We start from the raw sequence: 57396 nt of genomic DNA on the forward strand, positions 1-57396 counted from the left end.
CGCGGTGGAGAAGCACATCAGCAACATCTTCCTGAAGCTGGGGCTCTCGCCGAGTGACGGGGATCACCGCCGGGTACTCGCCGTACTGACCTATCTGAACTCATGAACAGCTGACACCCTGTCAGGTGACCCGGGTCCACCCCTCGGACCAGGAAGGATCGGCCCGGCTTCAGCCCGGCTTCAGCGCGGCTCAGGGGCGGCCCGGTACGACGGGTCGTTACTGCTGGTGAGCACAACGTGACCTTCGGGTGGACCCGACGGTTCACGGAGAGCGACAATTGACCGTATAAGGGCGCTAATGGGCGTCTCGAAACGAGGTCCACGATGCGAGAAGTCCCGGGAAGGCCCACCCCTCGGACGTAGGGTGGGCCACGGGACGGCCGGGGTGCCGGCCGTCCCCCGAGCCTTCTCCGCGGGGACAGCCTCGACGGAGAGACCCTGCCGCGAGGGAGGTCCAGTTCAGTGACCAGCCAGGTCAGTAGCGAGGCCGGTGAGGCCCTGGTCGGGGAGCAGCGCAGCGCCCCGGCGACGGGCGACCACGGCTCAGCGAAGGAAGTCCGCCGGCTCGATCGGGTGATCATCCGCTTCGCGGGCGACTCCGGCGACGGCATGCAGCTCACCGGTGACCGGTTCACCTCGGAGACGGCGTCCTTCGGGAACGACCTCTCCACGCTGCCGAACTTCCCCGCCGAGATCCGGGCCCCCGCCGGCACGCTGCCGGGTGTGTCCTCGTTCCAGCTGCACTTCGCCGACCACGACATCCTGACTCCGGGCGACGCGCCGAACGTGCTGGTCGCGATGAACCCGGCCGCGCTCAAGGCCAACATCGGGGACGTGCCGCGCGGCGGCGAGATCATCGTCAACACGGACGAGTTCGCCAAGCGCGCCATGGCCAAGGTGGGCTACGAGACCTCTCCTCTGGAGGACGGCTCGCTCGCCGGCTACCAGGTCCACCCGGTGCCGCTGACCACGCTCACGGTCGAGGCCCTGAAGGACTTCGGCCTGTCCCGGAAGGAGGCCGAGCGGAGCAAGAACATGTTCGCGCTCGGACTGCTGTCCTGGATGTACCACCGGCCCACCGAGGGCACCGAGAACTTCCTGCGCCAGAAGTTCGCCAAGAAGCCCGAGATCGCCGAGGCGAACATCGTCGCCTTCCGGGCCGGCTGGAACTTCGGCGAGACCACCGAGGACTTCGCCGTCTCCTACGAGGTCGCCCCGGCGACCCGGGCCTTCCCGACCGGCACGTACCGCAACATCTCGGGGAACCTGGCCCTCTCGTACGGCCTGGTCGCCGCCTCCCGCCAGGCGGACCTGCCGCTCTACCTCGGCTCGTACCCGATCACGCCGGCCTCGGACATCCTGCACGAGCTGAGCAAGCACAAGAACTTCGGCGTGCGCACCTTCCAGGCCGAGGACGAGATCGCCGGCATCGGCGCCGCGCTCGGCGCGGCCTTCGGCGGCTCGCTCGCCGTGACCACCACCTCGGGCCCCGGCGTGGCGCTGAAGTCCGAGACGATCGGCCTGGCCGTCTCCCTCGAACTGCCGCTGATCGTCGTCGACATCCAGCGCGGTGGCCCGTCCACCGGTCTGCCGACCAAGACCGAGCAGGCCGACCTGCTCCAGGCCATGTACGGGCGCAACGGCGAGGCCCCGGTGCCGGTCGTGGCCCCGAAGACGCCCGCCGACTGCTTCGACGCGGCGCTGGACGCGGCCCGGATCGCGCTCACCTACCGCACGCCGGTCTTCCTGCTGTCCGACGGCTACCTCGCCAACGGCTCCGAACCCTGGCGCATCCCCGACGTCGACGAACTGCCCGACCTGACCACGACGTTCGCCACCGGCCCGAACCACACCCTGGCCGACGGCACCGAGGTCTTCTGGCCGTACAAGCGCGACCCGGAGACCCTCGCCCGCCCGTGGGCGCTGCCCGGCACGCCCGGCCTCGAGCACCGCATCGGCGGCATCGAGAAGCAGGACGGCACCGGCAACATCTCGTACGACCCGGCCAACCACGACTTCATGGTCCGCACCCGGCAGGCCAAGATCGACGGCATCGAGGTGCCCGACGTCGAGGTCGACGACCCGGACGGCGCGAAGACCCTGGTCCTCGGCTGGGGCTCCACGTACGGGCCGATCACCGCCGCCGTACGACGCATCCGCCGCGAGGGCGGCGCCATCGCCCAGGCACACCTGCGCCATCTCAACCCCTTCCCCAAGAACCTCGGGGAGGTCCTGAAGCGGTACGACAAGGTCGTGGTCCCCGAGATGAACCTGGGCCAGCTCGCCACCCTCGTCCGGGCGAAGTACCTCGTCGACGCCCGCAGCCACAACCAGGTCAACGGAATGCCGTTCAAGGCCGAGCAGCTCGCCGCGGCCCTCAAGGAGGTCATCGATGAGTGAGTCGCTGCTGCACCTGGTGCCCAAGGCCGAGGCCGCCCAGTCCATGAAGGACTTCAAGTCGGACCAGGAGGTCCGCTGGTGCCCCGGATGCGGCGACTACGCCGTGCTCGCCGCGGTGCAGGGGTTCATGCCCGAACTCGGCCTGGCGAAGGAGAACATCGTCTTCGTCTCCGGCATCGGCTGCTCCTCCCGCTTCCCGTACTACATGAACACCTACGGGATGCACTCCATCCACGGCCGCGCCCCGGCCATCGCCACCGGCCTGGCGACCTCGCGCCGCGACCTGTCGGTGTGGGTGGTCACCGGTGACGGCGACGCGCTGTCCATCGGCGGCAACCACCTCATCCACGCGCTGCGCCGCAACGTCAACCTGAAGATCCTGCTCTTCAACAACCGGATCTACGGTCTGACCAAGGGCCAGTACAGCCCCACCTCCGAGCTCGGCAAGATCACCAAGTCGACCCCGATGGGCTCCCTGGACGCGCCCTTCAACCCGGTGTCCCTGGCCCTCGGCGCCGAGGCCTCCTTCGTCGCCCGCACGGTCGACTCCGACCGCAAGCACCTCACCGAGGTGCTGCGCCAGGCCGCCGACCACAACGGCACGGCCCTGGTGGAGATCTACCAGAACTGCAACATCTTCAACGACGGCGCCTTCGAGGTCCTCAAGGACAAGGACCAGGCCAAGGAGGCGGTCATCCGCCTGGAGCACGGGCAGCCGATCCGCTTCGGCGCCGAGCTCGACAAGGGCGTCGTCCGCGACCCGGCCACCGGCGACCTCGAGGTCGTCACGGTGACGCCGGAGAACGAGTCGCGCGTCCTCGTCCACGACGCCCACGCGGCCTCGCCGACGACCGCCTTCGCCCTCTCCCGCCTCGCCGACCCGGACACGCTGCACCGGACGCCCATCGGCGTCTTCCGGTCGGTGGAGCGCCCGGTGTACGACACGCTGATGGCCGACCAGCTGGAGCAGGCGGTGGAGCAGCAGGGCAAGGGCGACCTGGCGCAGCTGCTCACGGGCAAGGACACCTGGACGGTGGTGGGCTGACCGAGGGCCCGCCCTCGCGATCAGTCGCGCTTCGCTGCCTCGGCGAACGGGCCGAGGCAGCGGGGCTTTCCGGAGCGGATCCGCCAGAGGCTCAGCCCGTCGAGGGAGGCCTCCGCGGCCTCGCCGGTCATGGACTCGTAGGACCTGGTCACGCCCCGGTACTGCCGGGCGTCCTTCATGAACACGGTCGACATCGCCGCGCCCGGGCGCTCCGGATTCCTCCCGACGGCGGTGCGAAGGGTCTGCCCCACCCAGGTCAGCACGTCGTACGACTCCGCCGCGAAGCGGTCGACGGGATCGGAGGCGGCGAGCCGCCAGCGCTTGCGATACGCGGCGGTGAACTCCTTCGCGGCCGGGACCGTGTCGGGGTCGGTGTAGCTCGTCCCGAAGTACCAGCCTTCGGCGGCCGGGCCCGCCAGGGCGAGGAACTCCGGCCCGAGCGCGGCCTCGACGCTTCCGCGCGGGCCCTGGTACCCCTGCTGCCGCAGGGCCCTGGCGCACAGCGCGGCCCGGCGCGGTGACGTCCCCACGTACATCACGCCCGTCGGGGACGTGGCGAGCGCCGAGCGGACCGCCGGGCCGAAGTCCTCGCTGCCGGCCGCGACCTGGTGCACGGTGACCGTGCCGCGGGCGGGCGGCGACTGCCGCAAGGACTGGGCGGAGAGCCAGGCGTAGGTGCCGGCGGCGCGGTCCTCGATGACGGCGGTGCGGCCCCGCTTGTGCTCGGTGAGGTAGCGGCCGAAGGGCACGATCATCGCCTGGCCGGGCGGCCGCGGTTCGAAGTACGTGCGCAGCTCCGGTGTCTGGCCCCGGATCGTGGTCCCGGCGGGGACCGACGCCACCACGCTCAGCACCGGCACCTTCGCGTCGACGAGCGCGTCCGCCGCAGCCACGGCCGTCTCGGCGGTCGTCGGGCCGAGCACGGCGACCAGGGCCGGGTCCTTCAGCAGTGCGCGGGCCCCGGCCGCGGCCCGCTTCGGGTCCCCGCCGTCGTCCGTCACCTTGAGCGCCAGGTCGAAGGGCCGGTCGGCGCGGGCGTTGAAGGTCTCCGTGGCGAGGCGCAGCCCGCGTTCCTGGGCGCGCCCGTCCGCCTTGCCCGGGCCGCTGAGGTCGGTGAGCACGCCGATCGTGTACGCCGTCCTCCGCCCGGACGTGCCTGCGCCCGCGCCGCCGCCGGTCCCGCCGGCCGGGTCGCGGCCGAGCAGCCAGGCGGTGAGACCGCCGGTGCCCGCGACGGCGCCGGCCGCGCCGAGGACCAGGAAGCGGCGCCGTGAAGTCCCCTGCGGTTCCTCGGGGTCGAGCATGGTCGGGTCGGCGACCGGCAGGTCGAGGACCCGCGAGGAGCGCTGGGCGATCAGCGCGGGCAGGCCGGCCGGCAGCCAGTCGCCCGCCGCCGGGCCCTCGTACGGGCCGAGGGCGTCCCGCACCTCGGCGGCGCCGGGCCGGTCGGCGGCGTCCTTGGCGAGGCAGGCCTCCACCAGCGGCAGCAGCGGCTCGGGCAGGCCGTCGAGGTCGGGCTCCTCGTGGACGGTGCGGTAGACGACGGCGGCCACCGCGCCCGTACCGTAGGGGCGGCGGCCGGTCAGCGCGTACGCGAGGACGCAGCCGAGCGAGAAGACGTCGGCGGCCGGGCCGGTCTCTCCGGCGCTCGCGACCCCGGCCTGTTCGGGGGCGAGGAAGCCCGGCGTGCCGATCATCGCGCCGGTGGCGGTGAGCGCGGTGGCGCCGCTGACCCGGGCGATGCCGAAGTCGATGAGCCGCGGCCCGTCGAGGGCGAGGAGGACGTTGCCGGGCTTGACGTCCCGGTGGACGAGCCCGGCCGCGTGCACGCCGTCGAGGGCGTCGGCGAGCCGGGCGCCCAGGGCCCGGACGGCGGTCTCGGGCAGCGGGCCGTGCAGGGCGACGGCCTCGGCGAGCGAGGGCCCGGGCACGTACTCGGTGGCCAGCCACGGTTCGCGGGCCTCCGGGTCGGCGCCCAGGACCCGGACCACCCAGCGGCCGGTGATGGTCGCGGCGGTGGCCGTCTCCCGGCGGAAGCGGGCCCGGAAGCCGGGGTCGGCGGCGTGCTCGGCGCGGATCAGCTTGAGCGCGGCGAGGGCGCCGCCGGCGGACCGGGCGAGGTAGACCACGCCCATGCCGCCGGCGCCGAGCCGCCCGAGCAGCCGGTAGCCGGCGATGGCGGAAGGGTCGGCCTTCTTGAGCGGCTGCACCGTCAGCTCTTCCTGGACTTGTTGGCGGGCCCGCCGGGCGCGGGGCCGAGGTACTTGTAGGCCCCCTTCTGCACGCCGTAGAGGAAGGTGCCCACGCCGGACAGGTCGCCGTCTTTGTCGAAGGAGTAACCGCCCATGGCTCCCGTGTACTTCTGCCCGTGCAGGGCCTGCCACAGCCCCTTGCGGGTGAGCGGGCCCCTGGCGGCGCTCGTGGTGAGCCAGGTCGTGACCAGGTTGACCACGTCGAAGGACTCGCCGGTGTAGAAGGCCGGAGTGGTGCCGTATCGCTTGCGGTAGGCGTCGAGGAAGTCCTGGGTGGGCTTGCGGTCGGCGGCCTTCTGCTTCGGGTCGGCGGCCCGCTGGACGGGGTCGATGACGGGCGCGCAGACGAACCAGCCCTCGGCGGCGCTCCCGGCCTCCTTCAGGAACTGCGGCCCGAAGACGTGCTGGCCGGTGAACCGGGGCCCGGTGAAGCCGAGTTCTTTCAGGGCGCGGGCGGCGAGCACGGCCGTGGAGCGGACGCCGCAGTGAACGTACGTGTCGATGCCGGCGTCGATCATCTCGCCGATGATCCGGCGGTAGTCGGTGGCCCGGCCGGGGATCACCCGGAAGTGCGGCTTGAGGCCGGCCTGCCGGAAGCCGAAGCGGGCGCCGCTGACGTACTGCCAGCTGTACTGGTCGTCGGTGCGTTCCTGGAGGACTCCCGGGCGGCGGACCTGCGGCAGCAGCGTGGTGGCCCAGGCGAGGAAGCTGCCCGCCATGAAGTGGCTCGGGATGGCGCGCAGCACGGTCGTGTTCTGCGGGCCGCTCTCGCCGCGCAGGGTGAGGAGGTGATAGCCCGCCGAGGTGGTGAGGAGCGGCACACCGGCCTCCTCGAAGGCGGGAAGCGCGGCGACGCCGGTGTCGTCGGAGGTGGGGCCGAGGACGGCGAGCACGGAGGGGTCGGAGGTGAGCCGGCGGGCGGCGGCGAAGGCGCCGGCGCGGTCGCCGCGGTCGTCGGACACCTTGAGTTCGAGGGTGAAGGGCTTGCCCTTGTGCACGGCGTTGAACCGCTCGACGGCGAGCCGGGCGCCGCGCTCCTGGGCCAGGCCGATCTCCCGGGCGGGCCCGGACAGGTCGGCGAGGACCCCGATGGCCCAGGTGTTCCGGCGCTTCGGCGCGGCGGGCTTGGCGTCGCTCCCGCTGTCGTTCCCGTCGTCGTCCCGGTGGAGCAGGGCGTACGCGCCGCCGCCCGCCGCGAGCACCGCGGCACCGGCGCCGAGCAGCAGGAAGCGCCGCCGCGACGGGGCGGGGGCAGCCGGGTCCGCCGGGCCCTCCGGGTCCGTGCCGGGCGCGGTCGGGTCGATGTCGGGGAGCGCGAGCATGGCCGCCGAGCGGGCGGCGATGGTGGCGACGACGGACGCGGGCAGCCAGTCGGCGGGGGCGCCGGGGGTGTCCTCGGTGAGCAGGTGGGCGACCTCGGCCGCGGTGGGGCGCGCTGCTGGTTCCTTGGCGAGGCACTGCCGTACGAGGCCGAGCAGCCCCTCCGGTACGCCGGTGAGGTCGGGCTCGTCGTGGACGGTCCGGTACAGCAGGGCGTCCAGGGCGCCGGTGCCGAACGGCGGGCGTCCGGTGGTCGCGTAGGCCAGCAGGCAGCCGAGGGCGAAGACGTCGGCTGCGGGGCCGATCTCGGCGGCGCGGGCCTCGGCCTGCTCGGGGGCGAGGAAGCCGGGGGTGCCGACGACCATGTCGGCCGAGGTCAGTCCGGTCTCCCCGGTCGCGCGGGCGATGCCGAAGTCGATGAGCCGGGGCCCGTCGACGGCCAGCAGGATGTTGCCGGGCTTCACGTCCCGGTGCACGAGCCCGGCCGCGTGCACGGCGGCGAGCGCGCGGGCGACGGCGCCGCCGAGGATCCGTACGCTCCGCTCGGGCAGCGGCCCGTGCGCCCGGACGGCCTCGCCGAGGGACGGTCCCGGCACGTAGGCGGTGGCCATCCACGGCTCGGGGGCGTCGGGGTCGGCGCCTGCCACGGGGACGGCCCAGGGGCTGACGACCCGGCGGGCGGCCTCGACCTCGCGGCGGAAGCGGGCCCGGAAGTCGGCCTGGTCGGCCTGGTCGGCGTGGGTGACCTTGACGGCGGCGAGCGCGCCCGTGTCGGTGCGGCCGAGGTAGACGACGCCCATGCCGCCGGCGCCGAGGCGCCCGAGGAGCCGGTAGCCGGCGAGGGCGGAGGGGTCGGAGGGGAGCAGCGGCTGGAGCGCGTCCGGTTCGGGGGTCGCGTCGGAGGCCTGCCCGGGGGTCGGGGTCACGACGTGGCTCCCATCTGCTTCTTGACGCGTTCCTCCATGGTGACCTGGGCCTGGGTCAGGACGGTGACGAGGTCCTCGGTGCGGCCGGGTGCGCCCTTGACGACGGTGGCCATGGTGACCTGGCCGATGCGGACCTGGTACCAGCTGTAGCCCTGCCGCCCCTTGAAGGCGTCGTTGACGTAGAAGCCGCTCTCGTTGAGGGAGTCGGTCGCGTGGGCGTTGCCGCCGATGCCGTAGGGCAGGCCGAGGGAGCCGAGGCCGGTGACGCGTTCGCCCTCGCGCAGCTGCTGGTCGGGGCAGCGCAGCGCCTCCTCCAGGGTCTCGGCCATCTCCCAGTCGGCGTCGGTCTCGGTGCGGTGCACGGTGACGGTGGCGGCGACCCGCAGGGGGCCCTTGCCCGGGGTGGCCGGGATCTCGCTGTTGGCGGTGACGCTGGCGAGGACGGAGCGGGGCAGGGAGCCCGTCTGCCACTGGCAGTTCGCGTCGAGGACCGGCCAGGAGCCGGGGTCGCTGAGGTACGGGGTGCGCTTGACGAAGTCGGGTCCCCAGGACTCGGGACCGGCCACGATCTCCAGGGCCAGCCGCCGGGCGTCGGCGGCGTTCTTCGGCACCCGCTTCGGGTCGGGCGTGAAGGGGAGGGCGGTGGGGCGGGGGCTCGCGGTCGGCGGCGCCGAAGCGCTCGCGCTCGTACCGCCCTTGCCGCCGCCCCTGCCGCCGCCCTTGCCCCCGCCGGTGCCGCCGGCTCCTCCGTCATCCGCCGAGCATCCGGCGAGCAGAAGCGCCCCGCCCGCCGTCACCACCCCGCAGGCGCGCAGCAGTCTTCGCCTCACGTGCGCCACGATTCCCCCCACACATGGTCACGGAATCCCCATAGGTGAGCGATCGTACGCCGGGCGGCCCCAACAGGCCCCGGCTACAACCTCATTGGGACGCTTCACGCACCGTGTCGTAACGCACACGCGCCTCCTCGACCGCGGGGAGCCGTCGCTCCGTCCAGCGGCCGAGCTCCGCGACGATGAGGGCGGCCTCGCGGCCGAGGGCGGTGAGGCTGTAGTCGACGCGGGGCGGGATGACGGGCTTGGCGTCGCGGTGGACGAAGCCGTCGCGCTCCAGGGTCTGGAGGGTCTGGGTGAGCATCTTCTCGCTGACCCCGCCGATCTTCCGGCGCAGCTCGCCGAAGCGGTACGAGCGGTCGAGCAGGGCGATGAGGACGAGGACGCCCCAGCGGCTGGTGACGTGCTCCAGGACGAGGCGCGAGGGGCACATCGCGTCGTTGACGTCGGGCTTCCTGGAACCTTGGGCACTTACCGGCATACCAGTACCTTACTTCAAAGTGGGTACTTTCGAAAGGTTAGCGCCAGTCGTACGGTGAGTGCGTTGCCCTTTCACCGCACCCCCGGGAGAACCCCATGAGCATCGTCGTCACCGGAGCCACCGGACAGCTCGGCCGTCTCGTCCTCGACGCACTCCTCGCCACCGAGCCCGCCGAGTCCCTCGTCGCCGTCGTCCGCGACAAGGCGAAGGCCGCCGACCTGGCCGAGCGCGGCGTGGAGCTCCGGGTCGCCGACTACTCCCGGCCCGAGACGCTGGCCGGCGCCTTCGAGGCCGGCGACCGGGTCCTGCTGATCTCCGGCAGCGAGGTCGGGCAGCGCGTGGCCCAGCACACCGCCGTGATCACCGCCGCCAAGGCCGCCGGGGTCGCCCAGCTCGCGTACACCGGCGTCCTCGGCGGCCCCGAGGCCGACTTCGTCCTGGCCGACGAGCACAAGGCGACCGAGCGGGCGATCCTCGACTCCGGGCTGCCGTACACCTTCCTCCGCAACGGCTGGTACACGGAGAACTACACCGCCAACCTCGCCCCCGTCCTCGCCCACGGCACCGTCGTCGCCAACGCCGGCGAGGGCCGCGTCGCCTCCGCCACCCGCGCCGACTACGCCGCCGCGGCCGCGGCCGTGCTGACCGGCCCGCTCGACGAGCACCTGGGCCGGGCGTACGAGCTGAGCGGCGACGTGTCCTGGTCGCTCGCCGAGTACGCGGCCGAGGTGGCCCGCCAGTCCGGCCAGGAGATCGGCTACACGAACGTGCCGGCCGCCGCCCACCTGGAGATCCTCGTCGGCGCCGGCGTGCCGCAGCCCTTCGCCGAGATCCTGGTCGACGTCGACGAGGCCGTGGCGCGCGGCGCGCTCGCCGCCCGCGGCGACGACCTGTCCCGCCTGATCGGCCGCCCGACCAGCCCGCTCGCCGAGACGATCCGCGAAGCGCTCGCCCAGGCGCCCGCCGCTTCTTGATCCGTCAGGACCGTATGGCGATACGGGCATGACAGCCGGCCCTTCGCGGCGCTACCTTCGTGAGGACGCGCGGCGCAGGGCCGGCAGGGGCAGGAGGTCCGGTGGACACGGAGCACGATCAGCGGGCGGAGCGCACAGGACTGATCTACGGCATAGCCGCGTACGGCATCTGGGGCCTGTTCCCCCTCTACTGGCCGCTCCTCGAACCCGCCGGAGCGGTCGAGATCCTCGCCCACCGCATGGTCTGGTCGTTCGTCGTCGTCGGCCTCGCCCTGCTCGCGCTGCGCCGCTGGAGCTGGGTCCGCGACCTGGTGCGCACCCCGCGCCGGCTCGGCCTGGTCGCCCTCGCCGCCGGTCTCATCACCGTCAACTGGGGCGTCTACATCTGGGCCGTGAACGCCGGCCACGTCGTGGAGTCCTCGCTCGGCTACTTCATCAACCCGCTGGTCAGCATCGCCCTCGGCGTACTCGTGCTCAAGGAGCGGCTCCGGCCCGCACAGTGGGCGGCCGTCGGCATCGCGGTCCTCGCGGTGGTCGTCCTCGCCATCGGCTACGGGCGGCTGCCGTGGATCTCACTGGTCCTGGCGTGCAGCTTCGGCACGTACGGCCTGGTGAAGAAGAAGGTCAACATCGGCGGCCTGGAGTCGCTGGCCGCCGAGACCGCCGTACAGTTCCTGCCCGCCCTCGGCTACCTGCTGTGGCTGGGCACCCAGGGCCGGTCGACCTTCACCTCCGACGGCGCCGGCCACGCCGCGCTGCTCGCGGCGACCGGCGTGATCACCGCGATCCCGCTCGTCTGCTTCGGGGCGGCGGCCATCCGCGTCCCGCTCTCGACCCTCGGTCTGCTCCAGTACCTGGCGCCGGTCTTCCAGTTCCTGCTCGGCGTCCTCTACTTCCACGAGGCGATGCCGCCGGAGCGCTGGGTGGGCTTCTCACTGGTGTGGCTGGCCCTGACGGTCCTCACCTGGGACGGCCTGCGCACGGCCCGGCGCAGCCGCGAGGCCTTGGCGGCGGCGAGCGCCGCGGCGGCGACCGAGCCGGAGGCGGCGGCTCTGGCCGAGCCGGCCGCCGCGCTGGCCGAGCCGGCTGCCGTCACCGTGGCGGAGCCGGCCCCGTCGGCACAGGCCGGGCGCTGAGGCGGAGGCTGGGCGCGCTGAGGCCGAGGCTGGGCGCTGAGGCCGAGGCTGGGCGCGGCCGGGCCCGTGTCGGCCGGCCGGGAGGGCGAGCGGTGGGTCAGGTCGCCAGCAGGTCGTGCTCGCGGATCAGCCAGCAGACGGCCGTCAGACGCAGGGTGGCGAAGTCGTGTCCTGCGGGTTCCGTCCAGGCGACCTCGGTGAGCCGGTCGGTGAAGCCGAGCACGTAGTCGGAGAGTTCCTCGCGGCGGACGGTCCGGGCCTGCGGGCCCCGCTGCGCGGGAATGGCGCCGCGCCCCCGGGAGGGCGGCGCGAGCGCGTCGCACACGGCCGCCGCGTGCTGGTCGACGGCGGCCACCAGGCCCGGCTCCAGGGAGAGTTCCGCGAGCCGGGTCATGTACGTGGCGGCGACACCGACCAGAGGGCAGCCGGGCGAATCGTTCATCCCCCCACATTAGGCGCGGAAACGGCCGCCGAGACCGTGACGTCGGTCGCAGATCGGCAGGCGCGGCAGGCGCGGTCCGGCCGCCGATGTCAGAGGCGGACCCTATAAAAGGTCACATGACCGCAATCCACTGGAAGCTCGTCATCGACTCGGCCGACCCGCACGCCCAGGCTGGGTTCTGGGCCGCCGCCCTCCACTACCGGGAGGAGGACCACAGCGCCCTGGTCTCCCGGCTGCTCGCCGCGGGAGTGGTCGAGCCCGACGTGACCGTCACCGTCCACGGCCGGCCGGCCTGGCGCGACCTCGCCGCCGTCCGCCACCCGGACGATCCCTTCGACCCGGACACCGACGCCGGGCTCGGGCACCGCATCCTCTTCCAGCGGGTGCCCGAGCCGAAGACCGGCAAGAACCGCCTCCACCTGGACCTCCACCCGGGACCGGAGAACCGCGAGGCCGAGGTGGCCCGCCTGGAGGGCCTGGGCGCGAAGGCCGTGCGCCATGTGGCGGAACAGGGCGGCTCCTGGACGGTCATGACGGACCCGGAGGGCAACGAGTTCTGCGTCCACTGACGTCCCGGTCCTCGTGAGGCTCCGTCCCGGTTGCCGGCGGCGTTCTCGGCGGCGTTCGCGTCGGCGTTCGCGTCGGCGTTCGCGTCGGCGCTTCAGGCCGCCGCCTCGGCCGGGACCGGGGGCTGGACCTGCTGCCGTACGACACGACGACGGCGGGTCGGCAGGCCGGCGGTCGGGTTGGCGACGCCCCAGGCCGCGCCCTTGCAGATCAGCTCCTTGTAGAGGACGGCCGCGCGGCCCGTCAGCGCCCTGGCGACCGACCGGTCGTCGGCGGTGACGAACTGGATCAGGGCCTCCTTGCGGCCGAGGGAGACGCACTGCTGGAAGTAGCGGATCGAGACGCCGGGAACCTTGGTGCCGGTGAGGCGGGCGGCGATGGCGTCGGCGGCCTGCCAGGCCATGGGCACGCCGGAGGCGCAGGACATGCGGAGCGGCTTGTCGCCGGGGCCCGTCGCGAGGGCCGCGTCGCCCACGGCGTACACGTCCGGGTGGGAGACCGAGCGCATCGTGCCGTCGACCACGATCCGGCCGCCCTCGCCCAGCTCCAGGCTGGTGGCCCGGGCGATCGGGTGGACGGCGAAGCCGGTGGTCCAGACGGTGACGTCGGCCGGGACGGTCGCGCCGTCGGCGGTCCGCACGGCGTCCGCCGTCACGGCGGTGACTGCGGCGTGCTCGTGGACGGTGATGCCGAGCCCGGCCGTCACCTTGCGCAGGTGGGTGCGGCCCTTCTCGGAGAGCCAGTCGCCGAGCTCGCCGCGTACGGCGAGGGCCACGTCGAGGTCCGGCCGGGCCTCGGCGATCTCGGTCGCGGCCTCCACTCCGGTCAGGCCGCCGCCGACCACGACCACCGGCCGGCCGGCGTCCAGGGCGGCGAGGCGGTCGCGGAGGCGGAGGGCGCCGGGACGGCTGGCGACCTCGTGGGCGTGGGCGGCGACGCCGGGGACGTCGCCGTCGTTCCAGCCGCTGCCGAGGGCGTAGACCAGGGTGTCGTACGCCAGCTTCTCCTGCCCGGAGCCGGCCGCGGCGGGCTCGACACCGGACCCGCCGGCCGCGGAGCCGGTCGCGGCGGTGACCGTCACGGTCTTGCGGTCCACGTCCACGGCGGTGACCTTGGCGAGCTTCAGCTCCACGCCCGTCCCCGCGAACATCTCGTCGAAGGGGCGGGGCCTGAGGTCCTGGCCGGCGGCGAGCTGGTGCAGCCGGACGCGCTCGACGAAGTCGGACTCGGGGTTCACGAGGGTGATGGTGACGTCCTCGCGGCGCAGCCGCCTGGCGAGGCGGCCGGCGGTGACGGCTCCGGTGTAGCCGGCTCCGAGGACGACGATGCGGTGCTGCATGGCCCTGCTCCTGTCTGTGCGGGTCGGGTGCGCCGTGGTCTTGCGCGGTGTCGACCCTTGAACCGGGCAGCCCGGCGTTTCCTGACAGGGTCGGTATGTGACCTGCGTCACACCCCGATCGGAGCCCGTAAAACCAAGGAGCCCGTAAGACCACAGTCAGAGGACGTGCGGAGGACGTGCAGAGCCCGTACACCCGAGGCCGGAGGACTCAGAGGACGTACAGGGGCTCCCCGTGCTCCGCGGCGGCCCACCGCTCGGTCGCGCGGACCAGCTTGTCGGGGTTGACCTGGCTGCGGACCGCGACGATGCCGTCCGCGGTGACCTCCAGGCAGGTGATGCCGACGACCCGGCCGTCCACCACGGCCACGACGGCGGGCCCGCCGTTCGCGGTCGTGGCGTAGATCTCGGGCACGCCGCCGACGAGGGCCCGCTTGGCCGGCGCGGGCTTGAACAGACCGCGCAGGAACGTGGCCACGGCGAGCGCGCCCTCGAACGCCTTCGCGCGGGCGGGGACCTTGCCGCCGCCGTCGCCGACCGAGACGGCGTCCTGGGTGAGCAGGGCGACGAGGGGTTCGGTACGGCCGCTGGTCGCCGCGGCCAGGAACTCCTCGACGATCCGCCGGGCGGCGGCCTCGTCGATCTCGGTGCGCGCCTTGCCGTCGGCGACGTGCTTCTTGGCCCGGTGGAGGATCTGCTGGCTGGCCGCCTCGGTGATGTCGAGGATCTCGGCGATCTCCCGGTGCGGGTAGTCGAAGGCCTCGCGCAGCACGTACACCGCCCGCTCGTTGGGCGACAGGCGTTCGAGCAGGACGAGGACGGCGTACGAGACCGACTCGCGCTGCTCGGCGGTGTCGGCGGGGCCGAGCATCGGGTCACCGGCGAGCAGCGGCTCGGGCAGCCACCTGCCCACGTACGTCTCGCGCCGGGCGCGGGCCGAAGCGAGCTGGTTGAGGCAGTAGTTGGTGAGGACCTTGGTCAGCCAGGCCTCGGGCACCTCGATCCGCTCGACGTCGGCCGCCTGCCAGCGCAGGAAGGTCTCCTGCACGGCGTCCTCGGCCTCGCTCGAAGAGCCGAGCAGCCGGTAGGCGATGGCCTGAAGCCGCGGCCGCGCGGCCTCGAACCGGTCCACGTCACTCATGATCAGGGCCATGCCCGCGATCCTAGGGGCCCGCCTCACCTCCCGTCGCCCCCCTCCGGCCGCCGCACCCGCGGGGCGGCCGCCAACAGTTCGGTGAGTGCCGAATCATGCCGCTTGTAGCGTGCGGAGTCCGCGCGGGAGAGGCCCGCGCGGATGACGCCGGAGGCCTCTTGTGACGGAGACGGACCTGAAGCAGCAGATCGTCGAGCGGTTCCGGGAGGTCAACGGCGACCATCCGATGACCGATGCCGATGACGCGTATGTCACCGCGCAGTTCGTCTCCCTGGAGGAACTGTGCGCGCTCCACGGCCGCGATGCCGATGCCGTCCGCCGGCTGATGCTGGGACGGCGGCTGCCGCTCCCGGGATATCTGCGCTCCGACGGCGCCGAGATGGTGCCGCGCGACCTGTTCGCTCTGGCCGAGGAGGCCGGCGGCGTAGACCTGCTCGAAGCGTGGTTCACCGCGCACTGGGCCGATCCGATGGCCGGGAAGGCGGAGTGGAATGCGTATCTCAGCGGACAGTACGTGTGTCTGCACTCGGTGACTCCGGCCACCATCCAGCGCAAGGATCACCTGACGACCGCGATCGGCGCCGCGGTGCACGAGCCGGATGCCGGTTCGGCGCAGTGGACTGCGCGACTGCATGCTCTGGTCGACGAACTCGACACGATGGAACCGGCGTTCACGGCCTACGATCGCCTCCGGTTCGGCGGGCCCACCTCCCGGGACACCTGCATCGACGGCGTGCGCGCCCGCTTCCCGCGCCCTTGATCCGCTCCTACGCCCAGGGACCCGGGACCAGGGACCAGGTACCAGGGACCCGGGACCAGGAACCCGGGACTGTGGTCGCTTCCGCCCTCGCCGTCCAGCCGCCCGTCGTCCAGCCGCCCTCGCCGTCCAGCCGCCCGTCGTCTAGCCGCCGACGCGTACGACGTCGAGTTCCACTCCCGCGATCCGGCCGAGGCCGTCGAAGGAGACCACGGCCGTGCCGCCGCCCGGGAGTTCGGCGGTGATCCGGTCCGGCTCCGCGCGGTACGGGGCGCCGTGGTGGTCGAAGTGGCCCTCGACGACGTGGCGGGGCGAGCGGCCGATCAGGCCGGCGCCGGTGAGCAGGGTGCGGGGCAGGGTGACCGGGTCCAGGCCGGGGCGCGGGACCTGCGGGTCGTCGGGCAGGAAGTAGACCTGGGTGGCCGGGCCGGCGGGCATGCCGATGTAACCGGCGGCCTCGGCGACGCCCATCCCGGTGAAGGCCAGCATCTCGGCCGCGCGCCGCGGGTCGGGGAAGCCGGACAGGTCCAGGACCTCCGCGGTGAGTTCGGCGATGCCATGCGCCCGCCCGTACCGCTCGACGGCTCCGGCCAGCGCGACCACCTCGCCACCGCGCAGCCCGGGGTTGGCCCAACCCCACATCCAGCTCTGCTCGTTCATGTCGTACGTGCCGAGGACACCGACCCTCAGCTCGAGCGGCCCCTGCCGGTAGCGGCAGGCCGCCAGGTCGGCCGTCCAGTCCCCCTCGGGAAGGAAGTCCGTCAGGGCTTCGAGCTGCGCCGCGCCCCACGCGGCGTGCCGCTCGGCCTCCAGCAGGAACGCGTCACTGAATTGGTCGCTGGTCATGGGACCGACCCTACGGGGTGTGCCCTACGGGGTGTGCCCTACGGGGCGCCCGCCCTACGGGGTGTGCCCTACGGCGCCCTACGGGTTCTCTCGCCGCACCTCGTAGTGGAAGCAGCCGTACTCCACGGCCCGTACGTGCACGAGCGCGACGGCCGGGTCGGCAAAGGCCTCCGCGAAGGCCCGGTCGAAGCCCTCGTTCGGCACCTCCGGGATCTCCAGGAGCCGCCCGCCGACGATCCGCCCGGCGGCGTCGTAACGGCGCAGGGTCCGCAGCGCGCCGGGCCGGTCGAAGGGGTACGTCTCGGGCGCGGCGGGCGGACCCGCGCATTCCTCGGCGTGGATGAAGACCGGCCCCTGCTCGTCGTACGCCCCGGGCTCCGCCCCCGTCTCGGCGGCCCACCGCCGCAGCGGGGCGTACGACACGAGCGCGATCCGCTCCCCCTCGCGCGAGGAGCGCAGACAGCAGCGCAGCGGGTTCCCCGCGGCCTCGGCGTCCGCCGTGAACGGCCGGCACGCGCGGCCCGCGTCGTCGCTACGGCGGAGCTCGGCCAGGGCGGCGGGCGGGATGGCGAGTGGGGTGTAGGTCGTCGTGGTCATACGCCCACCTTCACGCGGGCGCGGGACCGGTGCTGGCGCTATTCGGACGCGTAGTTCACGAACCCGGCCCAGGCGTCACGGGGCCGGCCTCACCTCTCCCGTACCGCCTGGACGAGGCCGGTGAGCAGCAGGGCGGCGCCGACGACGATCAGGACCACTCCCACCTTGGTGAGGGTGAAGACCGGGATCTCGATCCCGTCGGCGAAGAGCGCCAGCGCGAGGCCGACGAGCAAGGTCACGGATCCTTCGGTCAGGTTCTTCGCGGCGCGGCTCATGAGAGACCTCTACCTTTCTCGCGTCTCGCGTCTCGCGTCTTGCGGCTCGCGGCATTCGGCTGGGTGCCGTCGGTTCGAGGGGGACGGCTTCAGCGTAGGAGCGGGCCGGAGGGCGGTACCTCGGTCGACGGGACGATTTCGGGCTGCATCGTTCGATGGAGGCGGCGAGTTCAGGGCCAGTGCACGGGCTCGGGCTCGTCCGCCAGGAGCCGCCACGCCGTGAGCGCCAGCCGGGCCCGCGTGAGGCCCGTCGGGGTCGTGAGGTCGAGGCCGAGCGCCCTGCCGAGTTGGTCGAGGCGGCGGGAGACGCTGCTGTGGTGGAGGTGGAGGCGCTCGGCGGCGCGTCGGAGCGAGGCGGTGGCGCAGTAGGCGTCGAGGGTCTCCAGGGCTTCCCGGCCCTCCGGGCCGGCCACCGCCCGGGCGAGCGCGGCGACGTCCGGGTTGGCGCGCGCGGCCGCGTCGGGGACTTCGGCGAGCAGCGCGAGCGCGCCCAACTCGGCGTAGTGGACGACTGGTTGGTCGTCCGTGGTGAAGCGCAGGGCTGTACGGGCCTGCCGCCAGGACGTCTCGGGGCTGTCCGCGTCGGCGACCCCGGCCCGTACACCGTCCGGGAAGCGGGCGGGGTCGACGGCCGTGGCGAGCAGCACGCCGATCTCACCGCCGGACACGGCGGGCCGGCCACGTCCGCCAGGCGCGCCAGGTCCGCCAGGCGCGCCAGGTCCGCCGAGTCGGGCGGGTCCGGCGAGTCCGGCAGGCGCGCCGGGTACGGCGGGTCCGGCGAGTCCAGCAGACGCGCCGGGTACGGCGGGTCCTGCGGGTCCAGCACGTCCGGCAGGTCCCCCAGGCGCCGCCAGGACCGCTGCCTTCACCAGGCCGGCCGGGCAGATGCGCGCGCCGATCCTGTCGAGAGGAACGTCGGAGCGGACCGCGACCACCTGGACCGGCCGGCCGGGGGCGAAGCCCAGGAGGCGCAGGGCACGGGCCCGGGCGGCGGGGTCCGTGGTCGGGGCGACGGCGAGTTCGACGAGGGCCGGGTCGGCCATGGTCGTACGGGCCGGGCCGTAGCGTTCGACGGCCGCCGCGACGGCGATCGCGAGGCGGTCGAGCAGGATCTCGTCGAGCGCGTTCGGCGGGCCGGGCCGCTCCAGCCACACCTCGCCGATCTCCTCCTCGTCGAGCGTGACCGGCGCCGTCGTCGACGCGCACGGCATCGGTGCGGACGACGTCGGCGCGGACGGCATCGGCGCGGACGGCGTCGGCGCGGACGGCGTCGGCGCGGACGGCGTCGACACGTCGACCTCCGTGCCCAGCGGTGAGACGCGGACGGCCCGCCCCGTGCCGTGCAGCCGTATCCCGGTGACGCACTCCGCGAGACCGGCCGAGGCGCGGGCGAGCGCCGGGAGGTCGACGCGGCGGCGCATCAGCGTGTCGTAGAACGCGACGATGCGGATCGCGCCGCCGGCGTACGGATCGAGTCCCGACAGCCGCAGGGCCAGTGCCTCCATGTCCGGAAGGATAGAAGGACGGGCGGCGCGGCGGCCCGCGCCGATCGGTGCGCGATCCGGGCAGGAAGCGCGACGGACGGCGGCCGACCCGCCGGGCCGCGGCCGCCAGGATGGCCGTCATGGATCCCGAACTCGAAGCATTCGTCCCGCTGTTCCCCCAGGCCGACCTCGCCGACCCGGCCGGCGCCCGCAAGCTCTTCGCCCAGCTCGCCGCCTCGGTGCCGCTGCCTGACACCTCCGGCATGGAGGTCGAGGACCTCGCGGTGCCGGCCGCCGCCGGTGCTGCTGGTGCTGATGCACGTTATGCGCCGGACGTACCCGTACGCGTCTACCGCCCGCACGGCGCGCGGGCCGCCGTCGTGTGGCTGCACGGAGGCGGACACGTCACCGGAGACGTGGACACCGAACACCCGTGGGCCACCCGGCTCGCCGCCACCTCCGGCGCGGTGGTGCTCTCGGTCGGCTACCGCCTCTCGCCCGAGAACCCCTTCCCCGCGTCCCTCGACGACGCCTACGCCGTGCTCACCTGGGCGGCGGCGAACGCCGGCCGGCTCGGCGTCGACCCGGCGCGGATCGCGGTCGCCGGACACAGCGCCGGCGGCGGGCTCGCGGCGGCGGTGGCCCTGCGGGCGCGGGACGAGCGGGGCCCCGCCATCCGCTTCCAACTGCTCAACCAGCCCCAGCTCGACGACCGGCAGGAGACCTGGTCGCAGCGGAACTTCACCGACACGCCCTGGGTCGACCGGGACAAGGTCGCGGCGTCGTGGCGGCACTACCTCGGCGGACGGCCCGCCACCCCGTACGCGGCGCCCGCCCGCGCCGAGGACCTGACGGGCCTGCCGCCCGCGTACATCGCGACGGCGGAGCTGTGCCCCAACCGCGACGAGGACATCCACTACGCACTGCGGCTGCTCCAGGCGGGCGTGTCGGTCGAGCTGCACCAGTGGCCCGGCACCTTCCACGGCTCGCAGGCGATCGTCTCCGCGGACGTCTCGCAGCGGCAGAACGCCGAGCTCGGAGCCGTACTGCGACGCGCCCTGGCCGACTGAAGCCCCGGCACCGAGCACCCAGCACGCAGTACCCGGCTTCGAGCACCCGGCAGCTAGCCCCCACCACCCCCCGCTCACGAGAGGACCGACCCATGAAACTGCGCCTGACACTGCTCGGGCTCGCCGCCTTCGGCCTGATGGCGGCGACCACCACCCCCGCGGCCGCCAAGACCGGCACATCCCCCACTCCCCCTCCCTCTCCAGCTCCCACTCCCGCCGCCTCTCCTGCCCCCTCGCCCACCCCCGGGCTCGACCCCGTCGCGCTCCAGTCCGCCCTGGACGGCCTGCACGCCGCCGGCATGCCCGGCGCCTTCGCCGAGGTGCGGGACGCGGGGCGCACCTGGCGGGGCGCCGCGGGCGTCGCCGACCTGGAGTCGGGGCGCCCGGTCCGGCCCGATCTGCTGCAACGGGTCGGGAGCATCACCAAGGTCTTCACCGCCTCCGCCGTGCTCCAGCAGGTCGAGCAGGGCCGGGTACGGCTCGACGCCCCGATCGGCGACTACCTGCCCGAGCTGGTACCGGGCGAGCGCGGCCGGGTGGTCACGGTGCGGATGCTGCTCAACCACACCAGCGGATTCGCCGAGTACATCCCGTACGCCTTCCCGTCCATATCCGGCGCCGACGGGCCGGTCTCCTCGAAGAGCCTCGACGAGAACCGCTTCACGCGGTTCCGGGTGCCGGATCTGATCGCGCTCGGTCTCGCGGCGCCGGCGACGGCCGAGCCCGGCGCGCTCCCCGGCGTCTACTCGAACACGAACTACCTCCTGCTGGGAGAGCTGTTGGCGCGGGTGACGGGCGTGCCGGCGGAGGAGTACATCGCCCGGAACGTCATCGGGCGGGCCGGGCTGCGACACACTTTCTTCCCCACCGGGCCGCGGATCGAGGGCCCGCACTCGAAGATGTACGAGGCGCTCTGGGGCGCGCTCGAACCGCCGCGCGACTACAGCGTCTACACCATGTCGTGGGACATGGCCGGGGGCGGCCTGGTGTCCACCATGGAGGACCTGAACCGCTTCTACCGGGCGCTGCTCGGCGGCCGGATCATCGCACCGGCCTCGCTGGCGCAGATGCAGCGGACGGTGCCGGTGATCGCCCTGGACGGGTCGACGATCACGTTCGGCCTGGGGCTGCAGAAGGTCGAGGTCCCGGGCTGCGGCACCTTCTGGGGCAACGAAGGCTCGGTCTGGGGCGCCGGGACGATGTCCATGACCCGAGCGGACGGCAGGCGCCAGATGTCCATCGCCGTCAACCTCCAGAGGTGGAGCCGGCCTCATCCTCTCGACGACGCGATGTCGACGCTGCGTCTGCGGGCGCTCGGGTGTTCGGTGAGCGAACACTCCTGACCGGTTTCTGCTCTTGACGAGAAGTCAAACTCTCCCTGAACATTCGTCACACACAGCGCAGCCGCACACGCTCCGACCAAGCTCGTGCAACGCCGAGTTCGTGCTCGAACCAAGCTCGTGCTCGAACCAAGCTCGTGCTCAGACCAAGCTCGTGCTCCATGAAGCTCCACACACGCTGACCAGCTCTGCCATGCTCCAACGCCTCGCGTCACCCACGGCGCGAGGCGCTCGCACGTTCCGTCCCATCCCCAGTTCGGAATCCGGAGCCCCCACATGAAACTCTCCGCGAGACTGTCCACAAGACTGTCGGCCCTGGCCGGCGCCTCGGCACTGGTTCTCGGCGCCTTCGCCGGCGCCGCCCCGGCGACCGCCGCATCGGGCAACGCCGCCGCCGTGACGCCGCCCGACATATCGGTGACCAACGTCAAGCAGCACCTGGCCGACCTCCAGACCATCGCCACGAACAACGGCGGCAACCGCGCCCACGGCCGTACCGGCTACAAGGCGTCCATCGACTTCGTAAAGGCCAAGCTGGACGCGGCGGGATACACCACGACCGTCCAGCAGTTCACGTACAACGGCACGACCGGCTACAACCTGATCGCCGACTGGCCGGGCGGCGACCCGAACCAGGTGATCATGTCCGGTTCGCACCTGGACTCGGTCACCTCGGGGCCGGGCATCAACGACAACGGCTCGGGTTCGGCGGCCATCCTGGAGACCGCGCTCGCCGTCTCCCGCGCTCAGCTCCAGCCCACCAAGCACCTGCGGTTCGGCTGGTGGGGCGCGGAGGAGCTGGGCCTGGTCGGCTCGAAGTACTACGTCAACAACCTGCCCACCACCGAGCGTTCGAAGATCAAGGGCTACCTGAACTTCGACATGATCGGCTCGCCCAACCCGGGCTACTTCGTCTACGACGACGACCCGACGATCGAGCAGACCTTCAAGAACTACTTCGCGGGCCTCGGCGTCCCGACGGAGATCGAGACCGAGGGCGACGGCCGCTCCGACCACGCCTCGTTCAAGAACGTGGGCATCCCGGTCGGCGGCCTGTTCACCGGCGCCAGCCGGGTGAAGACCTCCGCCCAGGTGCAGAAGTGGGGCGGCACGGCCACGGCCTTCGACCGCTGCTACCACTCCTCGTGCGACACGACGGCGAACATCAACGACACCGCCCTGGACCGCAACGCCGACGCCATCGCGTACGCGGTCTGGAACCTGTCGACCGGCACGACCACGCCGCCGACCGGCACGGTCTTCGAGAACACGGCCGACGTGGCCGTCCCGGACAACGGGACCGCGGTGACCTCGTCCGTGACCGTCTCCGGGATCAGCGGCAACGCGCCGAGCAACCTCTCCGTGGGTGTGAACATCGTCCACACCTACATCGGTGACCTCGTCGTCGACCTCGTCGCCCCCGACGGCTCGGTCTACAACCTGCACAACCGCTCCGGCGGCAGCGCCGACAACATCAACCAGACCTACACCGTGAACGCCTCCTCCGAGGTCGCCAACGGCGTCTGGAGCCTCCGCGTCCAGGACAAGGCCGCGGTCGACACGGGCTACATCAACAGCTTCAAGCTGACGTTCCCGTAGTCCGCAGAAAAACTCCCGGGTGGGTCGGTGACGACAGCCCCGACCCACCCGGGGTCCCAACAAGCAGTCCCAACGAGCACTGCCGAATAGCTACTTGGCCGAGTTGGCCGCGTTCACGAGCGCGTCCGGCGTGACGGCACCGACGTAGACCTTGCCGTCGTCCGTCATCAGCGCGTTGACGATCTTCGTCTTGAAGACGGTGCCGGAGCCGAACTTCCCGCTCACCTTGTCGCCGAGGGCGTCCAGGAAGCCCTGGACCTCCTTCGGCGCCTCGCCGGTCTTGGGCGCGGGGGCGCCGGTGTCGAGCTGGGCGATGGTGGTCCAGCCCTCACCGATGATGTTCGGCTCGCTTCCCTCGCCCTTCTCCATCCCGCCGAAGAGCCCGCCGAGACCCATGCCGAAGTCCTCGCCGAACGCGTCCTCGGCGTCCTTCCCGCCCTTCCCGGCCTTGTCCGCCGCCTCTCCGGCGCCCTCGGTGACCTTCGCGCCCTTCGGAGCCTTGAAGTCGAAGGTGTCGGCAGCGGGCTTGGCGAAGTCCACCTTGGTGAAGCCCGCGTCGACGACCGGCTTGCCGCCGCTGACGGAGTCGAGGGTGAACTTGAGCGGGGTGCCGTTGGCCGCGTCCACGGCGATCGTGACGGACTCGACCGTGGAGCCGGACTGCTTGGGCTTGATCACCAGCTGGTAGGCGTCCCGGCCGGCCACCTTGGCGGTACCGCCGACGGTGACGGAGGTGGTGTCGCCGGCCGCCTTCAGCACCTCGTCGGCAAGCTCCTTGGGCGTAGCGGGCAGCTCGTCGCCCCCCTTGCCGTGCTCGCCCTCCTTGCCCTGCGCGCCGCCGGCGCCCTTCTCGTGGAAGACCTCGTTCGACTTGCTGTCGTACGCCCAGAGGTCGTCGCCGTTGTGGATCAGGCTGTACTCGTCCGAGCCGTCGAGCAGCGTCAGCTTCTGCCGGTCGGGACCGTCGGCCGCGACCCGCAGCGTGTGCGAGCCGGAGACCAGCTGGGTCAGCCGCTCCGACGGGTCGGCGGAACCGGAGCCGGACCCGCCCGGCGCCGACGGGAGCAGCCCCGCGAAGGACGGCAGCCCCAGGTCGGTGCTGATCCTGAACGTGCCGGACAGGGTCTGGGTGTCCGAGGCGGCGATCTTCTCGATGAGCTGCTGCGCGGTGATGTCCGGCAGATCCGGGTCACCCGACGCGGCGAGCGCCGGCACCAGCCCGATGGTCGCCGCGGCCACCCCGGCCACCGCGACCGGGACGACGTAACGGCTCGCCTTGCGCTGTCCTGCCATGTCTGCGTTCCCTCCGTGCCCTCGTGGACCCTTCTTGATGGTTCCATCCCACCAGCACGGCGCCCGGGAATCGTCAGCCCGCGGACTCAACCTCACGTACACCTACGGGATGACCCACCCTTAGGGCGAGCCCGCCCAACGGAGGGGGGCCCTGCGCCTGCAAAGATGCCGTCCCCTGCCCCACGCTCTCCCAATCGCCCCGTGCAGCCCTCCAGGTTGCGCACGTGCGGGTTGAGCAGCCAGCAGAGTGCCCTGCCCGATCTCCTTCGCCCTGGGGATCTGCCCCCGCTGTGCACATTGGTTCGGCGCGGCGCCTACTACGAGATCAACTTGCCTCTGCAATCCGATTCAGAGAGCCACTCATTCGATTCGTGGAACTCGATGAGGCGCGCGAGCGACTCCCTTTCTCGTGGAGCGAGGGAGGAGATTCCCCTGTTGAATGCGTCGATCGAACCCTGCCCCATCTGGACAGTGAGGAGTAGGACATTGCCACTCCAGTCCTCGGGGATTTCAGTCAGAGTGGCCGCTGATTCCGCCACCCCTCGCCCGAGGACATCGCGAGGAAACCTCTGAAGCGCGGCGATGGCAGACTCGTAAGCCCCGAAATCCTCATCCACTCTGAACGACCGGATCAGGGCCGACACACCCGCCGTGCCCTCACTTCCGGTGACACCGTCTGCCAGCTGGGTGTAGCGCTCCCAGCGTCGCGCTCCCTCCTCGGACGTCTCCTCGGTGTTCTCCTGGGGGAGATCCCCACAGTCGAAGATCTCATCAGCCCAGAGCGGCTTGCTCATGACTTGTGTCCGATCATCAGGTGCCCTGAATGCTTCTCGCCCAGGCCTGGACTGCCTTCTTGGAACTGAGGCTCATCCACATCTCGATGACGGCCTCGTCATACTTGCTGCCGAACCTCGAACGGATGTCGTCGACGTCCATCTGGATTGCACCCCGCAATCCCTGTGGGCCGCATCCCGTCAAGGGGTGCGGCCCTTCGCCTATCCGAGCTCGGGCCCGGGACCCGGGACGGTCGGTAGTCCGGCGAAGCCGAATCAGCCCGCCCGGTGTACCACCGCGTCGCACAGCTCCTCCAGGGCCGCCTTCGCGTAGCCCTCCGGGAGCGGGGCCAGCATCGCGCGGGCCTCCTCCGCGTAGCGGACCGTCTCGCGGCGGGCCTGCTCCAGGGCCGGGTGGACGCGGAGGCGGCGGAGGGCCTCGGCGTGGCGGGCGTCGTCCGTGAGGTCGCCCTCGACGAGCGCGAGGAGTTCGAGGTCCTCCGGGCGGCCGTGGGCGGCCGCGGCGGCGCGCAGGTGGAGCACGGGCAGCGTGGGGACGCCCTCGCGGAGGTCGGTGCCGGGCGTCTTGCCGGACTCGTGGGAGTCGGAGGCGATGTCGAGGACGTCGTCGGCGAGCTGGAAGGCGACGCCGAGCCGCTCGCCGTACTGGGTGAGGATGTCGACGGTGCCCTCGTCCGCGCCGGACATCATCGCGCCGAAGCGGCAGGAGACGGCGACGAGCGAGCCGGTCTTGCCGCTGAGGACGTCGAGGTAGTGCGCGATGGGGTCGCGGCCCTCCTGCGGTCCGGCGGTCTCCAGGATCTGGCCGGTGACGAGCCGTTCGAACGCCTCGGACTGGATGCGTACGGCCTCGGGTCCGAGGTCCGCGAGCGTGTGCGACGCGCGGGCGAAGAGGAAGTCACCCGTCAGGACGGCGAGCGAGTTGCCCCAGCGGCTGTTCGCGCTGGCGACGCCGCGCCGTACGGCCGCCTCGTCCATGACGTCGTCGTGGTACAGCGTGGCGAGGTGGGTCAGCTCGACGACGACGGCCGAGGGCACGACGCCCGGCGCGTAGGGGTCGCCGAACTGGGCCGCGAGCATCACGAGCAGCGGCCGGAACCGCTTGCCGCCGGCCAGCACGAGGTGCTGTGCGGCCTCCGTGATGAACGGGACATCGCTCTTGGTGGCGTCGAGGAGGCCCGCCTCCACGGCGGCCAAGCCGGTCTGGACATCGGCTTCGAGAGCCTGGTCCCGCACGCTAAGACCGAACGGCCCGACGACGGTCACGAGGGGATCTCCTGTCTGCTGACGCCTACTGACGCTGTCCTTGACGCTGTCTTCACGATGTCCGGACCGCACGCCGACGACCTGCCGTTCGGCCTGCCGCTCGACCTGCCGACCGGCTCGCCGGCCGACCTGCCGGTCGACCTTCCGGCCGACCTGCCGATGACTCGCCGATGACCCTGCCACGACCAGCCGATGACTCGGATTGTCGATGTGTCGGTCCATTCACTCAAGCCAGCGTATCCGGTCACGTTTCGATCACCGTGGGCGCCTTCCCGTCACCCCCGGTATGTTCGTGATCAGCCCATACGACCAGGAGTAGGCGTTTTGTCCCGAACAGCGATCGACATCGGCCCGAACGGCGAGCCCGGGCACGGTCGCGACCAGGCGTGCGCCACGAGGTGTCCGGAGCCATGAAGACCACGAAGATCACGGGGACCACGAGGCCCGCGAAGAGGACCGCCAAGATCCGCACCCGCTTCCCGTACGAGACCCGCCACGAAGACGTCCGCATCCCGATGCCCGACGGCACGAGGCTCTACGCCCGCGTGTGGCGCCCGCTCACCGACGAGCCCGTCCCCGCCCTGCTCGAATACCTCCCCTACCGCCTCACCGACTGGACCGCGCCCCGCGACTGGCAGCGCCACCCCTGGTACGCGGGCCACGGCTACGCCTCCGTACGGGTGGACGTGCGCGGCCACGGCAACAGCGAGGGGCTGCCCGGCGACGAGTACGACGCTACCGAGCTCGCCGACGGCGTGGCCGTCGTGCACTGGCTCGCCGAGCAGCCCTGGTGCACCGGCCGCGTCGGCATGTTCGGCATCTCCTGGGGCGGCTCCAACAGCCTCCAGATCGCCGCCCTGGCGCCCGAGCCCCTGAAGGCGGTCGTCACCGTCTGCTCCACCGACGACCGCTACGACAACGACCTCCACTACCTGGGCGGCTCCGTCCTCGCCGTCGACATGCACGCCTGGGCCGCCGCCATGCTCGCCTTCGTGTCCCGGCCGCCGGACCCGCACTACGTGGGCGATGAGTGGCGCGAGATGTGGCTGGAGCGCCTGGAGGCGGTGACGCCGTTCACCCACACGTGGCTCGCCCACCAGACCCGCGACGCGTACTGGCGGCACGGCAGCGTCTGCGAGGACTACACCTCGATCCGCTCCGCCGTCCTCGCCGTGGGCGGCTGGCACGACCCGTACCGCGACACCGTGCTCCGGCTCGTCGAGCACCTCCCGCAGGACCGCGTCCGCGGCATCATCGGCCCCTGGTCGCACCAGTACCCCGACCGCGGGCTGCCGCCCGGCCCGGCGATCGGCTTCCTCCAGGAGACCCTGCGCTGGTGGGACCACCACCTCAAGAACGTCGACAACGACGTGATGGCCGAGCCGCTGCTGCGCTCCTGGATCAGCGACTCGCACCCGCCGGCGACGGTGTACGAGGAGCTGCCGGGCCGCTGGGTCACCGACCCGTCCTGGCCGTCGCCGAACGTCACTCCGGTGACGTACGGCTTCCAGGGCGACCGGGTGGAGGTGTCCTCGCCCCAGCAGACCGGCCTCGACGCGGGCCGCTTCTTCCCCTTCGGCAACGACGCGGACCTGCCGCCGGACCAGCGCGAGGAGGACGCGCACTCGGCGTGCTTCGACTTCCCGGTCCCGGATGACGGGCCTGCCCTCCAGATCCTGGGCAGTCCGTCGGTGAGGCTGTCCCTGCGCGCGGCGGCCCCGACCGGCCAGGTCATCGCCCGCCTCTGCGACATCGCCCCGGACGGGTCGTCCACGCTCGTCACCCGGGGCGTGCTGAACCTCTCCGCCCGTTACGGCCGCGACCGGGCGGTCGAGGCGCAGGTCGGCGAGTGGGAGAGCTACGACTTCCGGCTCAACGCCATCGGCCACGCCTTCCGGCCCGGCCACCGGGTCCGCCTCGCGGTCTCCTCCACGTACTGGCCGTGGATCTGGCCCCAGCCGGACGCCGCCGGCTTCACCCTCGACCCGACGGGTTCCTCCCTCACCCTCCCGGTCCGCGCCCGGACGGCCGACGCCGTCGAGTTCGAGGAACCGGAACAGTCCGAGCCGCTGAACGTGTCCTGCCCGCGCACCCTGGAGGAGCCGCGCCCGGAGCGGGTGGTGGTCCGCGACGTGGCGAAGGGCGAGTGGCGCCTGGAGGTCGACCCGCGCTACGGCGGCACCCGGGTGTACCCGGACGGCCTGGAGTACACCGACGACGCCCTGGACACGTACACGATCGCCGAGTCGGGCCCGCTGACGGCCCGTACCCGCTCGGACTGGAACATCCGCCTCCACCGCCCGGAAATGGCGTGGGACGTCCGAATCGAGACCCGCTCGGAGATCACGTGCGACGCGGACGCGTTCCTGACGTCGGACGAGGTGGTCTGCCGGGAGGGCGGGGAGATCGTTTTCCACCGCACGTGGGAGAAACGCATCCCGCGCACGGCGGGCTGATCCGCCTGGAAGAGAAAGGGCCCCTCCCGGAATTCCGGAAGGGGCCCTTCACCGTCACCGCACGCGATTACGCGTCGGCGCCGGCCTTACGACGGCGCACGACGACCATCGCACCGGCACCGAGCACCACGGCCGCGCCGGCGGCGAGGGCGATCGGCATGGTGGAGGAGCCCGCGCCGGTGTTGGCGAGCGTGCCGGAGGTTCCGGTGGTCACCGGCGTGGTGGACTGACCGCCCTGCTGGGTGGTGTTTCCGTTGCCAGCGGTGCCGCCGGTGCCCGGCTGGGTGGGCTTGGTGATGGTGAAACCGGCGTAGGCGCTCTCGTCGGCGAAGCCGCAGGTGCCATCCTCGGTCTCGTAGTCGGCGCCCGCGTAGACGGCGCCTTCCTTGGCCGGGGTCTTGGCGTCGACGGTGACCTTCAGCTTGACGTCGAAGGACTTGCCAGGACCCAGCGAGGCGGGGCCGGGGAAGAAGTCGTCCTCCTCGTCGAGCGGCTGCCACGTCGAGCTTCCGACAGCGGACCAGGCCAGGTCGAAGAGATTGCCCTCCTCGTCCATGGCGTCCGCGTAGCCGATGACGTCGACCAGCGTGTCCTCGCCCTTGTTGCTGACGTGGAGGGTGTAGACACCGCTCTGGCCGGCGGTGATCTTCGCCGGGCCGCTCAGCGTGGTGACGAGGTCCTCACTGAACTCGACCTTGTCGCACCCCTCACCCGTCTCCGCGTCTTCCTCCTCCGCCTCCCGCAGGGCGTCCTTGGCGGCGTCCAGCTCCTTCGCCGCCTTCTCCTTGGCCACCCGGGCCTTCTCCGCCTCACGGACGGCGGCGACGCGCGCGTCGTCCAGGGCGTCCTGGGCCTCGGTCGCCTCGGCGGCCTTGGTCTCGGCGGTGGCCTTGGCGGCGTCGGCGGCGGTCTTCGCGTCGGCGACGGCCTTCTCGGCGAGGGCCTTCTCATCCGGAGTGGCGTCCGGCTTGGCCTGGATCTCCGCCAGCGCCTTCTCGGCGTCGGCAAGCTTCTTGTCGGCGGCCGCCTTGGCGGCAGCGGCGTCGTCGGACGCCTTCTTGGCGTCGGCGGCCGCCTTCTTCAGCGGGTTGTCGGCCTTGTCCAGCGCGGCGAGGGCCTCCTGGGCCTTCGCGTAGGCGACGACGGACGCGTCGTACGCGCCCTGCGCCTTGACGACGGCCTCGCGCAGTTCCTTGATCGTCTGCTTCTGGTCCTGCGTCTGCGCCGCGGGCTTGTCCTCGGCGAACGCCGGAGCGGCGGAAAGGAACACGACCGGCGTGGTCACAGCGGCGGCCACGGCCGTCGCGAGAATTCGGCGGATCTTCAAGATGGACCTTTTCTGGTCGGACGAAGATGGGAGAAACGGAGTTGTGGGGGTCGCGCGCCTGCGGAATACCTCACGCGGCGCGACGACGCGCTGATCGTATGACCGGAATACGACGGGGAATAGCGCCATTGACGGGGGCGCCACAAGCTCTCCCGTCGCACAGCGCACCCACAGGCGTCACAAAGCCCGCGAACCCGGACAGTTGCCCACGGAGGCCGCACTTTCTGTGTGACACATGTCATCAGCGCCTCGGCGCACGCCCCGTAACGTGTCCCCCACACACCTGGAAAGCGAGGCAAGCACCGATGCCCGAGCACAGCCCGCTCGACCTGCCCGAGGGCGACCCCTTCGGCCCGCACAACCTCCCGTACGGCGTCTTCTCCACCGCCGACGAGCCCGAGCGCCGCCGGCTCGGCGTCCGGATCGGCGGGTACGTGCTCGACGCGGGGGCCGCGGCGCACGCCCTGGGGTCGCCGTACGCCGCGCTGCTCGCGCAGCCGAGCCTCAACCCGCTGCTCGCCGCCGGGCGGACCGCCTGGCGCGACGTGCGCCGGGCGCTCACCGGCTGGGTGACCGTGCCCGCGCACCGGCCGGTCGTGGAGCCGCTGCTGCACGCGCTGGACACCGTCACGCTGCACCTGCCGTACGAGGTCGCCGACTACGTCGACTTCTACGCGAGCGAGCACCACGCCACCAACGTCGGCAGGATCTTCCGCCCGGACGGCGACGCGCTCACCCCGAACTGGAAGCACCTGCCGATCGGCTACCACGGGCGGGCCGGCACCGTCGTCGTCTCCGGGACCGACGTCGTGCGCCCGGCCGGCCAGCGCAAGACGCCCGCCGACCCGGCGCCCGTCTTCGGGCCCTCGGTCAAGCTCGACATCGAGGCGGAGGTCGGCTTCCTCGTCGGCACGCCGTCCGAGCTGGGCCGGCCGGTCGCGCTCGGCGACTTCCGCGAGCACGTCTTCGGCCTGACCCTGCTCAACGACTGGTCGGCGCGCGACATCCAGGCCTGGGAGTACGTGCCGCTCGGCCCGTTCCTCGGCAAGTCCTTCCAGACCTCCGTCTCGGCCTGGGTGACCCCGCTCGAAGCCCTGGACGCGGCGCGCGTGGCTCCGCCCGCCCGCGACTTCGCGCTCCAGCCGTATCTGGACGACTCCGCGGAGGAGGAGCCCGGCGGCTTCGACCTGCGCATCAGCGTCGCCATCAACGGCGAGGTGGTGGCCGAGCCGCCGTTCGCCTCCATGTACTGGACGGCGGCCCAGCAGCTCGCCCACATGACCGTGAACGGCGCCTCGCTGCGCACCGGCGACCTCTACGGCTCCGGTACGGTCTCCGGCCCCGAGGTCGGCCAGCGCGGCTCGCTCCTGGAGCTGACCTGGAACGGCCGCGACGCGCTCGAGCTCGCCGACGGCAAGCGGACCTTCCTGGAGGACGGCGACGAGGTCACCCTGACCGCCTGGGCCCCGGGCCCGGACGGCACCCGCGTCGCCCTCGGCGAGGTCACCGGACGCATCGCGCCGAACCCCGCCGCCTAGGCCCCGCCGCCTGGGCCCGGCCTCTGGCCCGCCTCCGCCGTGTGTGCCTCGTCCGTGGGGCACACACGGCACGGGCAGCGGTCCTCCGGGTGCGGACGGGTCCCTGTCAGGCCGCCCGCCACAGCGCCGGGACCGCCGGCGGCTCCCAGCCCGGCTGGGCCGTGTGCGCCTGGAGGCACACGTAGCCCCGCCCGCCGTACGTGACGGCGTCGCCCGCCCGGTACGCGGTGCCGGCCGACCACGTGCCCCCGGGCGCCGTGGACGTCGGCGTGGGCGTCGGTGTCGGGCCCGGGTCCTGCGGTACGTCCAGGACGAAGTCGAAGGCCGCCTCCTTCCCGCCGCCACCCGCGTCCCGCACGCTCATCAGCAGTCGCGCGTCGAAGATCGGGTCGGTGTTGTTGCGCGGCTCGCCGGGGAAGTACAGCTGCGTGGTGAGCACCGGCCGGCCCGGGGCCTGGACCTTGACGTGGAGGTGCCGGGTGCGGCCCGGGTAGAGGCCCGGGACGATCGTGCTGAGCCTGAAGGAACCGTCCGTGCCCGTGAACTGGTGGCCGCGGAAGCGGAATCCGGTGTTGTCGTACGCGCCGTTCGTGTCCGCCTGCCAGAAGTCGAGCAGCGCGCCGGAGACCGGCCGGCACGCCCGCCCGAAGACGTAGCCGCTCACCTCCAGCCGTACGCCGGGCAGTCCGGGCTCCAACAGGCTGTTCCGCCGCGGTGAGTTGGGCTTGAAGTAGGGGCCTTCGGTCTGGGGCGGCGTGGGGTCGTCGCCGTCGTCGCACGCCGGGGTCAGCTCGGGTGCGGCGCCCGTGCCGTCGGTGAGGGTACGGGCGAGTGCCGGGACGCCCATGAGCACCACGGGCGCGGCCATGCCCGCCGCGAGCGCGGCGCGCAGGACGGCCTTGCGGGTGAGGTGCCCGGTGCTGGTCTCTCGGTCCATGCCTGCTCCTGGGGTGGGGGGCTTGAGAGCGGTCGACCAGAAACCTAGGTGTCGCCGCGGGCGTCTTCGATGGACGGAGCACGGCAGTCGTGGTGCTTGTCGTGGGGGTTCTCGTGGGGTTCCCCGTGGTGCTTCCGGAAGTGGCCGGGGGTCATCCCGGTCTCCCTCCGGAAGAAGCGGCAGAAGTACGCGGGGTCGTCGAAGCCCGCCCTAGCCGCCACCTGACGAACCGACAGATCCGTTCGCGCGAGGAGCCGTTGGGCCTCCTGGGTGCGCGCCTCGCGGAGCAGGCTGCCCGGCGTGCGGCCGACGGCCGCCCGTACCGCCTCGGTGAGGTAGCCGGGGCTGACCCCGAGCCGCTCGGCGCACTCGCGCACGGACCGCAGGCCGACGCCTCCGGCTCCGCCGTCCGTACCGGTTCGGGTGACCAGCCGGACGAACGCGTCCGTGACGGCCGCGTGGCGACCGGTCGGTGCCGCCGCCCTCTCCCCGGGCCCGCCGAGGCGTGCCGTACGGACGAGGAGGACGTGCAGCAGGGAGCGGAGCACGGTGGCGAAGCCGCTGTCCCCGTGGCCGTACTCCTCGGTGAGTTCGGCGATCAGGCGGGCGGTGCGGGTGTGCGCGGCGGGGTCGAGGCGGAGCCAGGGGCGTTCGCCGATGCGGCGCAGCAACTCCTCGTCGCCGGGGTGGTCGAGGAGGAACTCGGGGGTGAACAGGACCACGGAGCCGTCGAGGTCCCGGGCGTTCTCCCAGTGATGGACCTGTCCGGGCAGGATCACTCCGATGTGCGGCGGGCGCAGTTCCCAGCGTGCCAGGTCGACGACATGGGTGCCGGTGCCGTGGGTGACGTGGACGATCTCGTAGAAGGTGTGCCGGTGCGGGAAGTCCGCCCGGGACATCGGGCCGATGCCGTCGAAGGTGCCGACCGCGAACGGCACGTCGTCCGGCAGCCGCACCTCCAGCCGGTGCACGGGTGGTTGGCCCTCCTTCGGTGTGGCGCACGGGGTCCCCGGTAAGGCGGTGGTGCCGCGCATCGCGTCCGTTCCTTTCTCCTCGTTCGGCGACGGCCGGCCACCACCGGCGAACGGCCGACGACCGCCGGCCACGGCCAGCCACGACCACCCACGACCGGCCCTCGGACGACCCCCTCGACTGGTACAGACCATTCCGCCCACGATGGCACGCGGCCGCCCCTCGGGCCACCCCCCAATGGGTCACCCCGCGTGCGGCACCCGCACCGGTCGTCCGATGCTGCTGGAGGTGGCGGGTCACGGGGAGAGCCCGCCGACGTCAGGCGCCCCGTACCGGGCGCGCCCACCCTTCCGAGGAGCAGACACACATGTCCGCACGACCCCGCCCCCTCATGGCCGCGCTCGCGCTGGCCGCCGTCACCTCGCTGGCCCTGGGGGCCGCCCCGGCCGTCGCGAAGGCACCGGCCGGCAACGACTTCCCGCACCCCGACCTGAAGAAGACGTACGAGGCGACCAAGAAGTACGAGTCCGAGCAGGTGGCCATCGACGACGGCTACGTGCGCACCGACGACTGCGTCGAGGACCCGGAGCTCGGCGGCATGGGCTACCACTACGTGAACCCGGACCACATCGGCTCGACCGACCCGACGAAGCCCGCCGCCGTGCTGTACGCCCCCGACAACAAGACCGGCAAGCGCGAACTGGTCGCCCTGGAGTGGGTCGTTCCCAACACGGGCCAGCCCCGGCCGCGGCTCTTCGACCACGACTTCGACGGGCCGTTCGACTTCGAGCCCGTCGGACCGCACTACTCGCTGCACGCCTGGATCTTCAAGAAGAACCCGAAGGGCGTCTTCACCCCGTACAACCCGCGCGTCCACTGCACCCCGTGCACGGAGGACCACGCGAAGCCGGACGAGCCGAAGCCGGCCCACCCGAAGTCGTAGGCGCACGGGAGAGGGGCCCGGCCTCGCCCTCGCGGCGGGATCCGGGCCCCTCTTCCTCGTACGGCGGCCGCCTTCGGCTACCGCACGAACACGCTCGCCTGGCTCGCCAGGTCCAGGAAGTACTGCGGCGCGAAGCCGAGCGCCAGCGTCACGACCACGCCGGCCGTGATGGCGACCGAGGTGAGGCCCGAGGGCACGGCGACCGTGGGGCCGTCCGCCTTCGGCTCGCTGAAGAACATCAGCACGATCACCCGGATGTAGAAGAACGCGGCGACCGCCGACGAGATCACGCCGACGACGACGAGCGCGCCCGCGCCGCCGTCCGCCGCCGCCTTGAAGACCGCGAACTTCCCGGAGAAGCCGGAGGTCAGCGGGATGCCGGCGAAGGCGAGCAGGAAGACCGCGAAGACCGCCGCGACCAGCGGCGAACGGCGGCCGAGCCCGGCCCACTTGGACAGGTGCGTGGCCTCGCCGCCCGCGTCCCGCACCAGCGTGACCACGGCGAACGCGCCGATCGTCACGAAGGAGTAGGCGCCCAGGTAGAAGAGGACCGACGAGACGCCCGTCGGCGTGGCCGCGATGACACCGGCCAGGATGAAGCCGGCGTGGGCGATCGACGAGTACGCGAGCAGGCGCTTGATGTCGGTCTGGGTGATGGCGACGACCGCGCCGCCCAGCATGGTGACGATGGCGACGGCCCACATGACCGGCCGCCAGTCCCAGGTGAGGCCCGGCAGCACCACGTACAGGACGCGGAGCATCGCGCCGAACGCGGCGACCTTCGTCGCGGCCGCCATGAAGCCGGTGACGGGCGTCGGGGCGCCCTGGTAGACGTCCGGGGTCCACATGTGGAACGGGACGGCGCCGACCTTGAAGAGCAGCCCCATCAGGACCATGGCGAAGCCGATGAGCAGCAGCACGTCGTTGCCCATGGTCTGGGCGAGCGCCGGGTCGATCGCGGGGACGTCGCCGCTGACGACCTGGGCGATCGCGGAGTACGACACGGAGCCCGCGTAGCCGTAGAGCAGGGCGATCCCGAAGAGCAGGAACGCCGAGGAGAAGGCGCCGAGCAGGAAGTACTTGACCGCGGCCTCCTGCGACATCAGCCGCTTGCGGCGGGCGACGGCGCACAGCAGGTAGAGCGGGAGGGAGAAGACCTCCAGGGCGATGAAGAGCGTCAGGAGGTCGTTGGCGGCCGGGAAGACCAGCATGCCGGAGACCGCGAACAGGGCCAGCGGGAAGACCTCGGTGGTGGTGAAGCCGGCCTTGACGGCCGCCTTCTCCTGCTCGCTGCCCGGCACGGCGGCGGCTTCGGCGGCGAAGGAGTCGACCTTGTGGCCGTGGTCGGCCGGGTCGAGCCTGCGCTCGGCGAAGGTGAGCACCGCCAGCACGGCGGAGAGCAGGATCACGCCCTGGAGGAACAGGGCGGGCCCGTCGACGGCGATGGCGCCCATGGCCGCGATGTGGGCCTTGGTGGAGCCGTACCCGCCGGCGGCGAGGCCGACGACCGCGGCGAACGCGGCGACGAGGGCCAGGACGCTCAGGAAGACCTGGGTGAGGTGGCGGCCCTTGCGCGGCACGAAGGCCTCGACGAGGACGCTGACGACGGCGGCGCCCACGACGATGAGCACGGGCGACAGCTGGGTGTACTCGATGTGGGGTGCCGGGATCTTGTCGATCGGCCCGGCGGCCGTCGTCCACAGGGTGTGGACGGCGGGTGCGACGGCGGTGACGCTCACTTGGCCGCCTCCACTTCGGGGCTCGGGTCCTTCTGCTGGACATCGGACATGGTGTGCCGCACCGCCGGGTTGACGACGTCCGTCAGCGGCTTCGGGAAGACCCCGAGGAAGATGAGCACCGCGATCAGCGGGGCGACCACCGCGAGCTCACGCGCCCGCAGGTCCGGCATGTCGCGGGTCTCCTCCTTCACCGGCCCGGTCATCGTCCGCTGGTAGAGGACGAGGACGTAGAGCGCGGCGAGGACGATGCCGGTGGTGGCGATGATCCCGGCCACCGGGTAGCGGGCGAAGGTGCCGACCAGGACCAGGAACTCGCTGACGAACGGGGCGAGTCCGGGCAGCGACAGGGTGGCGAGGCCGCCGATCAGGAAGGTGCCGGCGAGCACCGGGGCGGCCTTCTGCACACCGCCGTAGTCGGCGATGAGCCGCGAGCCGCGCCGGGAGATCAGGAAGCCGGCGACCAGCATCAGCGCGGCGGTCGAGATGCCGTGGTTGACCATGTAGAGCGTGGCGCCCGACTGGCCCTGGCTGGTCATCGCGAAGATGCCCATGATGATGAAGCCGAAGTGGGAGATCGACGCGTACGCCACGAGGCGCTTCATGTCGCGCTGGCCGACGGCGAGCAGTGCGCCGTAGACGATGCTGATCAGCGCGAGGACGACGATCGCCGGGGTGGCCCACTTGCTCGCCTCGGGGAAGAGGCCGAGGCAGAAGCGGAGCATCGCGAAGGTGCCGACCTTGTCGACGACGGCGGTGATGAGGACGGCGACCGGGGCGGTGGCCTCCCCCATCGCGTTGGGCAGCCAGGTGTGCAGCGGCCACAGCGGCGCCTTCACCGCGAAGGCGAAGAAGAAGCCGAGGAACAGCCACCGTTCGGTGCTGGTGGCCATCTCCAGCGAGCCGTTCGCCCGCGCCGCGGCGATCTCGGTGAGCGAGAAGTTGCCGGCGACGACGTACAGCCCGATGACGGCGGCCAGCATGATGAGGCCACCGACCAGGTTGTAGAGCAGGAACTTGACCGCCGCGTACGAGCGCTGGGCCGCCGCGTTCTCGTCGGTGCCGCTGTGGGCGCGGTCGCCGAAGCCGCCGATGAGGAAGTACATCGGGATGAGCATGGCTTCGAACAGGATGTAGAAGAGGAAGACGTCGGTGGCCTCGAAGGAGAGGATCACCATCGCCTCGACCATGAGGATCAGGGCGAAGAAGCCCTGGGTGGGCCGCCACCTCTTCGAGGAGGTCTCCAGGGGGTCGGCGTCGTGCCAGCCCGCCAGGATGATGAACGGGATCAGCAGGGCGGTGAGCCCGATGAGCGCCACCCCGATGCCGTCCACGCCGAGTTCGTAGCGGACGCCGAAGTCCTTGATCCAGGCGTACGACTCGGCGAGCTGGTAGCGGTCGCCGCCCGGTTCGAAGCGTGCGAAGACGACGCCGGCGAGCACGAGCGTGACGAGCGAGACCAGCAGCGCGAGCCACTTGGCGGCGGCTCTCCGGGCGGCGGGCACGGCCGCGGTGAGCACGGCGCCCACCGCGGGCACGGCCGCCGTCACGGTCAGGAGCGGGAAGCCCGCGTTGACCACTTGGGACATGTGGTTACACCGCCCTCATCAGCAGGGTCGCGGCGATGAGCACCGCCGTACCTCCGAACATGGAGACCGCGTACGACCGGGCGTAGCCGTTCTGGAGCTTGCGCAGCCGGCCGGACAGCCCGCCGACCGAGGCCGCGGTGCCGTTGACCACCCCGTCGACGAGGCTGTGGTCGACGTAGACGAGGGAGCGGGTCAGGTGGGTGCCGCCGCGGACGAAGACGACGTGGTTGAAGTCGTCCTGGAGCAGGTCGCGGCGGGCGGCCCGGGTGAGCAGCGAGCCGCGCGGGGCGACCACCGGCACGGGGCGGCGCCCGTACTGGAGGTAGGCGAGGCCGACGCCGAGGAGCATGACCACGACGGTGGCGGTGGTGACGGCCGCCGCGCTGAGCGGCGAGTGCCCGTGCTCGAAGCCGGTGACCGGCTCCAGCCACTCGACGAACCCGGCGTACTCGAAGAACGCGCCGGCGCCGACCGATCCGACGGCCAGCAGGATCATCGGGAGCGTCATGGACTTCGGGGACTCGTGCGGGTGCGGCATCTCGCCCGGGTGGGCCTCGGCGCCGGGCTCGACGCTGGGTGCCTTGTCCGGGTCGGGCGCGGGCTGCCAGCGCTTCTCACCGAAGAAGGTCATGATCATCACGCGGGTCATGTAGTACGCGGTGATGGCGGCGCCCAGGAGGGCGCAGGCGCCGAGGATCCATCCCTCGGTGCCGCCCTTGGCGAAGGCCGCCTCGATGATCTTGTCCTTGGAGAAGAAGCCGGACAGGCCGGGGAAGCCGATGATCGCCAGGTAGCCCAGGCCGAAGGTCACGAAGGTGACCGGCATGTACTTCCGCAGGCCGCCGTACTTGCGCATGTCGACCTCGTCGTTCATGCCGTGCATGACCGAACCGGCGCCGAGGAACAGCCCGGCCTTGAAGAAGCCGTGGGTCACCAGGTGCATGATCGCGAAGGCGTAGCCGATGGGGCCGAGGCCGGCCGCCAGGACCATGTAGCCGATCTGCGACATCGTCGAGCCGGCGAGCGCCTTCTTGATGTCGTCCTTCGCGCAACCGACGATCGCACCGAAGAGGAGCGTGACGGCGCCGACGACGGTGACGACGAGCTGGGCGTCCGGGGCGGCGTTGAAGATGTCGGCGGAGCGGACGATCAGGTAGACGCCGGCGGTCACCATGGTGGCGGCGTGGATGAGGGCGGAGACCGGGGTCGGGCCCTCCATCGCGTCGCCGAGCCAGGACTGCAGCGGCACCTGGGCGGACTTGCCGCAGGCGGCGAGGAGCAGCATCAGGCCGATCGCGGTGAGCTTGCCCTCGCCCGTCTCGCCGGTGGCCTCCAGGACCGGGCCGAAGGCGAAGGTGCCGAAGGTGGTGAACATCAGCATGATCGCGATCGACAGGCCCATGTCGCCGACCCGGTTGACCAGGAAGGCCTTCTTGGCGGCGGTGGCCGCGCTGGGCTTGTGCTGCCAGAAGCCGATCAGGAGGAACGAGGCGAGGCCGACGCCCTCCCATCCGAAGTACAGCAGCAGGTAGTTGTCGGCGAGGACGAGCAGCAGCATCGCCGCGAGGAACAGGTTGAGGTAGCCGAAGAAGCGGCGTCGGCGCTCGTCGTGCTCCATGTACCCGATCGAGTACACGTGGATGAGCGTGCCGACGCCGGTGATCAGCAGCACGAAGGTCATCGACAGCTGGTCGAGCTGGAAGGCGATGTCCGCCTGGAAGCCCTCGACCGGGATCCAGCTGAACAGCCGCTGGTGCAGGGCCCGGTCGTCGGCGCTCTTGGAGAGCATGTCGGCGAACAGGACCAGGCCGATCACGAAGGACACGGCGGCGAGCAGGGTGCCGAGCCAGTGCCCGGTCCTGTCGAGCCGCCGCCCGCCGGTCAGCAGGACGGCCGCTCCGAGCAGGGGCGCCGCCACGAGCAGCGCAATGAGGTTGTCCACGGTCAGCCCCTCACAGCTTCATCAGGCTGGCGTCGTCGACCGAGGCCGAGTGGCGGGCACGGAAGACGGACACGATGATCGCGAGTCCGACGACGACCTCCGCGGCGGCCACGACCATCGTGAAGAAGGCGATGATCTGGCCGTCGAGGTTGCCGTGCATGCGGGAGAAGGCGACGAACGCGAGGTTGCAGGCGTTGAGCATCAGCTCGACGCACATGAAGACCACGATCGCGTTCCGCCGGATGAGCACCCCGGTCGCGCCGATGGTGAACAGCAGCGCGGCGAGGTACAGGTAGTTGACGGGGTTCATCGCGAGGCCTCCTCCTCGTCCCGGTCACGGTCCCGGACCTGGTCCCGGATGTCGCGGACGTCTTCCCGGTCCCGGCCCAGGCGCTCCTCGGAGCGCTGTTCGAGCGCCTTGAGGTCGGCCAGCGCCTCGCCGGACACGTCCCGGATCTGGCCGCGCTTGCGCAGCGTCGAGATCACGGTCAGGTCGGCGGGCGTGCCGTCGGGCAGCAGGCCGGCGATGTCCACGGCGTTGTGCCGGGCGTAGACGCCGGGCGCGGGGAGCGGCGGCACGTGCTTGCCTTCCCGTACGCGCTGCTCGGACAGCTCGCGCTGGGTGCGGGCGCGTTCGGTGCGCTCGCGGTGGGTGAGGACCATCGCGCCGACGGCGGCGGTGATGAGCAGGGCGCCGGTGATCTCGAAGGCGAAGACGTACTTGGTGAAGACGAGGGCGGCGAGGCCCTCCACGTTTCCGCCGTACGCCGAGTTGGCGGTGCCGAGGCCGTTGAACTCGGTCAGCGAGGCGTTGCCGATGCCGGCGGCCAGCAGGATGCCGAAGCCGAGCGCGCAGGCGGCGGCCCACCAGCGCTGGCCCTTGAGGGTCTCCTTCAGCGAGTCGGCGGCGGTGACGCCGACCAGCATGACGACGAAGAGGAAGAGCATCATGATCGCGCCGGTGTAGACGACGATCTGGACGATGCCCAGGAAGTAGGCGCCGTTGGCGAGGTAGAACACCGCCAGGATGATCATGGTCCCGGCGAGGCAGAGCGCCGAGTGCACGGCCTTCCTCATCAGGATCGTGCACAGCGCGCCGACGACGGCGACGGTGCCGAGCACCCAGAACTGGAAGGCCTCGCCGGTGGAGGTGGTGGAGGCGGCGAGCGCGCTCATCGGCCGACCACCTTCCCCGACGCCGGCTCGGACTCGCCGAAGGTCGACTCGCCCTCCTGCACGACCTCGCCCTTGGAGACGGCGGCCTGGCGGACGGTCCCGGGCGCGGCCTCGGTGACCCGGCCGCTGTAGTAGTCCTGCTCGTCCGTGCCCGGGTACATGGCGTGCGGGGTGTCGACCATGCCCTCGGTGAGGCCCGCGAGGAGCTGCTCCTTGGTGTAGATCAGGTTCTCGCGGGAGGAGTCGGCCAGTTCGAACTCGTTGGTCATCGTCAGCGCGCGCGTGGGGCACGCCTCGATGCAGAGTCCGCACAGGATGCAGCGGGCGTAGTTGATCTGGTACACCCGCCCGTACCGCTCGCCCGGCGAGTAGCGCTCCTCGTCGGTGTTGTCGGCGCCCTCCACGTAGATGGCGTCGGCGGGGCAGGCCCAGGCGCACAACTCGCAGCCGACGCACTTCTCCAGGCCGTCGGGGTGCCGGTTGAGCTGGTGCCTGCCGTGGAAGCGGGGCGCCGTCGTCTTCTGCTGCTCCGGGTACTGCTCCGTCAGCCGCTTCTTGAACATGGCCTTGAAGGTCACGCCGAAGCCGGCCACCGGATTCTGGAAATCAGACACCGTCCGTCTCCTTTCCATCACTCGCAGTAGCAGTATCGGGGCCACCACTGACAATCAGCTCCCGCTCCCCGCGGGGCCGACGCCGCGGTACGGGCGGCAGGGACTGTCCGGGCTTGGGAGGTACGGGGAAGCCGCCGGCCATCGGGTCGAACGGCGCCTCGGGCGCGGCCTTCTCGGCGGCGCCCTTCGCCTTCCGGTCGCGGAAGAGGTCCGCGACGAAGGAGAGCAGCAGCACCGCGAGCACGGCCCCGGCGACGTACAGCACGATCGACTGGAAGTCGTAGTTCTCGTTGCGCAGCGCCCGGACAGTGGCGACCAGCATCAGCCAGACCACGGAGACCGGGATGAGCACCTTCCAGCCCAGCTTCATCAGCTGGTCGTAGCGGACGCGGGGCAGGGTGCCGCGCAGCCAGATGAAGAAGAAGAGCAGCAGCTGGACCTTGAGGACGAACCAGAGCATCGGCCACCAGCCGTGGTTGGCGCCCTCCCAGAAGGTGCTGATCGGCCACGGGGCCCGCCAGCCGCCCAGGAAGAGGGTCACCGACACGGCCGAGACGGTCACCATGTTCACGTACTCGGCGAGCATGAACATCGCGAACTTGATGGACGAGTACTCGGTGTTGAAACCGCCGACGAGGTCGCCCTCGGACTCCGGCATGTCGAAGGGGGCGCGGTTGGTCTCGCCCACCATGGTGACGATGTAGATGATGAAGGAGACCGGCAGCAGGACGATGTACCAGCGGTCGGCCTGCGCCTCCACGATCTTCGAGGTCGACATCGACCCGGAGTAGAGGAAGACGGAGGCGAAGGCGGCGCCCATGGCGATCTCGTACGAGATCATCTGCGCGCACGAGCGCAGTCCGCCGAGCAGCGGGTACGTCGAGCCCGAGGACCAGCCGGCGAGGACGATGCCGTAGATGCCGACGGAGGCGACCGCGAGGACGTACAGCATCGCGATCGGCAGGTCGGTGAGCTGCATCGTGGTGCGGTGCCCGAAGATCGACACCTCGTTGCCGGCCGGGCCGAACGGGATCACGGCGATCGCCATGAAGGCCGGGATGGCGGCGATGATCGGCGCGAGCACGTACACGACCTTGTCGGCCCGCCGGACGATCACGTCCTCCTTCAGCATCAGCTTGATGCCGTCGGCGAGCGACTGGAGCATGCCCCAGGGGCCGTGCCGGTTGGGGCCGATGCGCAGCTGCATCCAGGCGACGACCTTGCGCTCCCACACGATGGAGAAGAGCACGGTCACCATCAGGAACGCGAAGCAGAAGACCGCCTTGATCACGACGAGCCACCAGGGGTCCGTCCCGAACATGGACAGGTCCTCCGCGGCGAGCAGCGTGTTCACGCCTGCACCTCCGTCGAAGTGGTGGCCGGGCCGATGCGGACCACGTCGCCGGGGCGGGCTCCGGTGTCGGTGAGGACGCCGTGGCCCGCCGAGTTCAGCGGGAGCCAGACCACGCGGTCCGGCATCTCGGTGACGGCGAGCGGGAAGGTCACCGCGCCGGCCGGGCCGGTGACTTCGAGCAGGTCGCCGTCCTTCACCCCGGTGTCGGCGGCGGTGCCGGCCGAGAGCCGGGCCACGGCGGCGTGCCGGGTGCCGGCCAGGGCCTCGTCGCCCTCCTGGAGGCGGCCCAGGTCGAGCAACAGCCGGTGCCCGGCGAGCACGGCCTCGCCGTCGCCGGGCCGGGGCGCGGCCTGGCCGGGCTCGGCCGGCTCGCCGGCCCGCTCGCCGGTCCAGCCGCCGAGCCGGTCCAGCTCGCGCCGGATCGACCGCAGGTCGGGCAGGCCCAGGTGCGCGTCGAGCGCATCGGCCAGCATGTGCAGCACGCGCGCGTCGGTCGGGGCGAGCGACCGGGTCATCTGCTCCGGCTTCAGCGCGGCCTCGAACAGCCGGGCCCTGCCCTCCCAGTTGAGGAAGGTGCCGGGCTTCTCGGCGACCGCGGCGACCGGCAGGATCACGTCGGCCCGCTCGGTGACCGCGCCGGGGCGCAGCTCCAGGGAGACGACGAAGGCACGGTCGAGCGCCTCCAGCGCGCGTGCCGGGTCCGGCAGGTCGTCGACGTCGACGCCGCCGACGACCAGGGCCGCGAGTTCGCCGGTGGCGGCGGCCTCGACGATCTGGCCGGTGTCGCGGCCGTAGCCGTGCGGGAGTTCGCGGACGCCCCACACGGCGGCGACCTCCTCCCGCGCGCGGGGATCGGTCGCGGGCCGCCCGCCGGGCAGCAGGGCCGGGACGGCGCCCGCCTCCACCGCGCCGCGCTCTCCGGCCCGGCGCGGGATCCACACCAGCTTCGCGCCGGTGGCGGTCGCGGTCCGGACGGCGGCGGTCAGCGCGCCGGGAACCCCGGCGAGCCGCTCGCCGACGACGATCACGGCGCCGTCCTCGCGCAGCGCCTCGGCGGCGGCGAAGCCCTCGCGGGACAGGCCGACGCGGGAGGTGAGGGCGTCCAGCCACTCGGTCTCGGTGCCGGGCGCGGCGGCGAGCAGGGTGCCGCCGGCCTTCTCCAGGCCGCGGGTGGCGAACGCGGCGACCGCGTACGTCCGCTGGCCCTTCTTCCGCCACGCCTTGCGCAGCTTCAGGAAGACGCCCGGCGCCTCCTCCTCGGCCTCCAGGCCGACGAGGAGCACGGCCGGCGCGGCCTCCAGGGAGCGGTAGGTGACGCCGCTGCCGTCGAGGTCACGGCCCCGTCCGGCGACGACGGAGGCCAGGAAGTCGGCCTCCTCGCCGGAGTGGACCCGGGCCCGGAAGTCGACGTCGTTGGTGTCGAGGGCGACCCGCGCGAACTTGGCGTACGCGTAGGAGTCCTCGACCGTGAGCCGGCCGCCGGCCAGGACGCCGGTGCGCCCGCGCACCAGCCCGCGCGCGGCCGCCTCCAGGGCCTCCGGCCAGGACGCCTGCTCCAGCCGGCCGGTCTCCGGGTCGCGGACGAGCGGGGTCGTGAGCCGGTCGCGCTGCTGCGCGTACCGGAACGCGAACCTGCCCTTGTCGCAGATCCACTCCTCGTTGACCTCGGGGTCCTCGGCGGCCAGCCGCCGCATGACCTTGCCGCGCCGGTGGTCGGTGCGGGTCGCGCAGCCGCCCGCGCAGTGCTCGCACACGCTCGGCGACGACACCAGGTCGAAGGGCCGGGAGCGGAAGCGGTACGCGGCGGAGGTGAGCGCGCCGACCGGGCAGATCTGGATGGTGTTGCCGGAGAAGTACGACTCGAACGGGTCGCTGTTGCCGAGGCCGACCTGCTGGAGCGCGCCGCGCTCGATCAGCTCGATCATCGGGTCGCCGGCGATCTGCTGCGAGAAGCGGGTGCAGCGCGCGCACAGCACGCAGCGCTCGCGGTCGAGCAGCACCTGGGTGGAGAGCGGGATCGGCTTCTCGTAGGTGCGCTTCTTCCCGTCGAAGCGGGACTCGGACTGGCCGTGCGACATGGCCTGGTTCTGCAGCGGGCACTCGCCGCCCTTGTCGCAGACCGGGCAGTCCAGCGGGTGGTTGATGAGCAGCAGCTCCATCACGCCGTGCTGGGCCTTCTCGGCGACCTGCGAGGTCAGCTGCGACCTGACGACCATGCCGTCGGTGCAGGTGATGGTGCAGGAGGCCATCGGCTTGCGCTGGCCCTCGACCTCGACGATGCACTGGCGGCAGGCGCCGGCCGGGTCGAGCAGCGGGTGGTCGCAGAAGCGCGGGATCTCGATGCCGAGCTGCTCGGCGGCGCGGATCACCAGGGTCCCCTTGGGGACGGAGACCTCGATGCCGTCGATGGTCAGCGAGACGAGATCCTCCGGCGGAACCGCCGCGCCTCCGCCTCCTCCGGGAGCGGACGTGGTGACGGTCATGCGTTCACCTCCCGGTGCTTGTCCGCCCAGGCCGTCGACTTGGCGGGGTCGAAGGGGCAGCCCTTGCCCGTGATGTGCGCCTCGTACTCGTCGCGGAAGTACTTCAGCGAGGAGAAGATCGGCGAGGCGGCGCCGTCGCCGAGGGCACAGAAGGACTTGCCGTTGATGTTGTCGGCGATGTCGTTCAGCTTGTCGAGGTCGGACATGACGCCCTTGCCGGCCTCGATGTCGCGCAGCAACTGGACGAGCCAGTAGGTGCCCTCACGGCAGGGCGTGCACTTGCCGCAGGACTCGTGGGCGTAGAACTCGGTCCACCGGGTGACGGCCCGCACGACGCACGTGGTCTCGTCGAAGCACTGGAGCGCCTTGGTGCCGAGCATGGAGCCGGCGGCGCCGACGCCCTCGTAGTCGAGCGGCACGTCGAGGTGCTCGTCGGTGAACATCGGGGTGGAGGAGCCGCCCGGGGTCCAGAACTTCAGCCGGTGCCCGGGCCGCATCCCGCCGCTCATGTCGAGGAGCTGGCGCAGGGTGATGCCGAGCGGGGCCTCGTACTGGCCGGGCGAGGCGACGTGCCCGCTGAGCGAGTACAGCGTGAAGCCCGGGGACTTCTCGGTCCCCATCGACGTGAACCAGTCCTTGCCCTTGTTGAGGATCGCGGGAACCGAGGCGATGGACTCGACGTTGTTCACGACGGTGGGGCACGCGTACAGACCGGCGACCGCGGGGAAGGGGGGTCGCAGCCGGGGCTGGCCGCGGCGTCCTTCGAGCGAGTCGAGCAGGGCGGTCTCCTCGCCGCAGATGTACGCGCCGGCCCCGGCGTGCACGGTGAGTTCGACGTCGAGGCCGCTGCCGAGGATGTTCCTGCCGAGGTAGCCGGCCGTGTAGGCCTCCCGCACGGCCTCGTGGAGCCGGCGCAGGACGGGGACGACCTCGCCGCGCAGGTAGATGAAGGCGTGGCTGGAGCGGATCGCGTAGCAGGCGATCACGATGCCCTCGATGAGCGAGTGCGGGTTGGCGAAGAGGAGGGGGATGTCCTTGCAGGTGCCGGGCTCGGACTCGTCGGCGTTCACGACGAGGTAGTGCGGCTTGCCGTCGCCCTGCGGGATGAACTGCCACTTCATCCCGGTCGGGAAGCCGGCGCCGCCGCGACCGCGCAGACCGGAGTCCTTGACGTACGCGATGAGGTCGTCGGGCGACATCGCGAGGGCCTTGCGCAGGCCCTCGTAGCCCTCGTGCCGCCGGTAGGTGTCCAGGGTCCAGGAGTCGGGCTGGTCCCAGAACGCCGACAGAACGGGTGAGAGCAGCTTCTCGGGGCTGCTGTTGTTGATCTCGGCTGCCAAGGTCATCACTCCCCCTCCCCACTGGCCGATTCGCCGCGCGGGTGGACGATCTTGTGGTGCGGGGACTCGCCCTTGGCCAGCCGCAGCCCGACGAGCGAGGCCGGGCCGGCCCCTCCGGTGGCCTCGACGGCCCCGTCGCGCTCGTCGGGGAAGCCCGCCAGGATGCGGGCGGTCTCCTTGAAGGTGCACAGCGGCGCGCCGCGGGTGGGCGACACGGGACGGCCGGCCCGCAGGTCGTCGACGAGCTCCTTGGCCGACTCGGGGGTCTGGTTGTCGAAGAACTCCCAGTTGACCATCACGACCGGCGCGTAGTCGCAGGCCGCGTTGCACTCGATGTGCTCGAGGGTGACCTTGCCGTCGGCGGTGGTCTCGTTGTTGCCGACGCCGAGGTGCTCCTTGAGCTCCTCGAAGATGGCGTCGCCGCCCATGACCGCGCACAGGGTGTTGGTGCAGACGCCGACCTGGTAGTCGCCGGACGGCTTGCGCCGGTACATGGAGTAGAAGGTGGCGACCGCGGTGACCTCGGCGGTGGTGAGGTCCAGCATGTCCGCGCAGAACCGCATGCCGGTGCGGGTGACGTGGCCCTCCTCCGACTGCACGAGGTGCAGCATCGGCAGGAGCGCGGAGCGGGACCCCGGGTAGCGGGCGATGATCGCCTTCGCGTCCTCCTCGAGCCGGGCGCGGACCTCGGCCGGATAGTCGGGCGCGGGCAGCTGGGGCATCCCGAGACTGGTCTGTCCGTCCGTCATCGGTCGACGCCTCCCATCACGGGGTCGATGGACGCGACGGCGACGATGACGTCGGCGACCTGGCCGCCTTCGCACATCGCGGCCATGGCCTGGAGGTTGGTGAACGACGGGTCGCGGAAGTGGACCCGGTAGGGGCGGGTGCCGCCGTCGGAGACGACGTGGACGCCGAGCTCGCCCTTGGGTGACTCGACGGCCGCGTACGCCTGGCCGGCCGGCACCCGGAAGCCCTCGGTGACCAGCTTGAAGTGGTGGATCAGGGCCTCCATGGAGGTGCCCATGATCTTCTTGATGTGGTCGAGGGAGTTGCCGAGCCCGTCGGGGCCGAGGGCCAGCTGGGCGGGCCAGGCGATCTTCTTGTCGGCGACCATGACCGCGCCCGGCTCCAGCCGGTCGAGGCACTGCTCGACGATCCGCAGCGACTGCCGCATCTCCTCCAGGCGGACGAGGAAGCGGCCGTAGGCGTCGCAGCTGTCGGCGGTGGGCACCTCGAAGTCGTAGTTCTCGTAGCCGCAGTACGGGTCGGTCTTGCGCAGGTCGTGCGGGAGGCCCGCGGAGCGCAGGATCGGTCCGGTGGCGCCGAGGGCCATGCAGCCGGTGAGGTCGAGGTAGCCGACGTCCTGCATGCGGGCCTTGAAGATCGGGTTGCCGGTGGCGAGCTTGTCGTACTCCGGCATGTTCTTCTTCATGGTCTTCACGAACTCGCGCACGGCGTCGACGGCGCCGGGCGGGAGGTCCTGGGCGAGGCCGCCGGGGCGGATGAACGCGTGGTTCATGCGCAGGCCGGTGATCAGCTCGTACAGGTCCAGGATCATCTCGCGGTCCCGGAAGCCGTAGATCATGATCGTGGTGGCGCCGAGCTCCATGCCGCCGGTGGCGATGCAGACCAGGTGCGAGGAGAGCCGGTTGAGCTCCATGAGCAGGACCCGGATGACGCTCGCCCGGTCCGGGATCTGGTCGGTGATGCCGAGCAGCTTCTCCACGCCGAGGCAGTACGCCGTCTCGTTGTAGAACGAGGTGAGGTAGTCCATGCGCGTGACGAAGGTGGTGCCCTGCGTCCAGGTCCGGTACTCGAGGTTCTTCTCGATGCCGGTGTGGAGGTAGCCGATGCCGCAGCGGGCCTCGGTGACGGTCTCGCCGTCGATCTCCAGGATGAGCCGGAGCACGCCGTGGGTGGACGGGTGCTGGGGGCCCATGTTGACGACGATGCGCTCGTCGTCGGCCTTGGCTGCGGACTGGACGACCTCGTCCCAGTCGCCGCCGGTGACCGTGTAGACGGTCCCCTCGGTCGTCTCACGCGCGCTTGCAGAAGGGGTGGTCACGAGTACGACCTCCGCTGGTCCGGAGCCGGGATCTGGGCGCCCTTGTACTCGACGGCGATGCCGCCGAGCGGGTAGTCCTTGCGCTGCGGGTGGCCCTGCCAGTCGTCCGGCATCATGATCCGGGTGAGGGCGGGGTGGCCGTCGAAGACGATGCCGAAGAAGTCGTAGGTCTCGCGCTCGTGCCAGTCGTTGGTCGGGTAGACCGCGACGAGCGACGGGATGTGCGGGTCGGCGTCGGGCGCCGAGACCTCCAGGCGGATCAGCCGGCCGTGGGTGAGCGAGCGCAGGTGGTAGACGGCGTGCAGCTCGCGGCCCTTGTCGCCCCGGTAGTGGACGCCGGAGACGCCGGTGCAGAGCTCGAAGCGCAGGGCCGGGTCGTCGCGCAGGGTGCGGGCGACCCGGACGAGGTGCTCGCGCGCGATGTGGAAGGTGAGCTCCCCGCGGTCGACGACGGTCTTCTCGATCGCGTTCCCGGGGACGAGGCCCTGTTCCTCCAGGGCGCCCTCCAGCTCGTCGGCGACCTCGTCGAACCAGCCGCCGTACGGGCGGGTGGCCGGGCCCGGGAGTCTGATCGAGCGGACCAGGCCGCCGTAGCCGGAGGTGTCGCCGCCCTTGTCGGCGCCGAACATGCCGCGCTGGACGCGGACCTCCTCGCCGTGCTCTCCGCGCTGCCCCGGCAGGTTCTGCGCGCTGAGCTCCTTCTCGGGGTTCGGGGTTTCGTCGCTCACCGTGCTGTCCCGTTCCCTTCTCCGCCCGCGCGGCGCAGAGGCGCGGCTTTCGTCGTCGACTGCGGCCGGGCGGCCGCGCGTGCGTCGGTCACCTCAGCAGACCCTTCATCTCGATCGTCGGCAGCGCCTTCAGCGCCGCCTCCTCCGCCTCGCGGGCCGCTTCCTTCGCGTTCACGCCGAGCTTGGAGGACTGGATCTTCTGGTGGAGCTTGAGGATCGCGTCCATCAGCATCTCGGGGCGCGGCGGACAACCCGGCAGATAGATGTCGACCGGCACGATGTGGTCGACACCCTGCACGATCGCGTAGTTGTTGAACATTCCGCCCGAAGACGCACATACCCCCATGGAGATGACCCACTTGGGGTTCGGCATCTGGTCGTAGACCTGCCGGAGGACGGGCGCCATCTTCTGGCTGACCCGGCCGGCCACGATCATCAGGTCGGCCTGGCGCGGAGAGCCCCGGAACACCTCCATGCCGAACCGGGCCAGGTCGTAGCGGCCTGCGCCGGTCGTCATCATTTCGATGGCGCAGCAGGCGAGGCCGAAGGTCGCGGGGAAGACCGAGGCCTTCCGGACCCAGCCCGCGGCCTGTTCGACGGTCGTCAGCAGAAAACCGCTCGGCAGCTTCTCTTCGAGTCCCATGGGTGCTCCTCAGCCCCTCAGTCCCATTCCAGGCCGCCGCGCCGCCACACGTACGCGTAGGCGACGAAGACGGTGAGCACGAAGAGCAGCATCTCCACGAGCCCGAAAAGCCCCAGGGCGTCGAAGCTGACGGCCCAGGGGTAGAGGAAGACGATCTCGATGTCGAAGACGATGAAGAGCATCGCCGTCAGGTAGTACTTGATCGGGAAGCGGCCGCCGCCCGCCGGCGTCGGGGTGGGCTCGATGCCGCACTCGTACGCCTCAAGTTTTGCCCTGTTGTACCGCTTTGGCCCGATAAGCGTGGCCATGACCACGGAGAAGATCGCAAACCCCGCTCCCAGGGCACCGAGCACGAGGATGGGCGCGTACGCATTCACGCTCCTCGCTCCTTCCAGTCGTCCTTGACCGTTGGACCGCACCGTCGGCTCATGGGGCCTCCGCGAAAGATCGCCAACATGTGAGGCAGTTCACAAGCCTGACGTCCGCGTATCTTAAGCCCGCCCCTCTGTGATCTGCGACACGGGGTACACCAACGCCTTTGTGATCTCCACCACCTGACGAACGATCATGAAGTCGGATGAGCGGTGATCTTGCCACTCGAAGCGCCCAGGTGATCACCAGATGTGACATCCACACCGGAAATCGCTGGTCGGAAGGGGTGTTGCACTATCAAGCGTTGGGGGCTACAAGCAAATTGGCCGTGTGACGCGTCAGGGTGATAAAGGAACCGGCCGTCGCCCGGTCGGGGGGTCGCGCGTACCCGGGTGGACACGTGCGCGCGTTCACGAGCTCCGATGTGACCTGCACCACATCGAAACGGCGAGCGGAAAGCGGGGCTTGGCCATCGACGTGAAGAGGTGGTAAGCGACGGGCAATTCGGACCTTTCCTTGAAAACCCATGATCAAGGCCCCAATGAGCCGTGCCCGATTTGCCCGTTACGGCGTCAATAAGGGCGCACAGGAAGCGGATTAAGAGGTTCCGGACGTAACTGTGGCGCAACCCACGTTTCTTGAAGGGAACCGTGAAGCCCTGATAGCGGTTGTACTCATGTCCCAGACCGCTCCCATACGTAGCCACCGGAAGCCCCGCCGCAGCGCCTCGAAGATGGCACTCCGGGCCGGAGTTGCCGGTGGCGTCTTCAGCACCATCGCGGTGGCCGGTGCCGCCGCGCCGGCCAACGCCGAGCCGGTGACCGAGACGACCCTCGAGATGCCCACCCTGGGCTCCCTCGACGCCGACCTCGCCAGCGCCGTCTCCGCCTCCGCCGAGGCGAGCCAGCAGGAGGCCCTGGACCAGAGCCTCGCGGCCCAGGAGAACGCGGCCCTGAAGAAGGCCGCCGCGGACGCCAGGAAGGCCAAGGCCGAGGCCGACCGCAAGGCCGAGGCCGAGCGCGCCGAGAAGGCCCGCGCCGAGGCCCGGGAGCGCGCCTCCCGCACCGCGACGCGCACCACGCTCTCCGCGAAGTCCTCCTCGTCGGACTCCGTCGGCTCCTCCTCCAGCAGCTCGCAGGTCGCCACCGGCTCCGCCGCCGCGATCGTGGCCTTCGCGCGCGCCCAGGTCGGCGACGCGTACGTCATGGGCAGCACCGGCCCGAACTCCTGGGACTGCTCCGGCCTCGTGCAGGCCGCCTACGCCCAGGCCGGCATCGACCTGCCGCGGGTCTCCAGCGCGCAGTCGAGCATGGGCACCTCCGTCTCCCTGAGCAACCTGCAGCCGGGCGACATCCTGTACTGGGGCAGCCGCAGCGGCTCGTACCACGTCGCCATCTACGTCGGCGGCGGCAAGTACGTCGGTGCGCAGAACCCGTCGACCGGTGTCGTCGAGCGCTCCCTGGACTGGGACATGCCGTCGGGCGCCGTGCGGATCCTCTGATCCCGCCACCCACACGCACGAAGGGCCGTCACTCCTCGGGGGAGCGACGGCCCTTCGGCCTGCCCGGGGCTACTCCGGCAGCGGCACGGGCTCGTGGCCGCTGAGGTCGGCGCCCGGCCGGACCTCGTGGAACTCCAGGCCCAGGTAGATGCGGCCGGCCCACTCCTCGGGCGTCTGGTGACCGATGTAGTCGAGGTCACCCATGTCGGACTCGTCCGTCAGGTCCCAGTCCGAGAAGTACGCGAAGACCCGGACGCGGGCCTCCTCCTCCGATACCCCGAACCGGCCGGCCAGTGACGCGACGATGTCACGCGCGAGGTCCGCGCCCCGCTCGCTCACCGCGACCGGGAAGTCGGTCATCACCTCGCCGATGTGGTGACCGGCCGCCCGCAGCTCCGCCCGGAGGCGGTCCGCGTAGCGCCGGGCGAAGGCGTCGCCGCGCGCCCACAGCGCCTCGGCGTCCGGCTCCCGGCCGTTCTCGCGCGCCGCGGCGAGCTCCGCGAGGTCCCGGGCCAGGAGTGCCCGCTCCTCGGCGGCGAGCTCCGGTCCCGCCAGCCGCTCGGCGAGGGCGCACGCCTCGGCGAACCGCTCCTCGCCGGACGGGTCGGCGATCACGTCGTAGACCGCGCGGGCCAGCGCCTGCTGGCCGTCCACGGACTCCTCGGGGCGGCGGACCGCCTCGGGCAGCCCGGTCACGCCGCGCAGGATCCAGCGGGTGAGCCCGATGTCCCAGGCGCTGATCTCGCCGTCCGGGCCGTAGCCCTCCCGCAGCAGCACCTCGGCCGTGCTGCGCGCCCGGATCAGGGCGTTGCGCACGGGGCCGACCCACGGGGTCGCCACCGGGGGCTCCAGGAGGGAGCAGTAGCGGACGACCAGGAGCGCCGCCGCCCGGACGCGGTCCCACTGCGGGCCTTCGGGGAAGGCGGCCGGTTCCAGCCGCTCGGGGCCGTCTTCCGGTTCGTCGCCGTCCTCGTCGTCGTCCTCGTCGTCGTCCTCGGCGAACTCCGGGAACTCGTCTTCGTCTTCCATGCGGTCGTGCACAGGTCTTCCAGGTCCTTCGGGTCGGGTGCGGGGAGAGAAGACACCGCCCCGGTACGGCTGAGCGTACCGGGGCGGTGGTCAGGAGCGGATCACACGGCTACCAGGTCTTGATCCCGAAGAACCACTTGGCGAACCAGCGTCCCCAGAAGGAGGCGCTGAACTTCTTCACCACGTGGAAGGAGATCTGATGGCCGCCCGACACCGGCTTCACGCCCCGGTTGGACGGATAGGACCTGCTGTTCATCAGCATCGGCCCCTCCACGTAGGGACGGCTCTGCCGCAGCTTCGGCGGGTCGGAGTCGGCCCGGAACTTGGCCACCTCCTTGGCCCACTCGTCGTTGGCCTCCGTGAAGACCTTGCCCTTGAACTTGGCGAACTCGGACTTCGGGATGCGGAAGCTCACGATGGCCGGCTTCGCGTGGTCGCCGCCCTTCAGCCTGTTCTCCCGGTACCCGGCCTGCCGCTCGGCCCATTCCTTCGCCTGGTCCTCGATCTTCGTCGTGTAGAACCCGGTCCCGAAGTCCATGGCGCGCGGCTTGTAGTCCGGGTCGACGCCGTTCGCCTGGATGTTCTTCGCGGCGGCCAGCGTCGTGCCGTGGTACAGGACGACGTATTCCTCGTCGTCGTCCTTGTCCTTCTTGCGGTTGTTGTTCTCCTGCTTCTTGGCGGGCGCCTCCTTGGTGGGAGGTGCCTGCTTCGAGAGGGAGGGGGCGTCGTCGGCCTTCTTGCCGGCCGCCTGGGCCCCGTCGATCACCTTGTTGGCGTTCTTGGCCCACTTGGCGCCGGTGGCGACGTTGCCCGCCACCGGGACGGCCGAGGCCGCGGACAGGGCCGCGTTCTCCCAGTCGCCCTCGGCCGCGTAGATGCCGGCGTTGACCAGGTCCGCTCCCTCGCCGACGACCGGCACCATGCCGACGACGTCGAGGGTGGCGTGGGTGACGTCCGACCAGCCCCACAGACCGTCGGGGTCCGTGAAGACGAGCGGGTTGTTGTACCCGTAGTTGTAGCCCTGCATCTGCAGGGGGTCGAGCATGTCGATGACCGGGTCGACGCTCAGGAACCGGCCCAGGGCCGGGTCGTACTCGCGTGCGCCGAGGTGGGTCAGTCCGGTGTCGTCGAGCGTGCCGCCGACGAATCCGCGCTTGCCCGGCCAGGCGGCCGGTGCGCTGCCGCGCGGCTGGCCGTACGCCGTGAGCTTGCGCGGCGTGACGGTCATGCCCGGGGCCAGGGCCACCGCGAAGGCCGCGGTGTTGTGGTAGTCGGTGATCAGCGCGGACAGCTTGTCCGTGCTGCCGGGGGCCGTGCTCGCGACGCGGACGAAGGTCGGCGCCCCGGTGTGGGTGTAGTACCGCGTACCGGTGAGCGTGCCGTTCGGCAGGGCGGTGACCTCGGTCTCGCCGAGGTACAGCGTGCTGCCGGTGGGCGTCCTGCCGATCAGGCGGTTGCCGTCGGCGTCGTAGACGTAGGAGGCGAGCTCGCCGCCGGTGTCCTTGTTCTTGACCCGCTGGAGGTGGCCTTCGGCGTCCCAGTCGAGCTTCTGGCGGACCGATCCCTCGGTGCGCTCCTCCGTGTCGCCGGCCGCCGTGTAGGCGAAGTCGGTCGTGGTGGGTGCGCCGGTTCCGACCTGGGTGGTGACGGAGGTGAGGGTGTGCGGCCGGGCGGCCTTCGGGTCGGGGTAGGCGTAGCCGCGCTTGACGTCCTTGGTGGTGTCACCGGAGGGGTCGTGGCGGGTCTCGGTGAGACGGCTGCCGGTCGGGCCGAAGGTGTACGAGTGCCAGTACGGCTGCGGCCCGCCCACCGCGTCCGCCGACGGCGAGGACGCGCAGGCGTCCGGCGTCTTCGACGTCCACGCCTCGGTGAGCTGGCGCAGGGTGTCGTAGACGTAGCACTGGGTGTCGGCGACCTTGTTGGTCCCGCTGCCCGTGTACTCGGTCGCCTTCTTGACGTTGCCGATCGTGTCGTACGTGTACCGGATGTCGTTCACGCGGGTGTCGGCGACCTCGCGGTCGTTGACCTGCTGCGTGAGCCTGCCGGTGTGCGGGTCGTAGAAGTTGGTCGTCCACATCCGGTACGGGGCGTTGCCCGCGGTCGTCTGCAGGACGCGTCCCTGCGGGTCGTACTTGGTGTCGTTGACGTACCAGTCGATGCCCGAGGTGGTGAGGGCGAGGCCCTCGGGGGTGTAGCGGTTGACCACCTGCTCGGCGGTCAGGCCGCCGCCCGCCGGGAGGGTGGTGGTGGCCGGCTTGCCGGTCGGGGTGTAGGTGTAGCGGTAGGTGTACTCGCCCTTCAGGGCGCCGGCGGCCTCCGGGATGACGACCTTGCGGCCGGTGGGCTGGTACTCGGCGTTGTAGCCGGTGACCTCGTTGACGTACTGCGCCGTGCCCTCGTACCGGGTGGACGAGGTGAGCAGGCCCAGGGCGACGGTGTCGTAGAGCCAGGACGCGCGCTTGGTGCGGGTCTCGCCCTCCACCTGGTACTGGGCGGTCTTGCGGCCGAGCTCGTCGTACTCGGTCTCCAGGACGACGCCCCGGGAGTCCTTGACGGTGCGCTGGCGGCCCGAGTTGTCGTACGTGAACGAGGAGGTGCCCCGGTCGGGGTCGGTGGCCGTGAGTTCCCGGCCGCGGACGTCATAGGTGGACGTCCACTCGTTGCCCTCCGCGTCCGTCGTCCTGACGCGCTGGCCGCGGACGTCGTACTCGTAACGGGTGCTGGTGAACTTGGTGCGGGCGGCGTCGCTGAAGCGGTCGACCTTGACGACCCGGCCGAGCGCGTCCTTCCACGTACGGGTGGGAGTGCCGCCCGGCGGGGGAAGGGTCGTCGTGTAGTCGCCGCCGAACTCGGTCCCGGCCTCGAAGGCCTTGGCGTCACCGTGCCAGGTGACCTGCTTCACCGAGCGGTTCATGCCGTCGTAGACCGAGCTGGTCCAGGACGGGATCTCGGTGTCGCTCTTCGGGATGTACGGCGTGTCGGAGAGCTTGCCGACGGCGAGGTACTTGGCGTTGACGCGCCGGACGCCGCCGTTGGAGTTGTACAGCGAGTCCGTGATGACGCGACCGCCGCCGATGGCCTCGGTCTGGCTCTGCCGCTCGCGCAGCATGCCATCGTAGAGGGTCTTGCTGGTCGCGTAGGTGCCGTTGTCGCGCAGGGCGCGGGAGGTCACGACCGTCGGCTTGAGGCCGTCGATCCGGTACGTGTACTCCAGGCCCGCCGGCTCTCCGGCGCCGGACCGTCCGGGCATCCAGACCTTGACGAGACGGCCGAGCGGGTCGTGCTCGAGGCGGGTCACGCGCTTGTTGGCGTCCGTCTTCGTCAGGGCGAGTCCGCGGCCCGTCTCGAAGTCGGTGGTGACCTCGTGGCCCTTGGGGTTGGTGACGACCGTGCGGGTCGGCACCGTGTCGTCGGGCGTGTACGCGGTTCTGGTGACCTTGCCGTCGGAGTCGGTGGTCGCCGTGGCGCGGCCGTACTTGTCGTACGCCGTGGCCGAGGTCAGCGCGTAGCCCGAACCGTCCGCCTGGACGTCCTCGGTGCGGGTCACCAGGCCCTTGGTGGGCGCGGCGCCGAAGGCGAGGTCGTCGTAGAAGGTGCGGGTGTCGTCCATCAGACGGTCCGGCCCGGCCGTCGCGGCCGTGGCGCAGGAACCGGCGGTGGTGCGGACCTGCACCGGATAGCCCAGCAGGCCGACGGACGTGTTGTGCCGGTAGGTGATCTCCGAGCAGGTCTCGTCGCCGGGCGCTCCGCTGTCACCGGTGGTCTGGGTCCTGACCGGCAGCGGGTACGCGGGGTCGAACTCGAGGGTCGAGTTGGTCGTCGTACGGGTCTTCCCGCCGCTGACGTGCGCGGTGGTGGTGGTCGACAGCTGCGCGGTCTGCCGGGCGATCAGCGGGCTCGCGGAGGTGCGGGCGTGGCGGCCCGTCTCGCGGGTCCACAGACGGGTGATCACCGTGCCGTCGATGACGGCGGGCGTCGTGTCGCCCCGGTAGGTGACGGTCTCCGCCACCTGCCCCTGGAAGGCGGGCAGGTCCTCGTCGATCTTCTCGCCCTCGTGGTCGAGGACGAGCTGCTTGCGGGTCTCGCCGCCGGGCAGCGGGTCGCCGTGCAGACCGCGGTAGTAGCGGTTCTCGACCAGCGTGCGGGTGGTGCCCTCGGCGGTGCTGGTCTCGCCGGTACGGACACGTACGGCCTCGTAGCCGCGCCACTCGTTCCAGGTGCGCTGCTTGGCCTTGGTGAACTCGCTGTCGTCCTTGGCCCAGCCGGCGTCGCCGACGTACTCGTAGGTGGTCACCTGCGGCGGCGCGCCGCCGACGTGGTCCTCCTCCTGGATGCTGGTGACGACGTACTTGTTGAACCACTCGGGCTTGGTGGTGTCCTCACCCGACGGGGTCCAGTTGACCGGGTAGCAGCGGGTGCCGTTCGCCTCGGGCTTGGGCTTCGGGGCGTCCGGGTCGCACGG

Annotated in this window: 48 protein-coding genes (2 of these 48 running past the window's edge); 14 read left to right on the forward strand and 34 right to left on the reverse strand. The window is 71.6% G+C overall.

The genetic code is table 11. The features are described from left to right. The 3 genes from ACFWJO_RS08700 to ACFWJO_RS08710 all read left to right on the forward strand — a co-directional run. On the forward strand, window positions 1–106 hold the 3' end of the coding sequence (locus ACFWJO_RS08700) for a LuxR C-terminal-related transcriptional regulator (RefSeq protein WP_384412142.1). The gene continues 554 nt to the left of window position 1, outside the view; only the last 106 of its 660 coding nucleotides appear in the window; its start codon lies off the left edge, out of view; it ends in the stop codon at window positions 104–106. A 356-nt stretch (window positions 107–462) separates the two neighbouring features. Next, a complete protein-coding gene (locus ACFWJO_RS08705; protein WP_386864032.1) occupies window positions 463–2400 on the forward strand; it encodes a 2-oxoacid:acceptor oxidoreductase subunit alpha in 1938 nt (645 codons plus the stop codon). After that, a complete protein-coding gene (locus tag ACFWJO_RS08710; protein WP_386864033.1) occupies window positions 2393–3445 on the forward strand; it encodes a 2-oxoacid:ferredoxin oxidoreductase subunit beta in 1053 nt (350 codons plus the stop codon). Before ACFWJO_RS08705 ends, ACFWJO_RS08710 begins: the two co-directional genes overlap by 8 nt. Before the next feature lie 20 nt (window positions 3446–3465). Here the strand turns inward: ACFWJO_RS08710 and ACFWJO_RS08715 are convergent, their stop codons facing one another. From ACFWJO_RS08715 to ACFWJO_RS08730, 4 genes are all read right to left on the reverse strand, one after another. Further along, the gene (locus ACFWJO_RS08715) at window positions 3466–5655 is read right to left on the reverse strand and encodes a bifunctional serine/threonine-protein kinase/ABC transporter substrate-binding protein (RefSeq protein ID WP_386864034.1); all 2190 of its coding nucleotides are present in this window, start codon (window positions 5653–5655) and stop codon (window positions 3466–3468) included. Window positions 5656–5657: 2 nt separating this feature from the next. Beyond that, on the reverse strand, window positions 5658–7943 hold the full coding sequence (locus ACFWJO_RS08720) for a bifunctional serine/threonine-protein kinase/ABC transporter substrate-binding protein (RefSeq protein WP_386864035.1): 2286 nt from the start codon (window positions 7941–7943) through the stop codon (window positions 5658–5660). Beyond that, window positions 7940–8773 (reverse strand): hypothetical protein, encoded by an 834-nt coding sequence (locus ACFWJO_RS08725; RefSeq protein ID WP_386864036.1) that lies wholly within the window; start codon window positions 8771–8773, stop codon window positions 7940–7942. Before ACFWJO_RS08725 ends, ACFWJO_RS08720 begins: the two co-directional genes overlap by 4 nt. 91 nt (window positions 8774–8864) lie before the next feature. Then, the gene (locus ACFWJO_RS08730) at window positions 8865–9257 is read right to left on the reverse strand and encodes a winged helix-turn-helix transcriptional regulator (protein WP_386864037.1); all 393 of its coding nucleotides are present in this window, start codon (window positions 9255–9257) and stop codon (window positions 8865–8867) included. 95 nt (window positions 9258–9352) lie between these two features. On the opposite strand from ACFWJO_RS08730, the gene ACFWJO_RS08735 reads away from it, so the two are divergent. Both ACFWJO_RS08735 and rarD read left to right on the forward strand, forming a co-directional pair. Continuing rightward, a complete protein-coding gene (locus tag ACFWJO_RS08735; protein WP_386864038.1) occupies window positions 9353–10231 on the forward strand; it encodes an SDR family oxidoreductase in 879 nt (292 codons plus the stop codon). Window positions 10232–10332: 101 nt separating this feature from the next. Continuing rightward, a complete protein-coding gene (rarD, locus tag ACFWJO_RS08740) occupies window positions 10333–11367 on the forward strand; it encodes an EamA family transporter RarD (RefSeq protein WP_386864039.1) in 1035 nt (344 codons plus the stop codon). Between the two features lie 97 nt (window positions 11368–11464). Here the strand turns inward: rarD and ACFWJO_RS08745 are convergent, their stop codons facing one another. After that, window positions 11465–11809, reverse strand: coding sequence for a DUF6401 family natural product biosynthesis protein (locus ACFWJO_RS08745; protein ID WP_386864040.1), 345 nt, complete (start codon window positions 11807–11809; stop codon window positions 11465–11467). Window positions 11810–11925: 116 nt separating this feature from the next. On the opposite strand from ACFWJO_RS08745, the gene ACFWJO_RS08750 reads away from it, so the two are divergent. Beyond that, window positions 11926–12378 carry a VOC family protein gene (locus ACFWJO_RS08750; RefSeq protein ID WP_386864041.1) on the forward strand — a complete coding sequence of 151 codons (453 nt, stop codon included), beginning with the start codon at window positions 11926–11928 and terminating at the stop codon, window positions 12376–12378. Window positions 12379–12470: 92 nt separating this feature from the next. Here the strand turns inward: ACFWJO_RS08750 and ACFWJO_RS08755 are convergent, their stop codons facing one another. After that, the gene (locus tag ACFWJO_RS08755; protein WP_386864042.1) at window positions 12471–13715 is read right to left on the reverse strand and encodes an NAD(P)/FAD-dependent oxidoreductase; all 1245 of its coding nucleotides are present in this window, start codon (window positions 13713–13715) and stop codon (window positions 12471–12473) included. 208 nt (window positions 13716–13923) lie between these two features. Further along, window positions 13924–14865: an RNA polymerase sigma-70 factor gene (locus ACFWJO_RS08760; RefSeq protein WP_386864043.1), complete on the reverse strand. Its 942-nt coding sequence runs from the start codon at window positions 14863–14865 to the stop codon at window positions 13924–13926. A 160-nt stretch (window positions 14866–15025) separates the two neighbouring features. On the opposite strand from ACFWJO_RS08760, the gene ACFWJO_RS08765 reads away from it, so the two are divergent. Further along, on the forward strand, window positions 15026–15625 hold the full coding sequence (locus tag ACFWJO_RS08765; protein ID WP_386864044.1) for a DUF6058 family natural product biosynthesis protein: 600 nt from the start codon (window positions 15026–15028) through the stop codon (window positions 15623–15625). Between the two features lie 141 nt (window positions 15626–15766). Here the strand turns inward: ACFWJO_RS08765 and ACFWJO_RS08770 are convergent, their stop codons facing one another. The 4 genes from ACFWJO_RS08770 to ACFWJO_RS08785 all read right to left on the reverse strand — a co-directional run bounded on the left by ACFWJO_RS08770 (window position 15767) and on the right by ACFWJO_RS08785 (window position 18845). Next, window positions 15767–16468 carry a DUF6882 domain-containing protein gene (locus tag ACFWJO_RS08770; protein ID WP_386864045.1) on the reverse strand — a complete coding sequence of 234 codons (702 nt, stop codon included), beginning with the start codon at window positions 16466–16468 and terminating at the stop codon, window positions 15767–15769. A 78-nt stretch (window positions 16469–16546) separates the two neighbouring features. Then, complete coding sequence (locus ACFWJO_RS08775; RefSeq protein WP_386864046.1) at window positions 16547–17065, reverse strand: DUF1203 domain-containing protein; 519 nt, start codon at window positions 17063–17065, stop codon at window positions 16547–16549. Window positions 17066–17154: 89 nt separating this feature from the next. Next, the gene (locus ACFWJO_RS08780) at window positions 17155–17340 is read right to left on the reverse strand and encodes a DUF5708 family protein (RefSeq protein ID WP_384412084.1); all 186 of its coding nucleotides are present in this window, start codon (window positions 17338–17340) and stop codon (window positions 17155–17157) included. A 170-nt stretch (window positions 17341–17510) separates the two neighbouring features. Further along, on the reverse strand, window positions 17511–18845 hold the full coding sequence (locus ACFWJO_RS08785; RefSeq protein ID WP_386864047.1) for a helix-turn-helix domain-containing protein: 1335 nt from the start codon (window positions 18843–18845) through the stop codon (window positions 17511–17513). A gap of 119 nt (window positions 18846–18964) precedes the next feature. Between ACFWJO_RS08785 and ACFWJO_RS08790 the strand changes: the two genes are divergently transcribed. The 3 genes from ACFWJO_RS08790 (at window position 18965) to ACFWJO_RS08800 (ending at window position 22833) form a co-directional block, all read left to right on the forward strand. Further along, window positions 18965–19894 (forward strand): alpha/beta hydrolase, encoded by a 930-nt coding sequence (locus ACFWJO_RS08790; RefSeq protein WP_386864048.1) that lies wholly within the window; start codon window positions 18965–18967, stop codon window positions 19892–19894. 92 nt (window positions 19895–19986) lie between these two features. After that, window positions 19987–21237 (forward strand): serine hydrolase domain-containing protein, encoded by a 1251-nt coding sequence (locus tag ACFWJO_RS08795; protein ID WP_386864049.1) that lies wholly within the window; start codon window positions 19987–19989, stop codon window positions 21235–21237. 273 nt (window positions 21238–21510) lie between these two features. Next, the gene (locus ACFWJO_RS08800) at window positions 21511–22833 is read left to right on the forward strand and encodes a M28 family metallopeptidase (protein ID WP_386864050.1); all 1323 of its coding nucleotides are present in this window, start codon (window positions 21511–21513) and stop codon (window positions 22831–22833) included. Window positions 22834–22923: 90 nt separating this feature from the next. On the opposite strand, the gene ACFWJO_RS08805 is transcribed toward ACFWJO_RS08800, so the two are convergent. The 4 genes from ACFWJO_RS08805 to ACFWJO_RS08820 all read right to left on the reverse strand — a co-directional run bounded on the left by ACFWJO_RS08805 (window position 22924) and on the right by ACFWJO_RS08820 (window position 26186). Continuing rightward, window positions 22924–24126: an outer membrane lipoprotein carrier protein LolA gene (locus ACFWJO_RS08805; protein WP_386864051.1), complete on the reverse strand. Its 1203-nt coding sequence runs from the start codon at window positions 24124–24126 to the stop codon at window positions 22924–22926. Between the two features lie 317 nt (window positions 24127–24443). Further along, window positions 24444–24920, reverse strand: a complete 477-nt coding sequence (locus ACFWJO_RS08810; protein WP_386864052.1) for a hypothetical protein — start codon at window positions 24918–24920, stop codon at window positions 24444–24446. 16 nt (window positions 24921–24936) lie between these two features. After that, a complete protein-coding gene (locus ACFWJO_RS08815) occupies window positions 24937–25062 on the reverse strand; it encodes a hypothetical protein (RefSeq protein WP_386864053.1) in 126 nt (41 codons plus the stop codon). 113 nt (window positions 25063–25175) lie between these two features. Then, a complete protein-coding gene (locus ACFWJO_RS08820) occupies window positions 25176–26186 on the reverse strand; it encodes a polyprenyl synthetase family protein (RefSeq protein ID WP_385693394.1) in 1011 nt (336 codons plus the stop codon). Between the two features lie 410 nt (window positions 26187–26596). Here ACFWJO_RS08820 and ACFWJO_RS08825 point away from each other — a divergent pair, with 410 nt between their 5' ends. Beyond that, entirely contained in the window at window positions 26597–28642 is a 2046-nt protein-coding gene (locus tag ACFWJO_RS08825; protein ID WP_386864054.1) for a CocE/NonD family hydrolase, read from the forward strand. 67 nt (window positions 28643–28709) lie between these two features. On the opposite strand, the gene ACFWJO_RS08830 is transcribed toward ACFWJO_RS08825, so the two are convergent. Then, on the reverse strand, window positions 28710–29969 hold the full coding sequence (locus ACFWJO_RS08830) for an LPXTG cell wall anchor domain-containing protein (protein ID WP_386864055.1): 1260 nt from the start codon (window positions 29967–29969) through the stop codon (window positions 28710–28712). 305 nt (window positions 29970–30274) lie between these two features. On the opposite strand from ACFWJO_RS08830, the gene fahA reads away from it, so the two are divergent. Next, window positions 30275–31507, forward strand: a complete 1233-nt coding sequence (gene fahA / locus ACFWJO_RS08835; protein WP_386864056.1) for a fumarylacetoacetase — start codon at window positions 30275–30277, stop codon at window positions 31505–31507. A 106-nt stretch (window positions 31508–31613) separates the two neighbouring features. Here fahA and ACFWJO_RS08840 read toward each other — a convergent pair whose 3' ends face one another. Both ACFWJO_RS08840 and ACFWJO_RS08845 read right to left on the reverse strand, forming a co-directional pair. Beyond that, a complete protein-coding gene (locus ACFWJO_RS08840; RefSeq protein ID WP_386864057.1) occupies window positions 31614–32444 on the reverse strand; it encodes a carbohydrate-binding protein in 831 nt (276 codons plus the stop codon). Between the two features lie 44 nt (window positions 32445–32488). Next, entirely contained in the window at window positions 32489–33478 is a 990-nt protein-coding gene (locus ACFWJO_RS08845) for an AraC family transcriptional regulator (protein WP_386864058.1), read from the reverse strand. 305 nt (window positions 33479–33783) lie between these two features. On the opposite strand from ACFWJO_RS08845, the gene ACFWJO_RS08850 reads away from it, so the two are divergent. Next, a complete protein-coding gene (locus tag ACFWJO_RS08850) occupies window positions 33784–34359 on the forward strand; it encodes a hypothetical protein (RefSeq protein ID WP_386864059.1) in 576 nt (191 codons plus the stop codon). A gap of 77 nt (window positions 34360–34436) precedes the next feature. Here ACFWJO_RS08850 and nuoN read toward each other — a convergent pair whose 3' ends face one another. The 14 genes from nuoN to ACFWJO_RS08920 form a co-directional block, all read right to left on the reverse strand. Then, window positions 34437–36098 (reverse strand): NADH-quinone oxidoreductase subunit NuoN, encoded by a 1662-nt coding sequence (nuoN, locus tag ACFWJO_RS08855; RefSeq protein ID WP_386864060.1) that lies wholly within the window; start codon window positions 36096–36098, stop codon window positions 34437–34439. Beyond that, window positions 36095–37684, reverse strand: coding sequence for an NADH-quinone oxidoreductase subunit M (locus tag ACFWJO_RS08860; protein WP_386864061.1), 1590 nt, complete (start codon window positions 37682–37684; stop codon window positions 36095–36097). Before ACFWJO_RS08860 ends, nuoN begins: the two co-directional genes overlap by 4 nt. Window positions 37685–37688: 4 nt before the next feature. Continuing rightward, the gene (gene nuoL, locus ACFWJO_RS08865; RefSeq protein WP_386864062.1) at window positions 37689–39626 is read right to left on the reverse strand and encodes an NADH-quinone oxidoreductase subunit L; all 1938 of its coding nucleotides are present in this window, start codon (window positions 39624–39626) and stop codon (window positions 37689–37691) included. A gap of 10 nt (window positions 39627–39636) precedes the next feature. Then, entirely contained in the window at window positions 39637–39936 is a 300-nt protein-coding gene (gene nuoK / locus ACFWJO_RS08870) for an NADH-quinone oxidoreductase subunit NuoK (protein WP_067240510.1), read from the reverse strand. After that, window positions 39933–40802 carry an NADH-quinone oxidoreductase subunit J gene (locus tag ACFWJO_RS08875; protein WP_386864063.1) on the reverse strand — a complete coding sequence of 290 codons (870 nt, stop codon included), beginning with the start codon at window positions 40800–40802 and terminating at the stop codon, window positions 39933–39935. The genes nuoK and ACFWJO_RS08875 overlap by 4 nt, the downstream gene beginning before the upstream one ends. Beyond that, window positions 40799–41416 (reverse strand): NADH-quinone oxidoreductase subunit NuoI, encoded by a 618-nt coding sequence (nuoI, locus tag ACFWJO_RS08880; protein WP_386864064.1) that lies wholly within the window; start codon window positions 41414–41416, stop codon window positions 40799–40801. The genes ACFWJO_RS08875 and nuoI overlap by 4 nt, the downstream gene beginning before the upstream one ends. Next, a complete protein-coding gene (nuoH, locus tag ACFWJO_RS08885; protein WP_386864077.1) occupies window positions 41409–42737 on the reverse strand; it encodes an NADH-quinone oxidoreductase subunit NuoH in 1329 nt (442 codons plus the stop codon). The genes nuoI and nuoH overlap by 8 nt, the downstream gene beginning before the upstream one ends. A gap of 29 nt (window positions 42738–42766) precedes the next feature. Continuing rightward, window positions 42767–45253: an NADH-quinone oxidoreductase subunit G gene (locus tag ACFWJO_RS08890; protein ID WP_386864065.1), complete on the reverse strand. Its 2487-nt coding sequence runs from the start codon at window positions 45251–45253 to the stop codon at window positions 42767–42769. Next, window positions 45250–46599: an NADH-quinone oxidoreductase subunit NuoF gene (gene nuoF, locus ACFWJO_RS08895; protein ID WP_386864066.1), complete on the reverse strand. Its 1350-nt coding sequence runs from the start codon at window positions 46597–46599 to the stop codon at window positions 45250–45252. Before nuoF ends, ACFWJO_RS08890 begins: the two co-directional genes overlap by 4 nt. Continuing rightward, window positions 46599–47342, reverse strand: a complete 744-nt coding sequence (gene nuoE / locus ACFWJO_RS08900) for an NADH-quinone oxidoreductase subunit NuoE (RefSeq protein ID WP_384412124.1) — start codon at window positions 47340–47342, stop codon at window positions 46599–46601. Before nuoE ends, nuoF begins: the two co-directional genes overlap by 1 nt. Then, complete coding sequence (locus ACFWJO_RS08905; RefSeq protein ID WP_386864067.1) at window positions 47339–48661, reverse strand: NADH-quinone oxidoreductase subunit D; 1323 nt, start codon at window positions 48659–48661, stop codon at window positions 47339–47341. The genes nuoE and ACFWJO_RS08905 overlap by 4 nt, the downstream gene beginning before the upstream one ends. Then, complete coding sequence (locus ACFWJO_RS08910; protein ID WP_386864068.1) at window positions 48658–49389, reverse strand: NADH-quinone oxidoreductase subunit C; 732 nt, start codon at window positions 49387–49389, stop codon at window positions 48658–48660. Before ACFWJO_RS08910 ends, ACFWJO_RS08905 begins: the two co-directional genes overlap by 4 nt. 88 nt (window positions 49390–49477) lie before the next feature. Further along, window positions 49478–50032, reverse strand: coding sequence for a NuoB/complex I 20 kDa subunit family protein (locus tag ACFWJO_RS08915; RefSeq protein ID WP_384412129.1), 555 nt, complete (start codon window positions 50030–50032; stop codon window positions 49478–49480). A 17-nt stretch (window positions 50033–50049) separates the two neighbouring features. Beyond that, window positions 50050–50409: an NADH-quinone oxidoreductase subunit A gene (locus ACFWJO_RS08920; RefSeq protein WP_003956195.1), complete on the reverse strand. Its 360-nt coding sequence runs from the start codon at window positions 50407–50409 to the stop codon at window positions 50050–50052. Between the two features lie 671 nt (window positions 50410–51080). Between ACFWJO_RS08920 and ACFWJO_RS08925 the strand changes: the two genes are divergently transcribed. Next, window positions 51081–51905, forward strand: a complete 825-nt coding sequence (locus ACFWJO_RS08925) for a C40 family peptidase (RefSeq protein WP_386864069.1) — start codon at window positions 51081–51083, stop codon at window positions 51903–51905. Between the two features lie 69 nt (window positions 51906–51974). On the opposite strand, the gene ACFWJO_RS08930 is transcribed toward ACFWJO_RS08925, so the two are convergent. Beyond that, complete coding sequence (locus ACFWJO_RS08930; protein WP_386864070.1) at window positions 51975–52934, reverse strand: hypothetical protein; 960 nt, start codon at window positions 52932–52934, stop codon at window positions 51975–51977. 109 nt (window positions 52935–53043) lie between these two features. Continuing rightward, window positions 53044–57396, reverse strand: partial view of an RHS repeat-associated core domain-containing protein gene (locus ACFWJO_RS08935; protein ID WP_386864071.1) — the 3' portion only. The gene runs 2292 nt beyond the window's last position; only the last 4353 of its 6645 coding nucleotides appear in the window; the start codon falls outside the window, past its right edge — the gene reads right to left on this strand; it ends in the stop codon at window positions 53044–53046.

The organism is Streptomyces sp. NPDC127092 (assembly GCF_042722475.1).
Classification (GTDB): Bacteria; Actinomycetota; Actinomycetes; order Streptomycetales; family Streptomycetaceae; genus Streptomyces.

Coding starts and splice junctions, on each gene's coding strand:
- ACFWJO_RS08875 (WP_386864063.1), bottom strand. CDS start 40,802: ATGAGCGCGCTCGCCGCCTCCACCACCTCCACCGGCGAGGCCTTCCAG.
- nuoK (WP_067240510.1), bottom strand. CDS start 39,936: ATGAACCCCGTCAACTACCTGTACCTCGCCGCGCTGCTGTTCACCATC.
- nuoH (WP_386864077.1), bottom strand. CDS start 42,737: ATGTTCGGGACGGACCCCTGGTGGCTCGTCGTGATCAAGGCGGTCTTC.
- ACFWJO_RS08925 (WP_386864069.1), top strand. CDS start 51,081: ATGTCCCAGACCGCTCCCATACGTAGCCACCGGAAGCCCCGCCGCAGC.
- ACFWJO_RS08805 (WP_386864051.1), bottom strand. CDS start 24,126: ATGGCAGGACAGCGCAAGGCGAGCCGTTACGTCGTCCCGGTCGCGGTG.
- ACFWJO_RS08860 (WP_386864061.1), bottom strand. CDS start 37,684: ATGTCCCAAGTGGTCAACGCGGGCTTCCCGCTCCTGACCGTGACGGCG.
- ACFWJO_RS08850 (WP_386864059.1), top strand. CDS start 33,784: ATGTCCGCACGACCCCGCCCCCTCATGGCCGCGCTCGCGCTGGCCGCC.
- ACFWJO_RS08745 (WP_386864040.1), bottom strand. CDS start 11,809: ATGAACGATTCGCCCGGCTGCCCTCTGGTCGGTGTCGCCGCCACGTAC.
- ACFWJO_RS08890 (WP_386864065.1), bottom strand. CDS start 45,253: ATGACCGTCACCACGTCCGCTCCCGGAGGAGGCGGAGGCGCGGCGGTT.
- ACFWJO_RS08825 (WP_386864054.1), top strand. CDS start 26,597: ATGAAGACCACGAAGATCACGGGGACCACGAGGCCCGCGAAGAGGACC.
- ACFWJO_RS08760 (WP_386864043.1), bottom strand. CDS start 14,865: ATGGCCCTGATCATGAGTGACGTGGACCGGTTCGAGGCCGCGCGGCCG.
- ACFWJO_RS08800 (WP_386864050.1), top strand. CDS start 21,511: ATGAAACTCTCCGCGAGACTGTCCACAAGACTGTCGGCCCTGGCCGGC.
- ACFWJO_RS08750 (WP_386864041.1), top strand. CDS start 11,926: ATGACCGCAATCCACTGGAAGCTCGTCATCGACTCGGCCGACCCGCAC.
- fahA (WP_386864056.1), top strand. CDS start 30,275: ATGCCCGAGCACAGCCCGCTCGACCTGCCCGAGGGCGACCCCTTCGGC.
- ACFWJO_RS08790 (WP_386864048.1), top strand. CDS start 18,965: ATGGATCCCGAACTCGAAGCATTCGTCCCGCTGTTCCCCCAGGCCGAC.
- ACFWJO_RS08730 (WP_386864037.1), bottom strand. CDS start 9,257: ATGCCGGTAAGTGCCCAAGGTTCCAGGAAGCCCGACGTCAACGACGCG.
- ACFWJO_RS08815 (WP_386864053.1), bottom strand. CDS start 25,062: ATGGACGTCGACGACATCCGTTCGAGGTTCGGCAGCAAGTATGACGAG.
- ACFWJO_RS08930 (WP_386864070.1), bottom strand. CDS start 52,934: ATGGAAGACGAAGACGAGTTCCCGGAGTTCGCCGAGGACGACGACGAG.
- ACFWJO_RS08710 (WP_386864033.1), top strand. CDS start 2,393: ATGAGTGAGTCGCTGCTGCACCTGGTGCCCAAGGCCGAGGCCGCCCAG.
- ACFWJO_RS08810 (WP_386864052.1), bottom strand. CDS start 24,920: ATGAGCAAGCCGCTCTGGGCTGATGAGATCTTCGACTGTGGGGATCTC.
- ACFWJO_RS08735 (WP_386864038.1), top strand. CDS start 9,353: ATGAGCATCGTCGTCACCGGAGCCACCGGACAGCTCGGCCGTCTCGTC.
- nuoE (WP_384412124.1), bottom strand. CDS start 47,342: ATGACGGACGGACAGACCAGTCTCGGGATGCCCCAGCTGCCCGCGCCC.
- nuoF (WP_386864066.1), bottom strand. CDS start 46,599: ATGACCTTGGCAGCCGAGATCAACAACAGCAGCCCCGAGAAGCTGCTC.
- ACFWJO_RS08770 (WP_386864045.1), bottom strand. CDS start 16,468: ATGACCAGCGACCAATTCAGTGACGCGTTCCTGCTGGAGGCCGAGCGG.
- ACFWJO_RS08780 (WP_384412084.1), bottom strand. CDS start 17,340: ATGAGCCGCGCCGCGAAGAACCTGACCGAAGGATCCGTGACCTTGCTC.
- ACFWJO_RS08795 (WP_386864049.1), top strand. CDS start 19,987: ATGAAACTGCGCCTGACACTGCTCGGGCTCGCCGCCTTCGGCCTGATG.
- ACFWJO_RS08840 (WP_386864057.1), bottom strand. CDS start 32,444: ATGGACCGAGAGACCAGCACCGGGCACCTCACCCGCAAGGCCGTCCTG.
- ACFWJO_RS08785 (WP_386864047.1), bottom strand. CDS start 18,845: ATGGAGGCACTGGCCCTGCGGCTGTCGGGACTCGATCCGTACGCCGGC.
- ACFWJO_RS08775 (WP_386864046.1), bottom strand. CDS start 17,065: ATGACCACGACGACCTACACCCCACTCGCCATCCCGCCCGCCGCCCTG.
- ACFWJO_RS08915 (WP_384412129.1), bottom strand. CDS start 50,032: ATGGGACTCGAAGAGAAGCTGCCGAGCGGTTTTCTGCTGACGACCGTC.
- ACFWJO_RS08755 (WP_386864042.1), bottom strand. CDS start 13,715: ATGCAGCACCGCATCGTCGTCCTCGGAGCCGGCTACACCGGAGCCGTC.
- ACFWJO_RS08845 (WP_386864058.1), bottom strand. CDS start 33,478: ATGCGCGGCACCACCGCCTTACCGGGGACCCCGTGCGCCACACCGAAG.